The sequence below is a fragment of the Arthrobacter antioxidans genome (assembly GCF_023100725.1).
Classification (GTDB): Bacteria; Actinomycetota; Actinomycetes; order Actinomycetales; family Micrococcaceae; genus Arthrobacter_D; species Arthrobacter_D antioxidans.
The window spans coordinates 1,134,187-1,191,857 of sequence record NZ_CP095501.1; the positions used below are offsets into that span (position 1 = coordinate 1,134,187).

Here is a 57,671-nt window from a genome sequence, read left to right on the forward strand (position 1 = left end):
GGGGCGGGCCGTCGTGCCGGCGGGCGGAGCCTAGCGGGTCACGGACGCCGAGATGCCGTCGTTGGGGGCGGTGGCGGCTGCATCGGCGGTATCGGTCACGCTGTCATCGGCGAACGGGTCGCCGGTGCGCTGCGCGTTGTAGAGATCGAGGTCCAGCAGGCCTTCGCGCCGCGCGACGATCGTCGGGATGAGGGCCTGGCCCGCCACGTTCACGGCGGTGCGGCCCATGTCGAGGATCGGGTCGACGGCGAGGAGCAGGCCGACGCCGGCCAGGGGGAGCCCCAGCGTGGAGAGCGTGAGCGTCAGCATGACGACGGCGCCCGTGGTCCCGGCGGTCGCGGCGGAGCCGAGCACGGAGACGAGCGCGATCAGCAGGTACTGGGTGAGGCTGAGGTCGATCCCGAAGAACTGGGCCACGAAGATCGCGGCGATCGCCGGGTAGATGGCCGCGCAGCCGTCCATCTTCGTCGTCGCGCCCAGGGGGACGGCGAACGAGGCGTACCCGCGGGGTACTCCGAGGTTCCGTTCCGTGACGCGCTGCGTGAGCGGCAGCGTGCCCACCGACGACCGCGAGACGAAGGCCAGCTGGATGGCGGGCCAGGCACCCGAGAAGTACTGCTTGACCGACAGCCCGTGCGCCTTGATCAGCACGGGGTACACCGCGAACAGCACGAGGGCCAGGCCCACGTAGATGGCCAGCGTGAACTTGCCGAGCGAGCCGATGGTGTCCCAGCCGTAGACGGCGACGGCGTTGCCGATGAGGCCGACCGTGCCGAGCGGGGCGATCCGGATGATCCACCAGAGGACCTTCTGGATGACGGCCAGGGCGGAGGCGTTGACGGCGAGGAACGGTTCGGCCTGCTTGCCCACCTTGAGGGCTGCGATGCCGACGACGACGGCGACCACGAGGACCTGCAGCACGTTGAAGTTCAGGGCCGTGGTGACGGCTCCGGACTCGGCGACGGCGGAGGAGGCCTGGAGGCCGAGGAAGTTGGCGGGGATCAGTCCGGTCAGGAAGGCCCACCAGCTGCCGGTGTTGCCGGTGTATTCGGCGGGCGGGGTGGCCTCCGTGCCTGCGCCGGGCTGGAAGAGCACGCCGAGCCCGATGCCGATGACCACGGCGATCAGGGCGGTGATGGCGAACCAGAGCAGGGTCTGCGCGGCGAGCCGGGCGGCGTTGGTGACGGCGCGGAGATTCGCGATGGAGCTGACGACCGCGGTGAAGATCAGGGGGACGACGGCGGCGCGCAGCAGGGCCACGTAGCTCGAGCCGAGGGTGGCGAGCGTGGTGCCGAGACCGGTGGGGGTCTCCTGGGTGTGCCCCGTGTACTTGGCCACGAGGCCGAGGGCCAGCCCCACGACCAGGGCTGCGATGATCTGCGGTCCGAAGGAGGTCGCCCAGCGGGGCAGCCTGCGCCGGGTGGGCGGGGAGCTGGTTTCAGTAGACACGCCCGAAACTCTAGGGATGCCGTATACCAAGGCGAAGCGCGCGTTGCGGAATGTTACGGAGCTCGGGGCCGCCGTCGTGCCCGTCCCCGCAGCACTTCCGCGGAATGCCGCCGCCGTCGCGGGCGGACCGGGAAGGACCCCCGGTCCGCCTGTGACGAAGGTCTACGTCAGGAGACCAGGGCGCGGCGGAGCGTATCGAGTCCCACGGAGCCCAGGTTGAGGGCCCGCGTGTGGAAGGCGCGGAGGTCGAAGGCATCGCCCTCGGCGGCCCTGACCTCGTCGCGGATCTGCTCCCAGAGGCGCTGGCCGATCTTGTAGGACGGCGCCTGTCCCGGCCAGCCGAGGTAGCGGGTGAACTCGAAGTCGAGCTGCCCCTCGCTGATGGCGATGTTCTTCCTCAGGAAGGCGTAGCCCTTCTCCGGCGTCCAGGTGCCCTCACCCCACCGCTCGGGGACCTCCAGTTCCAGGTGGACGCCGATGTCGAACACCACGCGCGCGGCGCGCATGCGCTGGGCGTCGAGCATCCCGAGGCGGTCACCCGGATCGGACAGGAAGCCGAGTTCCTGCATGAGGCGTTCCGCGTACAGGGCCCAGCCCTCACCCTGCCCGGACACCCAGATGGCGTTGCGGCGCCAGGGGTTCAGCAGTGCGCGCTGGTAGGTCGCCGTCGCGACCTGCAGGTGATGCCCCGGGACGCCCTCGTGGTAGACGGTGGTCGTCTCCTTCCAGGTGGTGAAGGAATCCTCACCCTCGGGCACGGACCACCACATCCGGCCGGGGCGGGAGAAGTCGTCGCTGGGGCCGGTGTAGTAGATGCCGCCCTCGTTGGTCGGGGCGATCCTGCACTCGAGGCGCCGCATCACGTCGGGGATGTCGAAGTGGACCCCGGCCATGGCGTCGACCGCCCTGTCGGAGAGCCCCTGCATCCACGCCTGCAGCGCGTCGGTGCCCTGGAGCTGGCGGGCGGGATCCTCGTCGAGGATGCGGATGGCCTCCTCGATCGAGGCGCCCTCCCGGATCTCGTTCGCCACGGCCTCCTGCTCGGCGATGACGCGGTCGAGTTCCTCGACGCCCCACCGGTAGGTCTCCTCGAGGTCGACGGCGGAGCCGAGGAACACGCGGGACATCAGGGCGTAGTGCTCCCGCCCCACGGCGTCCTTCTCGGGGGCGGAGGGGAGGAGGTCGTCCTGCAGGAAGGTCGCGAGGTTGCGGTAGGCGCCGCGGGCGGCCTCGGCGCCGGACCGCAGCCGGCCGCGGACCGCCTCGGGCAGTTCGCCGTCGTCGGCCGTGGCGGTCGCGCCGAGGGCGTCGAAGAAGCCGCCGTCCTCCGCGTACTTGGTGGACTGCTCGATCACGATGGCGACCTGCCGGCGTGCGGCGACCAGGCCGCGCTCGCGTCCGGCGCGGAGGGCGGAGATGTAGCCGTCGATCGCGCCGGGCACGTTCGCCATGCGTCCGGCGATGTGGTCCCAGTCCTCCGCGGTGGCGGTGGGCATGAGGTCGAAGATCGCGCGGATGTTCTGGGCGGGGCAGGCGATGTTGTTGAGCTCGGAGTAGCCGAATCCGGCCTCGTGGATCTCGAGGTCCAGGCCGAGCCTCTCCCGCATGGCGTCCAGCGTGACGGCGTCGACGGCGTCGGCCGGCTGCAGGTCCTCGAGCAGGCGCAGGGTGGTGCGGGCGGCTTCGGCGAGGGCTTCGATCCCGGCGGGCGAGTAGTCCTGGTACTCCGTCTCGTGGCCGGGGAGGCCCAGTTCGGTGGCGAAGTCGGGCATCAGCTCGAGCAGGGTCTCGTAGTAGGACGTCGCGACGGCGTCGATGGCCGTGGCCTGCCGTGCGGGCTGTTCGCTGGGGGACGGGGCGGGGGCTGGGGTGTCGTGGGTCACGTCACGAGCCTAGCCTCAGACCGTTGCCGGAGGCTACCGAGTGGGCGGCGAGCCGGTGCCCGTGTCCCGGCCATACCACCCCACCATCAGATCGCGCCGGCATAAGCCTCCGCGAGCCACCGGAGGACCTCTGCGTCCACGTCGCCGGGACCGTGGAGCTCGATATGGTGCATCCACACCGTCGCGGACGGATGCGCGACCTCCTTGACGCGGGCGGATCCGATCTCCCGCGGCAGCGCGATGGACAGCACGGCCGGGACGTCGCTGTCGATGTACTGCCCCGGGCGCCAGACGTAGGCGAAGCCCCGGCTACGGCGGAAGGCGATCTGGCTCTTCGTCACCGTCATCGACGCCTCGCCGATCCCGGCGATGGCTGCTTCCGCCGCGTGACAGATGGCAAGACCCTCCGGGAACCCGGCGAAGAGGTCCTCGGGGCCTCGCTCACGCTCATCCACCTGCCGAGCGTAGGGTCGCCCGGCACACAGGTGCAATGCGGCCCCTGCCCGGCCCGTCAGAGGGACGGGGGCATCCCTCCATGCCTCCCATGTCCGACCCGGGTCCCCTGCCGTCTCCGTCGCCGCCGTCGTGCATGTCTCCCAGATCGTGGCTCTCCATGCTGTCCGGACCCATGGCGTCGTCACAGGTCTCCAGCCCGCCCTTCATGGTCTCGATCTCGGGTCCCTGGGCGTCCCGGATCCGCGTCGCGAGGTCGCTGATCCCGGGGCTGATGCCGTCCTTCGCACATCAGGATCCCCTATGGGCAGGAACCTCGACAGCCAGTGCAGGCGATGTCAAAATCTGACGAACCTGATCGGCCGCTTCTGTAGCGAAGACGGTCGCCAGTGAGAAGGGCCGCAGGCGACGATGCTTCCGTGTGTCACGCTTCAGCCAACAAGGTGTGCCTTCGATCGGGACAGCGTGTGGTGCGCTCGACCGTGACATCTCGGCAGTAGATTGCCGGCCGGGCGGTGTCAGGATGCATCGTGCGACCTTTCACCGGACTTCGATGGCGCCCATCATGCCGAGGTCTTCGTGGTCCAGGATGTGGCAGTGGTAGGCCGAGCGGCCGCGGAAGTCCTTGAATGCCACCCTCACTTTCACGCGCCCGTTGGCGGGTACGTTCACTACGTCCTGCCAGAGTGCGGCGTTTGTCCCTAGGCCGTTTTCCTCGATGATTTGCATCGGCCAGACATGGAGGTGGAACGGGTGATCCATGGGGCTGGTGTTGATCAACGTCCATTCCTCCACATCCCCGGCTGCGACCGTTATGTCTGTTCTGGCCTCGTCGAACTCCCTGCCATTGATGGTGAACCGCATCATGCCCCCGCCCATGCCCATGCCTCTGCCCATGCCGGCGGCCAGGACGATGTGTCGGTGTGCCGCGACGGACCCGGATCGAAGGTCTGCCAGCCCTTGCTGGGTGGGCACGGCTGTCAGGGCTGCCACCGGGTCGCCGGCCACGCGGAGGGTGGCCAGGGCGGTGCCGTCCGGCTGGTCTGCAGGGTTGCGTGCTCCGGATCCCGATCCCATCATTCCCGCCATGTCTCCCCGGTCCTGGTAGAGCGCGCGCAGCGTGGAGTCCCCGGTCGTCGTGGTCACGAGGAGGTCTGCCCGGTTCCCCGGCGTCAGGAGAAGTTCATTCTCGGTCCGGGGTGTCGGGAAGCGGCCGGAGTCCATGCCGAGGAGTTGCAGCTGCTGTCCGTCGAGCCGTAGACGGAGGTAGCGGGACACGCACGTGTTGATGATGCGCCACCGTTCGCGTTGTCCGGGGCGGGCGCTGATGTGGGGGTTGCTTTGACCGTTGATCAGGATCAGTTCACCCTCCCGGCCCCTCATCCGGTCCATCTCGGGGACGTCCGGGATGTTCCCCAGGTCGTCCAGGGTGGTGTCCGAGATGACCAGTACCCGTTCCGCACTTGCCTCGATGGGTTCAGGGTCCTCGACGATGATGGCACCGAAGAGTCCGGCGAAGATCTGATCGGCGACCATGCCGTGGTGGTGGGGGTGGTACCAGTACACGCCCGGGGGATGATCCTCGGGAAGTTCGTATGCGTAGTCGAAGGCGCCGCCGGGGTCCACTGAGACGAAGACGTTGTCCCCGTTGCCATCCGGGGATACGTGGAGGCCGTGCACGTGCAGGTTGGTGGTCTGGGCCAGGTTGTTGACGAGCCTGATCCGCAGGACATCGCCGGGGCGTACACGAAGTGTCGGGCCGGGGATGCCACCGTTGTAGCCAAGGGCCGCGGCCTGCCGGCCGGCCAGCAGGAGCTGCCCAGGTGCGGCTTCGAGCCGCACCTGCAGCCGGCCGTTGGCGCTCCGTTCCTCCGGAGGCTGGATCAGGTCGCTTCCCGTGACCGGGGCCTCCTGCGAGGTCAGGGTCCAGATCAAGCCGGCACCGCCGGCCGCTGCCCCCGCAACGCCGAGCCCACCCAGCAACAACGCCTCACGGCGACTGATGGGCTCCACTACGGGCCCTCACCGAGCACCTTGAGATGTTCGCGGTACTGATCCGCGGTGAGTTCTCCTCGCGCAAAGCGCTCTTCGAGGATCTCGCGGGCCCTCCTCCCTCCAGCCGGCGGCGGTCCGCCCGGCCCCGGGGGGGGGCCCCCCCCCCCCCCCCCCCCGCCCCCCCGCCCCCGGGGGGGGGGGGGGGGGGGGGGGGGGGGGGGGGCCCGGAGGTCCGTATCCGTTCCGGATGCCGCCAAAGACTCTAACCGCCAGCAACACCAGCAGCGCAACCCCGATGACTAGCAGAGGAATCCAGAGCCACATCCATCCCATGCCTTGTCCGTAGCCCGACATCATGATGTGTGCCTTTCGTGTCAGAGTTTATTTCGACTCTTCGCGCGGCCTCAGCTGACAGGTAGAGTCCGAGGTCCCGGCCCCGTCGGACCGGCGTTCTACGCACCGCAAGGGATGGCGGAAGGCCTGGCCCCATGTGGAACGGCAAGACCGCCGTTCCAAGCAGCGACTCAACCGCTATTCCGGGCCGACAGTCACAGCTATGAGGCTCTTACGACGGTTTGCTGCATCCCTGGCTCCGACCGTGGCGCGGCGCGCTGTCCTATCCCGGCGGATCCGCCTCCTCGTCGCCCGCGACGATCACCTATAACGTCTTTGAAGCCGTGGTCACGATCAGCGCCGGCACCATCGCGTCCTCAAGCGCCCTGATCGGCTTCGGGCTGGACTCGATCGTGGGCGCAGCGCCGGGCCGGCCGCGAGCTCGGCTCCCGGTCCGCTGTCACGGACTCCAAGCAGACCCTGCTGTGCACCTACCCATCCGGCGTCCTGCTGGTGGGCTTGCTGCTCAATAGCACTCTCGGCTGGTCCTGGGCCGACCCTATCGCTGCCCTGGTCATTGCCGCCGTCGCCATCAAGGCCGCGAGGCATGGAAGGGCGACTCCTGCTGTGCGCCGTCGTTCGCAAGCCTCGACACCGACCGAGGCACTGACACGTGCTGCAGTACCCTGAACGGCACCACGGACTCGTGCTGCAGCACCGACACCACGACGGACGCCGCAGACCCAAGGAGCTGCGGCGGGACTCGCACCACTGATGATCACGGCCCGACCCGCCGGCCCTAGCGCTGCGTGAACATGACAGATGACACCGCGTCGACCACGGCCAGCTCTTCCTGATCTCCGCTGAAGCGTCCCGCGATCGTTCCTCCTCGCCAGCCCCGTCTGGTGGGCATCTGTCTAGTGCACATCCGTGTCTTGTGGCAGCAGGTGCTTACGGCGCCAAGGGGTTGAATGTTGCCCCGTTGTCGCTGGATACTTCGATCCCTTGGTTCGTGGCTACCCAGATCCGATGCGTCTTATCGCCTGTGTGGTCTGCGGCGATGGCTGCGGGTTCGCCCTGGATGGTTCCCTGCTCTGCCCAGGTGAGTCCGGCATCGGCGCTGGTGTGGATCGTCCCGTCGGGCGTCACGCCGATGGCGGTGTCGTCGGCGAAGGTCGTGAAAGCCAGGAGAGGGGCGTTCGCGACGGTGGTCCAGGTGGCCCCGCTGTCCTCGGACCGGTACAGGCCCTGCCCGGTGGTCGCCAGGACGGTCCCGTTGGTGGCGGCGGCGAGGTTGTACGCGGGCACGTCGTCGGCGGTGACGGTCCAGTGATGCCCGTCGGCGCTGGTGACGATTCGTCCTTCGTAGCCGATGAGGCCGGTGCTGGTTGCGGCGAGGGCGTGGAAGTCTGTTTCGCCCTGCCGGGAGACGGGCTCCCAGGTGCGACCGTCGTCGGTGCTGGTGATCAATCCGACCGGGTCAGGGAGGTCGGTGCCGGGGCCGGGGTGCCCGGAGGCGTAGAGGGTTCCATCACTGGTGGTGGTGAATCCCATGAGGTCGATGGTGGGGCCGATCTGCTGTGCGGGGGACCGCGTGACATCGAACAGGCCGTCGTGGGTGGCCAGCAGGATGCGGTTGGTCCCCGGGTCCACGCTCATCCCATGGATGTGCCCGGACGGGTACCCCGCCGAGGCGGCCGGAGCCGCGGGCGTGTCCTGGATCGTGGAAGCCGGGGTGGTGCAGGCGCTGAGTAGGACGGCGACAGCGGCGGTCAGGCTCAGGCGTGCGGTGCGGGACAGGGGCGAAGGCAACGGGTAGTCCTTTGGAACATCGATCGAGGAAGTCTCGAGAGGTGGAGGTGGAGGATATAGAGCCTGCGAGGCGCTCGGTAGCGGTTCTGTGGATACAGAGGTGGTGTCCGGAAGCGGTGCCGGTGTGGGTGGAACGGGGACATCCACACCGGCACCTGTCAGAGGGCATTCACATTCCCTGCAACGCCGGACCGGGCCGGACAAGATCCGATCACGGCGTACGGGATCCGGGGTTGGGGAGGGATTGCGGGGTGGTGCTCGCGCGGATCAGAGGCCGGCGAGGAGCTCTTCCATTTCGGCGATTTCTGCGTTCTGGGTTTCGACGATGGTCTCGGCCAGCTCGATCGCTTGCGGGTTCTGGCCGTTCTCGATCTCGTTTTCCGCCATGCTGACTGCGCCCTCGTGGTGAGCGGTCATCGACTCCAGGAAGATGCGGGATGCCTCGGTGCCCTCGGCGGACTCGAGTTGGGACATCTGGTCCTCGCTCATCATCCCTTCCATCGACCCGGAGCCGCCCATGTCAGATCCCATGGTGCTCATGGAGTGGCCTTCCATGCCGCCTTCGGGCTCCATGGGCTCATCCCAGGCTTCCAGCCAGCCGGTCATGGTCTCGATCTCGGGGCCCTGGGCGTCCTTGATCTTCGTCGCGAGGTCGGTGATCTCCGGGCTGATGTTGTCCTTGGAGAGCATCATGTCGCTCATTTCCACGGCTTGCTGGTGGTGGGGGATCATCATCTGCGCGAACATGACGTCCACGTCATTGTGCTCGGCCGTGGCCTCGGATGAACCCGGCGTCGCTTCGGTGGTCGCCCCGGTGCTGGCTTGGGCAGTGGCACTGGGGGCGGCCGCTGCGGAGCTTTCACCGCTCGTGCCCGCCGTGTCTCCGCCGGAGGAGCCGCAGGCGGACAGGGTGATGAGGGCGGCGACGGACAGGGACGCAAGGGAAAGGGAACGCTTCATGGTGGTCAGATCCTTCAGTACTCAGGTGGGGGGGTGTCAGCTGCTCGTACGGCACAGGGCGGGTACGGCGAGGGCCAGGCCGCGCGGAAGCGCGCAGCCCATGGCATGGCGGCGGCCCTGCCGCCCCGGTGAAGGGGCAGGTGCGGGCCGCGGATCCTAGGTGCGGCTGATACAGAGCTGAGTCAGGGAAGGAGTAGGCGCAGGTCGGGACACCCAGGACAGTGCGGGAGGACCCCGCCGCCCCAACGTCGACAGGAGGGCGCGACCGGTAGGAGTCAGCAGACCGGCGATGCCGACGACGATCATCGCCAGCACGCACAGGCCCAGCATCATCTCGTCGGCGCAGTCCCCACCGCACCCGACCGACCCACCACCGTCTGGGACAGCCTTGGTGACGGTGTGCGAGGCGGCATGCGGCGCGGCGTCCAGGACAGTTGCTTCGACCGTTGCTATGGCAGCGATAACCGCAGTCGTGGTCTGGACATGAAGAGTCGTATGTCCGTGGCCTGTCCCGTCGACCGAATGAGTACTCGCGGTCGTGCTGGCGGCGGGAGCCGCTACATGGTGGGGGGTGGACCCGTGGCCGCCCATCCAGACGTGCATCGCGAGGATCCCGACGATGACCGCTGTCAGGCCGACGAAGGCGACAACTGACGGTACGACGGCGCGTAGCAGGGAGGAAACAGTGTGTGATGCCCGGTTTCTCGTCACCTATTCCGTCCTCTCTGTCCGCGCTGTCGCTGACGCCTGGGCGCCACGGTCGTCATCTGGTGTGGTCTTACCAGCCTAACGAAACGGGCGAGTCGTCCCGTTCACGCCGTCCGTTTGGTCACAGCTCCGTCTACGACGCCACCTGATCAACGGCCGGGCCCGTCCATGCGTTCTCCGATGAGCCTGGGCTCACATCTCAAGGGGCCCTGCATCCACTGTCTCGGGGCTGGTCCGGTTGGTGCCGATCCGCTCCGGGCGGAGATCGATCCGCCGCAGCAGCTGCGCGTTGAGGGCGACGACGATCGTGGAGACGCTCATCAGGACGGCGCCCGCCGCGGGGGAGAGGAGGATCCCCGCGAAGGCCAGCACCCCTGCGGCGAGGGGCACGGCCAGCACGTTGTACCCGGTGGCCCAGATCAGGTTCTGGATCATCTTGCGGTAGCTGGCGCGGGACAGATCGATCATCGCCAGCACCGATCGTGGGTCGTTCCCGGCCAGGACCACTCCCGCCGATTCCATGGCGACATCCGTGCCCGCCCCGATGGCGATGCCCACCTCGGCGCGCGCGAGGGCCGGGGCGTCGTTGACGCCGTCCCCGACCATGGCGACCCTCAGGCCGCGCGCCTGCAGTCCGGCGACCTTCGAGTCCTTGTCCTGGGGCAGGACGTCGGCGAACACCTCGTCGATGCCGAGTTCCGCGCCGACGACGTCGGCCACCTGCCGTGCGTCACCGGTGATCATGGCGACCTTCACCCCGCGGGACTGCAGGGCCTTCACTGCGGCCCGGGATTCCTCGCGGACCTTGTCCTCGAGCCGGAGGGCGCCGATCACGGCGCCGTCGCTGATGACGTGCAGCACGGACGCGCCTCGGCCCACCCATGCCTGGACGGTGCCCCCGATGTCCGCAGGGGTGTCGAGGCCGAGTTCCCTGAGCAGGTTGGGCCCACCCACCATGACGTCGTGGCCGTCGACGGTCGCCCGGACGCCGCGGCCGGTCAGGGAACTGAACCCTGTGCCGGGGGAGGAGAGGCTTGCCGCAGCCGGATCGGCCTGCGCGGCCGCGGTGATGGCCCGTGCGACCGGGTGCTCGCTGTCCGCTTCCGCGGCCCCGGCCAGCGCCAGCAGCTCGGCCTCGGTCACGCCGTCGACGGCGGTGGTCGCCGTGACCGCGGGGCGGCCCTCGGTGAGGGTCCCGGTCTTGTCGAACAGCACGACGTCGACCGTGCGCATGCGTTCGAGTGCCATCCGGTTCTTGATGAGCACCCCGGCCTTCGCGGCGCGTTCGGTGGAGATCGCGATGACCAGGGGGATGGCGAGTCCCAGGGCGTGCGGGCAGGCGATCACCAGGACGGTGACGGTGCGGATCACCGCGTCGTCCGGACTCCCGAGGAGCATCCAGGCGATGAAGGTCAGGATGCCCGCACCGAGGGCGAAGTAGAACAGCAGCGCGGCCGCCCGGTCCGCCAGGGCCTGGGCCTTCGAGGAGGACGCCTGCGCCTCGGCCACGAGGCGCTGGATCCCGGCGAGCGTGGTCTCCGAGCCGACGGCGGTCACCTCCAGGCGGACCGCGGTGTCGGTCGCCACCGTACCGGCGACCACCGTCTCCCCGACGCCGCGGGAGACCGTGCGGGACTCCCCGGTGATCATCGATTCGTCGAACTCCGCGGTCCCGTCGACGATCCTCCCGTCCGCCGGGACCCGCGCACCGGAGCGTACGAGCACGACGTCCCCGGTGACCAGGGAACTCACCGGCACGGTCTCGACCCCGGCCCCGGTGACCCTGTCCGCCTCGTCGGGGAGCAGCGCGGCGAGGGCGTCGAGGGCGCCGGCGGCCGAGCCGAGGGCCCGCATCTCCATCCAGTGCCCGAGCAGCATGATGACGATCAGCAGGGCCAGTTCCCACCAGAAGTCGAGGTCGAACCCGCCGATGCCCAGCGTCGTGATCCACGAGGCGACGAAGGCGACGCTGATCGCCATCGCGATCAGCAGCATCATGCCCGGCTGCCGCGACCTGAGCTCCGACACGCCGCCCTTCAGGAACGGGGTACCGCCGTAGACGAAGATCACCGTGCCCAGGATCGGGGCGATCCACGCGGAGCCGGGGAAGTCGGGCGGCATGGACCCGAGCAGCATGGTGAACATGGGGCTGAACGCCAGGACGGGGACCGCGAGGGCCAGGCTGATCCAGAAGCGCTGCCTGAACATCGCCGTCGAATGCCCGGCGTGCTCGCCCTGGGAATGGACCTGGTGGTCCTCGTCCACGCCGTGATCCTCGTGCCCCGCGGTCGGTGGAGCCTTGGTGGATCGATTCCTGTTCATGGTGTCTTCTCCTTCTCTCCGATGCCCGCAAATATATACCCCCAGGGGGTATGCGTCAAGGGCCAGGCCCGCCTCCCGCCCATGGTCATTTCGCGGGGCCGCGCCTACCGTGGTGGGATCACGCGAGGGGGACTTCCATGAAGCAGTTCAGGGCGCCTGTGGCGCGCATCGTCGTCGAGCCGGGCCGGTATGCCGAGGCGGAGGACGCCCTCCGGCGCTCCGCCTTCCGGCTCGGCGTGGCACTCATCGCACGCCCCGACGGGAATCAGGTCGCCAGCCCGGTCAGCGCGCTCTATGCCCTGTCCATGCTGCGCGCCGGCGCGGGGACCACGACGGCGGCGGAGCTGGACGCGGCGCTGGGGCTCCCGGTGGAGCACCATGCGGCGATGAACGCCCTGCTCGCGACCGTGCAGTACTTCGACGGCGATCCCGCCGCCGTCGACGAGGAGGATCTACCCGGACAGCCCCTGGTGCACCTCGCCAACGCGGTCTTCGTCCCCGAGGGCGGTGCGATCGGGGAGGCGTTCCTGGACACGCTCGCCCGGTACTACGGCACGGGGGTCCGCCCGGTGGACTTCGCGGACCCCGCCACGCCCGGGCTGATCGACGACTGGGTGTGGCGGGAGACCGGGGGCCGTGTCGCCAGGGCCCCGCTGGCCGTCGGCCCGGACATCGGGCTGTCCCTGCTGAATGCCGTGTACTTCGCCGCGGCCTGGGAGGAGCCGTTCGATCCCGCCGGTACCGGCGAGGACGCCTTCACCCTGGTCACCGGCACGCGGGTCCTCGTCCCGATGATGCACGGCTACCGGTGGGTGCGGTATGCCGTGGGACACGACTGGCAGGGCATCGACCTGCCCTACGGGGGCGGGTTCTTCCTGCGGCTCGTCCTGCCTGCCGAGGGGGTCCTGCCCGGCTGGGACGAGCAGGAGCTGGCCGTGATCGCGGACGGACTCGACGCGGCGGAGAGCATCCGCGTGGATCTCTCGCTGCCCCCGTGGGAGCACACCCACCACCTGGACCTGATCGAGGTGCTGGCGGGGCTGGGGCTGGCGAAGACCGTGGGCCCGGGCGCCGACTTCGACGCCATCCATCCCGGGCTCCGCGTCTCGGGGGCTGCCCAGGCCGCGACCATCACGGTCGCCGAGAAGGGCACCATCGCCGCGGCCGTCACCCAGCTGGCCATGATGACGAGCGCCCCGGTGTCTCCCGAGGTGAGCATCTCCTTCGACCGGCCGTTCGGCTACCAGATCATCCACGAGGACACCGGGCTGCCGCTCTTCCTCGGCACGGTCGCCGATCCACGCTGACGGACACCGCGACGCCCGGGGAGCGTCAGCGGACGCTGCGCCGCCAGGATCCGGGGCCCGGCGTCGGACCCAGCCGCAGCAGCGCCCGCCGCACCCAGGACCGCCGATGGTTCCGGCCGTCGTCCTCGGTACCGGCTCCCTGCAGGGCGACGACGACGGCGGTGAGCGCCGCGAGCTCCTCGTCGGTGGGGTTGCCGGACACCACGGAGAGGACCGCCTCGTCCTCCGCGGGGGGAGCGACGGCAGCGCCGTCGCCGGCCCTGGCGCCGGCCGTGTCGTCCCGGGGATCGTGGCCGGTCACAGCGGGATGTTCCCGTGCTTCTTGGCCGGGTTGGCCGAGCGCTTGTCGCGCAGGGCGCGGAGGCCGCGCACGATCTGCAGGCGCGTCTCGGACGGTGTGATGACCGCGTCCACGTAGCCGAGGGCGGCCGCCTGGTACGGGTTGAGCAGCTCCTCCTCGTACTGCTGGACGACGTCGGCGCGTGCTGCCTCGACGTCCCCGCCGGCCTCGGCGACGGCCTTCAACTGACCCCGGTACAGGATGTTGACGGCTCCCTGCGCGCCCATCACCCCGATCTGCGCGGTGGGCCAGGCGAGGTTGAGGTCCGCGCCGAGCTTCTTGGACCCCATGACGATGTACGCGCCTCCGTACGCCTTGCGCGTGATGACCGTCAGCTTGGGGACCGTTGCCTCTGCGTAGGCGTAGAGCAGCTTCGCGCCGCGGCGGATGATGCCCTGGAACTCCTGGTCCTTGCCGGGCAGGAAGCCCGGCACGTCCACGAGGGTCAGGAGGGGGATGTTGAAGGCGTCGCAGTGACGCACGAAGCGCGCGGCCTTCTCCGAGGCGTTGATGTCGAGGGTCCCGGCGAACTGCAGGGGCTGGTTGGCGACGATGCCGATGGTGTGACCCTCCACCCGGGCGTAGCCGGTGATGATGTTCGGCGCGTACAGCGCCTGCATCTCGAGGAAGTGGGCGTCGTCCACCACCGCCTCGATGACGGCGTGCATGTCATAGGGCTGGTTCGCGGCGTCGGGGATCAGGGTATCGAGTGCGAGGTCCTCGTCCGTCTCCTCGGGTTCCTCGACGAACGCCGTCAGCGGGGCCTCGGCGAGATTGTTGGAGGGCAGGAAGTCGAGGAGCTCACGGACGAAGCCGATGGCGTCCGCCTCGTCCGTGGCGAGATACGCGGAGGTGCCCGTCGTCGTGTTGTGCTGGCGTGCCCCGCCGAGGGTCTCCATGTCCACGTCCTCGCCCGTCACCGTCCTGATGACGTCCGGACCCGTGATGAACATGTGCGAGGTCTTGTCCACCATCACCACGAAGTCGGTGAGCGCGGGGGAGTAGGCCGCCCCGCCGGCGCACGGTCCCATGATCAGGGAGATCTGCGGGACCACCCCGGAGGCGTGGACGTTGTTGCGGAAGATGTCCGCGAACATCGCCAGCGACGCCACGCCCTCCTGGATGCGGGCGCCGCCGCCGTCGTTGATGCCGATCACCGGGCAGCCGTTACGCAGCGCGAACTCCTGCACCTTGACGATCTTCTCCCCGTTCACCTGGCTCAGCGAGCCGCCGTAGACGGTGAAATCCTGGCTGTAGACGGCGACCAGCCGGCCGTCGACGGTCGCGTACCCGGACACCACGCCGTCGCCCAGGGGTTTCTTCGTCTCCATGCCGAAGGCCGTGGAGCGGTGCACCGCGAGGGCGTCGAACTCGACGAAGGAGCCCTCGTCCGCGAGGAGGTCGATGCGCTCGCGGGCCGTGTTCTTGCCGCGGGCGTGCTGCCGCTCGATCGCCTGGGGCCCGGAGGGCTGCTCCGAGAGCTCCTTGCGCCTCCGGAAGTCGGCGAGCTTCCCGGCCGTCGTGGTGAGGTCGGGCTGCAGGTCCTGATGCATGAATACTCCGGTCGGCGGGTCGGGGAGGGCGGGCGCCGCAGGGGGATCCCACCCATGACTGGAGGTTTCCGACAACGGACGGCGCGTTCGTCCCAGTCTAGTGAGGATTCGGGGACCCACCGTTGTAGGACGTCTACAGTTTCCGCTGCCATCACTTAGCCGGGCCACAGATGTTACCCACGGGTAACATCGGTGCGTCGCGGGCCGTCCGGGGCCCGCCGCTGCTTATGGTGGAGCCATGACCGAACGCAACGAAGCGCACGCATCGCAGCCCTCCACCACGCTCGCCGGGCGCACCATCCTCATGTCCGGCGGGAGCCGCGGCATCGGCCTGGCCATCGCCCTCCGCGCCGCCCGTGACGGCGCGAACGTGGCCATCATGGCCAAGACCGGGGAGCCGCACCCGAAGCTCGAGGGCACCGTCTACACCGCGGCGGAGCAGATCGAGGCCGCGGGCGGGATGGCCCTGCCGATCGTGGGGGACGTCCGGAACGACGACGACGTCGCCTCCGCCGTGGACGCGACCGTCGAGGCGTTCGGCGGCATCGACGTCGTGGTGAACAACGCCTCCGCGATCGACCTGTCGAAGACCCCCGATGTGGACATGAAGCGCTACGACCTCATGGCCGACATCAACGTGCGGGGCACCTTCATGCTCAGCAAGTTCGCCCTCGATGCGCTGCGCGGCTCGCAGAACCCGCACATCCTGACGCTCTCCCCGCCCCTGAACCTCGCGCCGAAGTGGGCGGGCCTGCACCTGGCCTACACCATGGCGAAGTACGGGATGAGCCTGACCACCCTCGGCCTCGCGGAGGAGCTCAGGGAGGACGGCGTGGCCGTCAACTCGCTGTGGCCCGCCACCCTGATCGACACCGCGGCCATCCGCAACATGCCCGGCGGGGGTCGCCTCGTGCAGGCGGCCCGTAGCCCCGAGATCGTCGCCGACGCCGCCCACGCCGTCCTCGTCCGTCCCTCGCGCAGCTGCACCGGGAACTTCTACACCGACGAGGAGGTGCTGCGCGAGGAAGGCGTCACCGATCTGACCCGGTACAGCCTCGGCGCGCCGGAGGACCGGCTGGTCCCCGACATCTTCCTCTGACGCTCCGGCCGGTGCGGGCGGGGCCGGATAGGATCGATGACATGTCCTCCCCCTACTCCAATCTCGAGCGCCCCGGCCTGAACCTCGGCGCCCTGAGGACAGCCCTGTGCATGCCGGCCGGCCCGTTCCCGCGGCTCGACATCGTGGACACCACCGGCTCCACCAACACCGACCTCGTGGAGCACGCCCAGGTGGAGGCCGCCGGGTGGCCGGATCTCAGCGTGCTCGGCGCGGAGACGCAGACCGCGGGGCGCGGTCGGCTGGACCGCCGCTGGGTGGCGCCGGAACGCTCCTCGCTCTTCGTGAGCGTGCTCCTGCGCCCCTTCGACCGGCACGGACGGCCCGTGCCCACCACCGCCTACTCCTGGTTCTCCCTGCTCGCCGCGCTCGCGCTCGCCGAGAGCGTCGAGGAGCGCACCGAGATCTCCCCGCAGCTCAAGTGGCCCAACGACGTCATCGTGGACGGCCGGAAGCTCGCCGGCATCCTCGCCCAGTTCGTGCCCGGCGCGGGCGCCGAGCCGCCCGCCGTCGTCGTGGGGGTGGGACTGAACGTCAGCCTCACGGACGACGAGCTCCCCGTGCCCACCGCCACGAGCCTGCTCCTGGAGTACGCGGGGACCACGGACCGCAACATCCTGCTGAAGTCCTTCCTGCGCACCTTCGCCGACCACTACCGCGCCTTCTGCGACGTGGACGGCGACGCCGCCGCGGCGTGGGACTCCGGGCCCTCGCTGCTGGAGCGCATCGGGGCCCGCATGGCGACGCTCGGCCAGGACGTCCGCGCGGAACTGCCCGGCGGCGTCGTGGTGGCCGGGCGCGCTCTGGCCCTCGACGCCCACGGCGGGCTCGTGGTGCGCGACGACGACGGCGAACGGCACACCATCTCCGCCGGCGACGTGGTGCACGTGCGCCCGCAGGTGTAGCCGTGCGGATCAGGCTGCTGCCCGGGGAGCGTGTCCTCGTCCGCACCCGGCCCAACCCCCTCCCGCTCGTCGGGCCGGTCATCGCCGGGTTCCTCATCCTCGCCCTCGGGGGCTTCGGGCTCGGCTACCTCGCCCGGCCGGACCTCCCCGGCGTCCTGGCCGGGTGGCAGCCCGTGCTCCTGCCGGTGGTGTTCGGCGTCGTGGTGCTGGTCCTGCTGCGGGTGGTGGCGCTGCCGCTGGTCCGCTGGGCCGGCAACCGGTACGTGATCACGAGCATGCGGCTCATCCACCGGACGGGGACCGCCCGGCGCGCCGAGCACCAGATCAACCTGTCGGCGATCTCGCAGCTCCAGACGGAGCAGGGTCTGGTCGAGCGGATGGCGGGCAGCGGGACGCTGATCGCGGACCTCGGGTTCGACCGGTCGCACGCCTACCGGCACGTTCCGCAGATTGCAACGTTCAAGGAATATGTGGTCCAGGCGATCGGCGAGCTCCCGCTCACGCGCATGTTCGACGGAGTAGACATGGAAATCGATCCGCAGTACGCCCACGGCGGGACGCCCTGGGTGCAGCAGGAATGGAGGGACGCGCAACCGTGACAGTCGAGGACCGCCGCAAGGCCGGGCAGCCCGCAGACCCCGAGGGCGGCGCCCCTATCGCTGCCGGCGAGGCCATCCGGGCTTCCGGACAGGCCGACGCCCCCGACGCCGCGGCGTCCACGGCGTCGAAGGCCGTCTGGCAGCTGCTGCCCGACATGGCGACCGGCGGCGGCCCGGAGGCCGGGCCGTCGAGCGCCGCGCCGATCGAACTGGACCGCGAGACGATCCGGCGGCTGGAACGCGAACTCCTCGGGGCCGAGCGCACGCTCAAGCGCCGCGACATCGCGGCGGGCGCGGGCGTGTCCCTGCTGTCCGCCCGCAAGCTGTGGCGCGCCATGGGCTTCCCCAACATCGGGGACGACGACATCGCCTTCACCGAGAAGGACCTCGGCGCCCTCACCACGATCATCGACCTGGTGCGCCAGGAGCAGCTCACCGAGGACGCGGCCATCTCCATTACGCGGGCCGTCGGCCAGATGACGGACCGCATGGTCGTCTGGCAGATCGAGGCGATCGTGGAGGAGATGGTGGCGCAGCGCGGACTCTCCGACGCCGACGCCCGGAAGACCCTCGTGTCCGAACTGCCGGACCTCATCGATCCGCTCGAGAAGACGCTGGTCTACGCGTGGCGCCGGCAGATGAACGCCGCGGTCCAGCGGCTGGCGCTCCGCGCCGAATCGGGCCTGGCCTCGAGCGAGACGGGCCGCGCGGGCGACGAGCAGGACGCCCCGCTGCCGCTCGCGCGCGCCGTGGGCTTCGCCGACCTCGTCTCCTACACGAGCCTGTCCCGGCAGATGAACGAGCGGACGTTGGCGCAGCTCGTGCAGCGGTTCGAGAACAAGAGCGCCGAGATCATCTCCGTGGGTGGTGGCCGGCTCGTGAAGACGATCGGCGACGAGGTCCTCTACATCGCCGAGTCCCCGGAGGCGGGGGCCGAGATCTCCCTGGCGCTGGCCAAGGCCTTCTCCGAGGACGAGTTCCTCCCCGCCGCCCGCTGCTCTCTCGTCTGGGGTCGCGTGCTCTCGCGGCTCGGCGACATCTACGGGCCCACGGTCAACCTCGCGGCGCGCCTGACCGCGCTCGCGGAACCGGGCGAGGTCCTCGTGGATTCCGGCACGGCCGCGACCCTCGCCGCCAACGAGAAGTTCGTGCTCACGCCGCACGAGCCGCGGCAGGTGCGCGGCTTCGGCGAGGTGCAGCCCGTGACCCTCGCGCGGGGGACCGGCACGGGGATCGTGCTGGACTGATCGCACCACCTCGAGGTCCTGCGGCGGCGCCTCGGCGTCTCCGGCCGGGTAGAGGGCAGAATGGGGACATGACCGACCAGCAGGGCTGCATGCCCCTCACCCCGGCCCGTCCCCTGCCCGCGTCAGGGCGAACGGTATGAGTGAACCGCGGGCCAACGGCTCCCACGCCGTGGACATCGGTAATACCTCCGGCCCCGCCCCCCGCCAGCAGGACGCAGGGACGGCGCCCGGTCTCGGTGTCCGGCTCACCTACGGCTTCGGCACCGATCGCGGGCTGCGCCGAGAACTGAACGAGGACTCCTTCCTCGCCGTCGAGCCCATCTTCGCGGTCGCCGACGGGATGGGCGGCCACGAGGCCGGCGAGGTGGCCAGCAGCGTCGTCGTCCGCACGCTGGAGGCCAGCAGCATCGCCGGGGTGCGGATGCCGAAGCTCACGGCCGCCGACCTCGAGGACATCATCCAGCAGGCCGACCAGCGCATCCGGAGCGAAGCCGGAGGGCAGGCCGGAACCACGCTGACGGGCGTCGTGCTGGTCGAGGAGTCGGGCGCCCCCGCCTGGCTCTTCTTCAACGTGGGGGACTCCCGGGCGTACCGGTTGAGCAGCGGGACCTTCGGGCAGATCTCCGTCGACCACTCCGAGGTCCAGGAACTCGTGGACCTCGGGAGCATCACCGAGGACGAAGCCCGGACCCACCACCGGCGGCACGTGGTGACCCGGGCCCTGGGGACGGGCGACGACGCCGACCCCGATTTCTGGCTGATGCCGGTGGAGGACCGCGACCGCATCCTGCTCTGCTCGGACGGGCTGAGCGGCGAGGTGACCGACGAGGACATCCACACGATCCTGGACACCGTCCGCGATCCGCAGGAGGCGTGCGACGCGCTGATCGCAGCGGCCCTCCGGTCCGGTGCCCGCGACAACGTCACGGTGATCGTCGTCGACGCCTCGGATCCGGACGCCTCGGATCCGGACGTCTCGGATCCGGCCGGCGACGGGCCGCGTCCCGGCGCCGCTGCGGGCGGCCGTTTCACCGCGGACGGCGACCGGTGGCCGGTGTCGGAGGCGTAGGGCAGGATGAGGAAAGTGACCCCAGGACCTGAGAGTGCATCGGTAGACGCCACCCCCGCCGGGCAGGGCGGACTCCCCAGCGAGGAGCTCCGCGAGGAGTACGCGCAGCTCGCCGAGGACGTCCGCGCACACCGCGCCGCGTACTACCAGGACGCCGCGCCCACGATCTCGGACGCCGAGTTCGACGCCCTGTTCCGGCGCCTCGAGGAGCTCGAGGCCCTCCACCCGGAGCTCGTGGCGAACGACTCGCCGACGCAGGAGGTGGGCGGCGAGGTGTCCGCGGCCTTCACGCCCGTGGACCACCTGGCCCGCATGTACAGCCTCGAGGACGTCTTCTCCCTCGATGAACTGACGGCCTGGCTGGACCGCGCGAGTGCCGGTGTGGAGCAGCGCAGCCCCGGTGCGACCATCGAGTGGCTGACCGAACTCAAGATCGACGGCCTCGCCGTGAACCTGCTCTACCGTGACGGCGAACTGGTGCGCGCCGCGACGCGCGGCGACGGCGTCACGGGGGAGGACATCACGCACAACGTCCTCACCATCGCTTCGATCCCCCGGCACCTCGCGGGCACGGACCACCCCGAGGAGGTGGAGATCCGCGGCGAGGTGTTCTTCCCCACGAAGGAGTTCGGCCAGCTCAACGAGCGCATGGTGGCCGCGGGCAAGGCGCCTTTCGCCAACCCCCGGAACGCCGCCGCAGGGTCGCTGCGCCAGAAGGACCCCGCCATGACGGCGGAGCGGCCCCTGGACATGTACGTGCACGGCATCGGCGCCCGGACGGGGCTGTCGGCGGCGACGCAGTCGGAGACCTACGAGCTGCTGAAGGGGTGGGGCCTGCCCACGTCGCCCTACTACAGGGTGCTCCACAGCCAGGACGAGGTGGTCGACTTCATCGCGCACCACGGAGACCACCGCCACGACCTGCTGCACGAGATCGACGGCATCGTGGTCAAGGTGGACAGCTTCGCGCTGCAGCGCGCATTGGGCCACACCTCCCGCGTGCCCCGGTGGTCCGTGGCCTACAAGTACCCGCCCGAGGAAGTGAACACGAAGCTGCTCGACATCCTCGTGAATGTCGGGCGGACCGGCCGCGTCACGCCGTTCGGCCTCATGAAGCCGGTCAAGGTCGCCGGCTCCACCGTGGGCATGGCCACGCTCCACAACCAGGAGGTGGTCAAGGCCAAGGGCGTCATGATCGGCGACATCGTGGTGCTCCGGAAGGCGGGCGACGTCATCCCCGAGATCGTGGGGCCGGTCATGGCGCTGCGCGACAAGCAGGACCCACCCGTCCGCGAGTTCGTCATGCCCACCGAGTGCCCGTCCTGCGGCACCCCGCTGCAGCCGGCGAAGGAGGGCGACGTCGACATCCGCTGCCCCAACGCCCGCTCCTGCCCCTCGCAGTTGCGCGAACGGGTGTTCCACCTCGCCGGCCGCGGCGCCTTCGACATCGAGGCCCTCGGCTGGGAGGCGGCCATCGCCCTCACGCAGCCCGCCGAGCCCGCGGTGCCGCCCATCACCACCGAGGCGGACATCTTCGACCTCACCCCGGAGAAGCTCGCGGACGTCCGGATCGAGCGGGACAAGAAGGTGAAGGGCGTGGTCACGGGCCGCGAACTCGTGCCCTACTTCTACTCCAAGGGCACGGCGAAGAAGCCCTCCGAGCCGAGTGCCACCACCCGGAAGCTGTTCACCGAACTGGAGAAGGCGAAGACGCAGCCGCTGTGGCGCGTACTCGTGGCGCTGTCCATCCGGCACGTCGGCCCCACGGCGTCCCGCGCGCTCGCCACGGCCTTCGGGTCCATGGAGCGGATCCGCGCCGCGAGCGAGGAGGAGCTGGCCAACGTGGACGGCGTCGGCCCCACCATCGCCGTCGCGCTCACCGAGTGGTTCGCGGAGGACTGGCACCGGGAGATCGTCGACCGGTGGGCTGCGGCAGGTGTGCGCATGGAGGACGAGGTCGACGAGAGCACGCCGCGCACCCTCGAGGGCCTGACCGTCGTCGTGACCGGCTCCCTCGAGCGCTACAACCGCGACGAGGCGAAGGAAGCGATCATCACGCGCGGCGGCAAGGCTGCCGGCTCGGTGTCGAAGAACACGAGTTACGTGGTGGCCGGGGAGAACGCGGGCACCAAGCTGGAGAAGGCCGAGACGCTCGGCATCCCGGTCCTCGACGAGGAGGGGTTCACCGCCCTCCTCGAGAACGGTCCCGCGGGTGTGGGGCCCGACGAGGGCGGCACCGCGGGGACCGGCGGCGACGAGAGCGAGGACACCGAGGTGGCCGAGGAGCTCGAGGCGGGCGCCGGCACGGATCCCGGCGGGCGGGCCGTGCGATGACCGCTGCGCCGGGGAGCGGCGACGTCCGGGATCCCTCCCCGGAGGTGCTCCTGCACCTCGCCCGGCAGGCCGCCGCGGCGGGCGCCGCAGTGCTGGCCCGGCGTGATCCCGAAGCGCTGGACGCCACCAGCAAGAGCTCGGACAGCGACTGGGTGACTGCGTTCGACGTCGCCGCGGAACACGCGGTCCGGAGCGTCATCAGGTGCGCGCGTCCGCACGACGCGATCACGGGTGAGGAGCTCGGGACCACCGTGCCCAGCGGGTTCACCCCCGACGGCGACCGCGTCCGCTGGTCGATCGATCCCCTCGACGGCACCACCAACTTCATCCGCAACATCGTCTACTACGGCACGTCCGTGGCCGCTGCCGGCGCCGACGGCACGTGGCTCGCCGGCGTCGTGAACGCGCCCGCGCTCCACCGCATCTACTGGGCGTCCCGCGGCGGGGGAGCCTGGGTGAGCGAGAACGGGTCCGTGCGGCGCCTCGTCGGCCCCCGCGCCAGGCAGGGACGGCTTCTCGGCACCGGGTTCTCCTACGACGCCGCCATCCGGACGGAGCAGGTCGTAGCCCTCGGGACGCTCCTCGAGGGCTACGGCGACGTACGCCGGCTCGGTTCGGCCGCCCTGGACCTGTGCCTCGTGGCCGACAGCACGCTCGACGCCTTCGTGGAGCGCGGCCTGCACGAGCACGATTTCGCGGCGGGCGCCCTGATCGCCGAGGAGGCAGGACTGTCCGTCCACCGGCCGGAACTCCGGCCCATGCTCGACGGCGGCCCCACCGAGGCAGAGCGGCTGGCGGGCGTCACTGCGGCCGGACCCGCAGAACTCATTGACTCCCTCACCGGTTCCGAGCCCGGTTCCGCGTCCGGCGAGGACCGGGCGTGACCGCGCCGTCCTGGCAGAAGGTCCTGTCCACGCTCGCCGGCGCCCGCTCGCGCGAGCTGTACGCGCGGGCCGTGCTCGGGCAGCCGCTCGACGCCACGCCGAAGGAGCTGCAGCGGTTGGTCGACGCCGGGTTGCTGACGCCGGAGCACGCGGTGGAGGACGGCCTGTTCAAGGAGGTGCTCGCCACCGCGGCTGCGCCCACCCCGAAGGGTGTGGACCGGTTCTTCCGGGACGGGCGGATCGACGGCCTGCCGCGTGCCGGGCAGGACCGCAGCGATCTGCTGGCGCACCTCGCCGGGAGGCTCCTCCCGGCCGACGAGGAGCTCGGCGAGCCCGAGGTCAACCGGCTGCTGGCGACCGTCACGTACGACATCCCGACGCTGCGGCGCGCGCTCGTGGACCACGGGTATCTGGAGCGCCGGCCCGATGGAAGCGGCTATCGGAGGGTCACTGCGGCCACCTGAGGGCACGTTCAGGTGTTCGGTCGGGGTCCCGTCGGTCGGGGCGTCGTCAATCCACGTGCCGTCAGTCCAGGTGCCGGAACCGGGGCCAGAGATCCGACCACGGCTGGGTACGCTCGCACACGAGAACGGGCTGCCCCTGTTCCTCGTTGTCGACGTCGAGCCCGTTGTCCAGGCGGGCCACCTCTTCGCAGGACACGAACAGGGTCCTTGCCAGATCGGCCTGCCCGCCGATCACGATCACGGTGCGCGCATCCTCAGGAGGGGTGGAGAGGTGGTACAGCTCGTTGTGCCCGCTGTGCGCAGGAGGAAGCCCGCGGGCATCCCCGTACCGGTGGAGGGCCCCGGCCTCACCGTAATTGCTGGCGATGAGGGTGGCGTCGGAGGGGTCGGGAAGATTCGCGACGACATCGCCGATCTGGTCGACGTAGGCGGGCCAGCCCACCTGATCGCGCGCCAACTGGTTGATCTCCGGGACCGGGGTCCGGCCCACCACGCCCATGGGGATGACAGGCAGGGCGATCACGGTGGAGGCGACGGCATTGACGGCCACCGCGGTCCAGGCCACGAGGCGTCGTGCGCGGGACCGCATGATCTCGGCGGCGGGGACGCACCCGATGGCGAAGAGCACGACGACGAGCCCGGCCGAATAGTAGATCTGTCCTCCGGCCGCGAAGGCGAGGGCCAGGAGCACCAGGAACGCGATGGCGATGAAGCGCGCAGGTCTCCACGCGGTGCGGCGCAGCAGGTGCCACCAGCCGAGGCACCACACCAGGGCCAGTGGCGGGCCGAGGGTGACGAACAGGAACCACCACATGTCCACGCGGGTATCGGCGGCGTTGTTCTCGTTCAGGGCGGCGCCCATGGACAGCTGCGGCCAGCCGTGGGTGGCCTGATACGCGAGGTTGGGGGCTGCCACGGCGAGGGTGAGGGCGCCAGCGATCCACGGCCACGGAGTGGCGAGCACTGAGCGGGGACCGGCGACGAGCAGCCCGGCCAGGAGTGAGATCAGCAGTCCCGCGATCAGCAGCTTGTTGTAGGTGGCCAGCCCGGCGATGATCCCGGCGGCCAGCCACCACGCGGGCGCCTCCCGCAGGAGCGCCCGGACCACGCACAGGACGACGGTGGGCCAGAACAGGAGGTCCACCGATGCGGTCAGCATGACGTGGCCGAAGAGCAGGGGGACCACGCCGAAACCGAACCCCCATGCGCACAGGCCCTGGGCGTACGCTGCGCCGCCGAATTCCCGCGTGATCAGGACCACGACCACGAGTGCCAGGAGGGTCGAGAGGGTCGCAGGGATTCGGATGGCCCACACCTCGTCCGCGATGAGGCCGAACGATCGGACCAGCCACGGAGTCAGGGGCGGCTGGTCGATGTATCCCCACGCGGGAGGGAGCATCCGGAAGTACAGTTCGTCCCGGTGATAGCCGTAGTTCCCGGACACGAGCGTGAGCAGCAGGCAGAGCACCGCTGCGGGTATCGCCACCGTGCGACCCGCGAAGGGTGGCAGAGTGCGCGTCGGCGCGGTGGGGGACGACGCCGGCGGTGGCCTCCCATCAGCGGTCATCGGCACGGCTCACCTCCGGTCCGTCGACAGCTCGACAGAGTGGGAGCCGGGTGTAGCGGGCATATGATCTCCCCTTCGTCGCGGTCTCGGCGGATGTCAGGGCGGGCTTGCAGGCAGCTTGCAGTGTTACACCCTGGCCGTCACCGCACCAGAGGCCGTTCCCGCCCGTCCTTCGCCTCGGCGGTGCCGTTCCCGCCCGTGGAAGCAATTGGGTGGGGCTGCGGGCCACGCAAGCCCGGACTGCACGTCCGCTGGGCGTCGCGGCCCGACGTCGATCAAGACGCGCAGAACCGGTGGGCCGTCCGGCGATCGATCCTGCCCTCGCGGCGGGCGAGTCGGTCAGGCGTCCTGCCTGCACAGTCAGGCGAAGAGCAGTTCGGCCCGTCGGGACCGCCGCGGGTAGGGGTATGCCGGAATGCTGTGATCGTCCGGCGCGTAGCTCGGCGGCGTCAGCGGGCGGATGTGTTTCCCGGTCTCGCAGTCGTGCTCCCGGTCGTGCTCCCGGTCGTGGTCACGCTCGTACCCGCGTTCGTTCGGGCTGCTGCCGGGGAGGGGTGGTGCGGTGGAGTGGTAGGTGTGGCCGGTGGGCGTGCTGACCTCGAGGGCATGCCGGGCGTGGCTGGTCCCGGGATCCGGGTGCGGTCTGGCCTTCCAGCCGGGCAGTTCCTTGGTGTGGTTGCAGGCCTCACACAGCCCGGCACCATTGGCGAGGCTGGTGGGCCCGTCGTCACGCCAGGGGACGATGTGGTCGTAGTGGCGGATCGGCGCGTCACAGTACGGGGTCCGGCACAGATGATCGCGGGCCTGGATGAAGCGGCGCTGTCCTGGGGTGAACAACCGGGATCTGGAATCGGCCGCGATCAGCTCACCACTTCCTGGCGCGGTATAGAGCCGCCGGAGCCAGACCGCGAAGTCCCGACCGCTCGCCTGACCGCTCGCCTGCCCGGTGACGGGTCCGGTTGCCGGGCCCGCTCCGTGGCCGGCTGAGTCGGTGGTGGTCTGTGCCGTAGGCTGCCCGGCTGCGGGTCCGGCTGCCGGCGTTGCGGGCCCCTGGGAGAGGAGCTCTCGGGCCCAGCCGGCGGGGACGATCCCGTAGCCGGGCAGGCGGGCCGGCTCACTGTCGCCCTGGAGGAGGGTCCGGTCGGTCATGATCAGCTGCACCTCGACCCGGGAGAACCCGCCCGGGGTGCCCGTGGTCCGCTCCACCAGCGCATCGGCCATCAGCTGGCCGCGGCTGCGTTCATCGCCCTCCGCCCGGCAGGCGTCGGCGTGCCGGGTCAGCTCCGCGTGCACCGCGACCCCCTGGGCGACCGGCAGCAGGGCGGTCAGGTACGTCATGGTGTCCGGTGCCGGCCGTAGACTCACATGCCGCTCCGCCGCGGCACGGCTGGCCCGCTGGGTGACCGACCGCGGGTCCCTGCGGTACGCGGCCGCCCGGGCCGCGGCGACGATCTGCCGGTCCCCGGCCCCGTCGAAGGCACCCGTGTCGGGGCTGAGCTCCTCATCGACCGCGCACCGGTCCGCAGCGGACAGGCAGGCCGTCTCCCGCACCAGCAGGGTCGCCCGCCACTCGTTCACCAACCCGGCCTCCACAGCGGCCATCGTGTGCGGCATCTCCGTCACCAGAGCCCGCGCCAACCCGAGCAGCCGGCCGCCCCGGGCGGGGGACTCACGCCGGGCCAGGGCGATCTGCGCGGCCACACCCCGACCCTGCTCGGCCACCGGCACACCAGCCCCAGCCTGGGACTGGCGCTCATCCAGGTCGAACGCGACCGCGGTCCGGGCCTGCCGGGCGGCGATCGCCGACGTGAAATCCTCCAGGACCCGCATCTCATTGATCAGCTCCGCACCACCGGCACCCATGGGAAGCGAGGCCATCTCCTCCATCAACTCCCGCACCCGCGCCGCCGACGAAGAGGCAGGGACAGCAGCAGGTGCGAGGTGGTCTGCCGAGGACGTGGCCAGGCCAGCAGCAGACAAAACGTCGTCCTGATGCTCAGCCCCACCGAACATGGGGGCGCCGTGGTGCGCAGCACCACCGGACACGGTGGCGCTGAACCGATGAATCTGTTCGCGCAGCTGCTGGATGAATTCAGCACTGCCGGGGCCCGCTGGAAGAGACGCCACCAGATCGATCAGATCCTGCACAGAGTCAGCGCGAACCGCAGCGGACGGGACAGCGCTACGCCGCGAAGCACCACCAAGATCGGTGGTTTCAAGCGGAGCGTTCGAGCTGCTGTCCATACTGAATTCTCCCAACCACCACCGACATTATGAGGCCGTCACGGCCAGCCGGCGCACGGTGAAATCCGCCGGCTGGCCGTGACTGCGCTCGTCCCTCACTCGTCCTGTGGCGAGCGCATGGCGTCACGGATCGGGTCAAGGACGGGCAGAGGACGAGCGGAAGTCCCGGCAACGGATCGTGAGGACGCAGGTGTCCCGAGGGACGAGCGGGATCACCGTGGTCGCGTGATCCCGAGGCGGGCGATCCGACGATAGATGGTCGCGCGACTGATGCCGAGCTCCGCCGCAGCCGCGGTGACCGTGACCCCCGGCTGGGCCAGGCTCCGCACGATCTCGTCGCGTTCGACCGCCTCGATCCGGCTGAGATGCGGACCGGGCCTGCCCAGGATGTAGGCGGGCAGATGCCGGACGTCGATCCGCTCCGCGCGGACCGCCGCATCGTGCACCACGGTGAAGAGTTCGTCCACGTTGTCGGGCCACTCGTGCTCCAGGAGCGCCCGCTCGGCCGCGGGAGTGAAGTCGATCTCGCGCAGCCGGGTCTGGTGGGCGGCGAACCGTGCCAACTGGAGGACGTCATCGCCGCGGTCCCGCAGCGGTGGCACGGCGACCACGGTGTCCACCGCGGCTGCCAGCGGACGCGGTATGGCGTCCAGGTCGGTGGCCGTGACCGCCCACGCGAGGGCCGGTGCCGTTCCCGTGTCCGACGGCGGGAGCGCCCGCAGCGCGCGAACGGCATGCGCCTTCAGCTCCTGGGCGGCCCAGGCGGGCAGGAGGTCGATGTTCTCGACGATCACCGCGGTGTCCGGTTTGGCCAGCTCGGGGGTCCAGACCGACAGCCAGGCGTCGACGTCGTCGGGCGCGGGTGCGGCGGCCGACAGGATGCGGGCCCCCGGCCGTGAGCAGCGGAACGCCTGCGCCAGGAGCGTCGCCCGCCCCGCGCCGTGCTCCCCGACGGCGGCGACGACGCGCCCGGCGGCCAGTGCCTGCGTCGCCTGGTCGAGTGCGTCCGTCCAGGACGAGGACAGGGCTCGCACGGTCCCGACGGCGGGTTCGAGTCCGTCGCGCCGCATCCGGAACACGCCGCCCCGGGGCCCCTGCTTCTGCCGGTGGCCGTGGGCCCGCGCGAGCATCAGTGCCGTGGCGTTCCCGGCCGCCGACTGCGCCAGGGCCAGCAGCAGCTCGGGGGAGGCATCGGACCACGTGGTGATGTTGACGCAGCCCTCGAGGGCACCGCTGACCGGATCGAAAACGGGTGCGGCGGCGCAGGTATAGGTGCGCAGGCTGGCGCTGTAGTGCTCCTCCGCACGGACCAGGGCAGGAGAGCGGTCTGCCAGCGCCAGTCCCATACCGTTGGTGCCGGCGTCCCGCTCGGAGTAGGTGAACCCGGGGGCCAGGTGCACCCGGTCGAGAGCCCGCAGGAGGGTGGAGCTGCCGCTCAGCCGTTGGAGCAGCAGGCCGTCGGCGTCGGTGAGCATGAGGCTCACGGGCTCGTCCGCCAGCGTGCTGCGCAGGGCCGTGAGCACTGCCTGGCCGCACTCGAAGAACAGGGAGTCCGTCGGGGCCGAGCCGGCCCAGCTCGGCTCCACCAGCTCCGCCGACACCCCGTACTCCTCGCTGCGCCGCCACGACGCGGCCAGGCGTTTGGCCGTGACGAGCAGAGGGCCGGTAGAGGGGCCCCTCTGCGGCGTGACGAGCCCGCCCTTCTGGTTCGGCTCCATTGCCGTCCTCCTCGGTCGATGTCGAGGCTGCGTCCCACTCCAGGGGATAGGGATAGGCATCGTCTCAAAATGAGACACACCCCGCGCGTTGGGAGCCATTTTCGCACCTAACGTCAGTCCTGTCGCGGCTACGGCAGCCGCCAGGAGGAGATCGAAGATGTACAGCAAAGACGGCGAGAACTATTTCATTGTCGACGCGCACATAGCCCTCTGGGACGCCCGTCCCGAGAACCAGCGCAGCATCCACGGCAAGCAGTTCATCGATTGCTTCTACGACTACCACCGCAACCTCTCCCCGGAATCGGAGACCTGGAGCTACGAGGACTACCTCTACCAGGGCGGCGAGCGCCTCATGAAGGACCTGTTCACCGACGGGTACGTGGACCACGCCATCTTCCAGTCCGCGTACCTCGGCGAGTTCTACCACCGGGGGTTCGGACAGACAGAGGAGGCCTACGGCCTCGCCTCGGCGCACCCGGACAAGCTGACCTACAACCACTGCTTCGACCCGCGGAACGGCGAGGCAGGCCTGGACCAGCTGCGCGCCGACCACGAGCGGATGGGCTTCAAGGGCGTGAAGCTGTACACGGCCGAATGGCACGGCGACTCCCGCGGCTACAAGCTGTCCGACCCGTGGGCCTACCGGTACTTCGAGGAGTGCCGCGCCCTGGGGATCAAGAACATCCACGTCCACAAGGGCCCCACCATCCGGCCCCTCGACCGGGACGCCTTCGACGTGTCCGACGTCGACCACGCCGCCACCGACTTCACCGACCTGAACTTCGTCGTGGAGCATGTGGGCCTGCCCCGGCTCGAGGACTTCTGCTGGATCGCCACGCAGGAGCCCAACGTCCACGGCGGCCTGGCCGTGGCGATGCCGTTCATGCACACCCGACCGCGGTACTTCGCGCAGATCATCGGCGAGCTCATCTACTGGATCGGGGAGGACCGCATCCAGTTCTCCAGCGACTACGCGCTGTGGACACCGCGGTGGCTCGTCGAGCAGTTCGTGGACTTCCAGATCCCGGAGGACATGACCGAGTACGCGCCGCTCACCATCGAGCAGAAGAAGAAGATCCTCGGCCTCAACGCCGCGAAGATGTACGACCTCCCGGTGCCGGCGGAGCTCCAGCTCCCCGACGCCGGGGAGACTGCGACGGGCCCCCGGCAGCCGGAACGGGCCGATCTGGCGAGCGCACAATGACCGCTGCGCACGCCGAACTCGCGGGACGCGTGCACACGGTCACCGAGGACGCCGTCCGCCGGAGCCTGTCCACCGTCTTCGATCCGGAGCTCGACGAGCCGATCACCGAGCTCGGGTTCGTCCGCTCCATCCGAGTGGACGGGGGCCCGGACCCGACGGTCCGGGTGCACCTGCGCCTGCCCACGTCCTTCTGCTCGCCGAACTTCGCCTACCTCATGGCGTCCGACAGCAAGGACGCGGTCGCGGCGATCCCCGGCGTGGCCGCCGTCGTGGTCGAACTGGACGACCACCACGACTCGGACCTGATCAACACGGGCCTCGCGGCGGATGCGGGGTACCGCGGCACGTTCCTCCACGAGGCGGAGGACAGTCTCGAGGACCTGCGGCGGATCTTCCGCCGGAAGGCCCACACGGCCGCGATGGAGCGCTGCCTCACCGGCCTCCTCCGCGCGGATCCCGCACTCCGCGTGGAGGACGTCGGCGGCGTGGGCCTCCGGGACCTCCTCCCGGGCCGCGAGACGGACGCGCTGCTGCGCCGACGGACGGCGCTCGGACTCTCCGGAGACCCCGACGCGCCCGTGCTGGTCGACGACGACGGCCGCCCCTACCCCGCCGAGGCGGTCCCGCTCGCCCTGCGCCGCGCCCGGTCCACCCGCATCTCGATCGACGGGAACGCGCACTTCTGCCGCGGGCTCCTCCGGACCCGCTACGAGGGCTCCGGTGCGGACCAGGCCTTCCGGTCGGAAGGCGCCGAACCCGCCGACCACCACCCGCTACTTCCCCTCACCGTCAAGGAGTCCCACCCATGAGCAGCATGCGAGCAGTGCAGGTCGTCGGCTACCACGAAGCCCTGAAGATGGCCGAGGTGCCGATGCCGGGCGTCACCGGCCCGTTCGACGTCGTGGTCAGGATCGGCGGCGCGGGGGTCTGCCGCACCGACCTGCACATCCTCGAGGGCCAGTGGTCGGCGAAGTCCCAGGTCCCCCTGCCCTACACGATCGGGCACGAGAACGCCGGCTGGGTGCACGCCGTCGGGAGCGCCGTGACGAACGTCGGCGTGGGCGACAAGGTGATCCTGCACCCCCTCATCACCTGCGGACTGTGCCGCGCGTGCCGGTCCGGGGACGACGTGCACTGCGAGGTCAGCCAGTTCCCGGGCCTGGACACCCACGGCGGGTACGCCGAGTACCTCCTCACCTCCGCCCGCTCCGTGGTCCGGATCGACGACTCCCTGGAGCCGTCGGATGTCGCTGCTCTCGCGGATGCGGGGCTCACCGCCTACCACGCGGCTGCCAAGGCCGCGAAGCGGCTCACCCCGCGGGACACGTGTGTCGTCATCGGGGCCGGCGGGCTCGGGCACATCGGCATCCAGGTCCTGAGGGCGCTCACCCCGGCCCGCATCGTCGTCGTGGACCGCAACGCTGCGGCCCTCGAGCTCGCGCGGGGCATCGGGGCGCACGAGGGCGTCCTTGCCGACGGTGGCCAGGTGGAGCAGGTGCTGGCCCTCACCGCAGGGAACGGCGCCGAGGCGGTCATCGACTTCGTCGGCGAGGGCGGCGCGACCACCCAGGGCCTCGCCATGCTGCGGCGGGCGGGGGACTACTACGTCGTGGGGTACGGGGAGAACATCGACGTCCCCACGATCGACATCATCTCCACCGAGATCAACATCATCGGGAACCTCGTCGGCTCCTACAACGACCTGCAGGACCTCATGGCGCTCGCCGCGCGCGGCGCCGTCAAGCTCCACACCCAGAAGTACGCGCTGGACGACTTCCAGCAGGCCATCGACGACCTCGACGCAGGCCGGGTGAGGGGCAGGGCCGTCCTCGTGCCCTGACACACCACCGGTCACCAACCAGCCCACCCACGAGACCCCCAGGAGGTCCCCATGCCCAGCCCCATCCGCTCCGTCATCAGTCCCGGCCGGTACGCCCAGGGTCCGGGGGCCATCTCCCGGCTCGGCGAGTACCTCGCACCCATCGGGAGCACACCGCTCGTCGTCGCCGACGACGTCGTCTGGGGCTTCGTGGGACACGACGTCACCGCGTCCCTCGAGGCGGCCGGGCTCCCGGTCACGCGGGAGGCCTTCGGGGGCGTACCGTCCGCCCGCGAGATCGACCGCCTCGTCGAGGTGATCAAGCGGACGAAGGCCGACGTCGCGGTGGGCGGGGGAAGCACCATCGACGCCGTCAAGGCCTCGGGATTCCTGGCCGGCATCCGCTGGGTCACCGTCCCGACCGTTGCGTCGACCGACGCCCCGACGTCGGCCCTGGCCGTGGTCTACACCGAGGACGGCACCTTCGAGGAATACCGCTTCTTCCCACGCAACCCGGACCTCGTGCTCGTCGACTCCCTGATCGTCGCCAACGCGCCGGCTGCCTTCCTCGCCGCCGGCGTGGGCGACGCCCTGGCGACGTGGCTCGAGGCGCGGGCGACGGCGGCGTCGAGCTCGCAGACCATGGCGGGAGGGCTTCCCACCCTCACCGGCACGGCCCTCGCGCGGCTGAGCTGGGACGTCCTCTGGGACAACGCGCTGCCGGCCCTCGACGCGGTCCGCGACCACCTCGTGACCCCGGCCGTGGAGAAGGTCATCGAGGCCAACACGCTGCTCTCGGGCCTCGGCTTCGAGTCGGGAGGACTGGCGGCGGCCCACGCCATCCACAACGGGCTCACCGCGGCGCCGCAGACCCACGGGCTGGCCCACGGCCAGAAGGTGAACATCGGCTCCCTCACCCAGCTCGTCCTCGAGGGCGCCCCGACGCAGGACATCCGGGACTTCATCGAGTTCACGACGCGGGTGGGGCTTCCCACCACCCTCACGGAGATCGGGCTGACCCCGGACGACACCAGTGAGCTCGAACTCATCGCGACCACGGCGACCGTGGCGGGCGAGACCATCCACGCGATGCCGTTCGAGGTCCGGCCCGCGGACGTCGTGTCCGCGCTCACGTCGATCGAGCGGTTCGCCCGGCGGGTCCGGGAGGAGGCAGGCCTCCCCGCACCGACGCTCTACACGGCCAAACACTGAGCAGCGTCGGGGGTCTTTCGTCCCTGTCGGTGCCGACAGCGTCGGTGTCTACTCGGAGGATCCTGGCCCTGATCGGGCCGGTCCCACCGAGAGTCTGGAGTTTGTCATGACTGATGCACGGCGATGGCCGCCCTTCGGGTCCAGTCGGCGGAACTTCCCCTTCAACGGCGGCACCAGGTCACCCATGGACCTGCTCGATTCGATGGAGCGGCTCTTCGAGTCGTCGTCGTCCGGGCCGTCCTCCATCCGGGTCGAGGAGTTCGTCGACGGCAAGGACATGGTGGTCCGTGCGGAGATGCCGGGGCTCGATCCCGAGAAGGACATCGAGGTCAGCATCGAGAACGGCTTCCTGCGGATCAGCGCCCACCGCGAGGAGAAGGAGGAGCACAAGGAGAAGGACCGCTACCGGTCCGAATTCCGGTACGGATCCTTCCGGCGCGACATCGTGCTCCCCGACGGGGTGAGGGACGAGGACATCCGCGCGAGCTACGCGGACGGCGTGCTGAACGTCAGGACGCCGCTCCCGGACGACGCGAGGCGCGAGGGACCCCGGAAACTCCCGATCACGCGGGGCTGATCTCCCGCACCGGCAGGACCGGCGGCCGCCGGGACGACGGCGTCCCGGCGGCTTCGTCGCGTGGCAAAATGGGCCGGTGACCACCCCACCCTCCGACGCCCGCATCACCGTCCGGCCCGTCCGCCCCGAGGACTACGACGACGTCCGCCGCATCACGCGCGGCGCCTACCTCGAGGCCGGGTACTTCTCCGACGAGGCCCACCCCTACATGGCCGTGCTGGCCGACATCGAGCACCGCGCCGAGCACGCCGAGGTCTGGGTGGCGGAGCGCGACGGCGTCATCGTCGGGTCGGTCGCCCTCACGTTCGCGGGCCAGCGGTACACCGACATCGCCGTCGAGGGGGAGCTGGAGTTCCGGATGCTCGCGGTGGACCCGGCCGTGCAGCGCGGGGGCATCGGCCGGGCCATGGTGGAGCGCATCATCGAGCACGCCCGCACCCTCCCCGGCATCGAGGCCGTGAGCCTGACGAGCGGCTCCGACATGGTCCGGGCGCACCGGCTCTACGAGTCGATGGGCTTCGTCCGCGTGCCCGGCCGCGACTGGGAGGTCCCGAACGAGGACATCCTGCTCTGGGTCTTCCGCCTGCCCCTGTAGGCGCACGCGTCGCCGTCGCCGGGTGCCGCCTCCGCTGATGCCGGGCGCCGACCGCGCCAGCACTAGACTGGGAGCAGATACCCACCTCCGACTTCCAGGGGAGATCCATGGCTGAGATCAACCGGGACGACGTCGCGCACCTTGCGCGGCTCGCCCACATCGACATGACCGACGACGAGCTCGACCGCATGGCCGGGGAACTCGCGGTGATCGTCGATTCCATCAAGAGCGTGAGCGAGGTCGCCGGCGACGACATCCCCGCGACGAGCCACCCGATCCCGCTGAGCAACGTGTTCCGCGACGACGTCGTGGGGGACACCCTCAGCAACGAGGAAGCCCTCCTCGGCGCGCCCGACAACGCCGACGGCCGCTTCAAGGTCCCGGCAATCCTGGACGGGGAGTAACCCATGACAGACCTGATCCACCTCTCCGCCGACGCCCTCTCACAGAAGCTCGCCGCGAAGGAGGTCTCCGCCGTCGAGGCGACGCAGGCCTACCTCGACCGCATCGACGCCGTGGACGGCGCGATCAACGCGTTCCTGCACGTCAACACCGACGAGGCGCTGCTCGTCGCCGCCGGGGTGGACAAGGCCCGGACCGACGGCGACACGCTGCATACGCTCGCGGGCGTCCCCATCGCCGTGAAGGACCTGATCGTCACGCGGGGTCAGCCCACCACGGCCGGGTCGAAGATCCTCGAGGGCTGGCAGAGCCCCTACGACGCCACCGTGGTCCGCAAGCTCCGCGCCGCGCGGATGCCGATCCTCGGCAAGACAAACCTCGACGAGTTCGCCATGGGCTCCTCCACCGAGCACTCCGCGTTCGGGCCCACCCGCAACCCCTGGGACCTCGACCGCATCCCCGGCGGGTCCGGCGGCGGGTCAGCGGCCGCCGTCGCCGCGTTCGAGGCACCCCTGGCACTCGGCACCGACACCGGCGGCTCCATCCGCCAGCCCGGCGCCGTCACCGGCACGGTCGGCGTGAAGCCCACCTACGGCGGCGTCTCCCGCTACGGCGCGATCGCCATGGCCTCCTCGCTCGACCAGATCGGCCCCGTGTCCCGCACTGTCCTCGACAGCGCCCTGCTGCACGAGGTCATCGGCGGCCACGACCCCCACGATTCGACGTCGCTCACCGACCCGGTCGGCGCACTCGTCGAGGCCGCCCGCGTGGGCCAGGTCGAGGGCATGCGCATCGGCGTCATCAAGGAGCTCCAGGGCGAGGGCTACCAGGCCGGCGTCCTCACCCGCTTCCACGAGTCGCTCGAGCTGCTGCGCTCGGCGGGCGCCGAGATCGTCGAGGTCTCCTGCCCCAACTTCCGGTACGCCCTCGCCGCCTACTACCTGATCATGCCGTCCGAGGCCTCCAGCAACCTGGCCAAGTACGACGGCGTGCGCTTCGGCCTGCGCGTGGTGCCCGAGGGAACGCCCACGATCGAGCGCGTCATGGGCGCCACCCGCGCGGCCGGCTTCGGCGACGAGGTGAAGCGCCGTATCATCCTCGGCACCTACGCGCTGAGCGCCGGCTACTACGACGCCTACTACGGTTCGGCGCAGAAGGTGCGCACGCTCATCCAGCGCGACTTCGCCGCCGCGTTCGGGCAGGCCGACGTCCTGATCTCGCCGACCGCCCCGACCACGGCGTTCAAGCTGGGCGAGAAGCTCGACGACCCGCTGGCCATGTACCTGAACGACGTCGCCACCATCCCGGCGAACATGGCCGGCGTCCCCGGACTGTCCCTGCCCGGGGGCCTCGCGGACGAGGACGGGCTGCCCGTCGGCATCCAGCTCCTCGCCCCCGCCCGCAAGGACGCACGCCTCTACCGCGTGGGCGCCGTCCTCGAATCGCTGCTCGAAGAGACGTGGGGCGGGCCGCTGCTGGCCCAGGCCCCCGAGATCACAGGTGGTAAGTAATGACTGCTGGAACAGATGAGGTCCTGTCCTTCGACGAGGCCATGGAGAAGTACGATCCGGTGCTCGGGTTCGAGGTCCATGTGGAACTCAACACCCGGACGAAGATGTTCTCCTCCGCGCCCAACGCGTTCGGGGACGTGCCCAACACCAACGTGACCCCGGTGGACCTCGGCCTGCCCGGCGTCCTGCCCGTCGTCAACGGCGTCGCCGTCGAGTCCGCGATCAAGATCGGCCTCGCGCTGAACTGCAGGATCGCCGAGAAGTGCTACTTCGCGCGGAAGAACTACTTCTACCCGGACACCCCGAAGAACTTCCAGACGTCCCAGTTCGAGGACCCCATCGCCTACGACGGCAGCATCGACATCGAACTCGCCGACGGCACGGTGTTCACCGTGGAGATCGAGCGCGCCCACATGGAGGAGGACGCCGGCAAGCTCACCCACATGGGCGGCGCGACGGGCCGCATCCAGGGCGCCGAGTTCTCCCTCGTGGACTACAACCGGGCGGGCGTGCCCCTGATCGAGATCGTCACGAAGCCGATCGTCGGCGCCGGCTCGCGGGCCCCCGAGCTCGCGAAGGCCTACGTGGCAGCGATCCGCGAGATCGTCAAGAACCTCGGCGTCTCGGACGCCCGGATGGAGCGCGGCAACGTGCGCTGCGACGCGAACGTCTCCCTCAAGCCGAAGGGCCAGGAGAAGTTCGGCACCCGCACCGAGACCAAGAACGTGAACTCGCTGCGCGCCGTCGAGCACGCCGTGCGGTACGAGATCCAGCGGCACGCCGCCGTGCTGGACTCGGGTACGCCGATCCAGCAGGAGACGCGCCACTGGCACGAGGACACGCGCTCCACGACGTCGGGACGCCCCAAGTCCGACGCCGACGACTACCGCTACTTCCCGGAGCCGGACCTCGTACCGGTCGTCACCAACGACGCCTGGATCGAGAAGCTGCGCGCCGAACTCCCCGAACCGCCCGCCGAGCGCCGCAAGCGCCTGCAGGCCGACTGGGGCTACTCCGACGCCGAGTTCCGCGACGTCGTCAACGCCGGGGTCATGTCCTCGATCGAGGACACGATCGCCGCCGGTGTCAGTGCCGCCGTCGCCCGCAAGTGGTGGATGGGCGAGATCTCCCGCCGCGCCAAGCTGGCCGACGTCGAGCCCGCCGAGCTCGGCGTCACGCCCGAGCTGATCGTCGAGCTCAACGCGCTCATCGAGACCGGCAAGATCAACGACAAGCTCTCCCGCGACGTGCTCGACGGCGTCCTCGCCGGCGAGGGCACGCCCGCGGAGGTCGTCGAGAAGCGCGGCCTCGCCGTCGTGTCCGACGACGGCCCGCTGCTCGAGGCGATCGACGGCGCCCTCGCGGCCCAGCCCGACGTCGCGGACAAGATCCGCGGCGGCAAGGTCCAGGCCGTCGGCGCGATCGTGGGCGGGGTCATGAAGGCCACCCGCGGGCAGGCCGACGCCGGCCGCGTACGCGAGCTGATCCTGCAGCGCCTCGGCGTCGAGGGCTAGCGCCGGCAGCATCCACGGGGAGGGCATGATGGCGGGTCTGCCGAGGGCGGAGCACGACATCGTGCCCTCCCTCGTCATGTCGCTGCTCGCCGAACAGCACCCGGACCTTGCGCACCTCCCGCTGCGTCCTGCCGGTCACGGCTGGGACAACACGCTGTTCAGGCTGGGGCACGATCTCGTGGTGCGCCTGCCCCGGCGCGCCGTCGCCGACGCGCTGATGGTCGCGGAGCAGCGGTGGCTGCCGGGTCTCACCCCGCCCCTGGCCGTCCGGACGTCGGCGCCCGTGCGGATCGGCCGGCCCGGTGCCGGCTACCCCTGGCACTGGTCCGTCTCCCGCTGGATCGACGGAGCCGGCGGCATCACGGTCCCACGGGCCGGGCGCTCTGCCGCCGCCGTCCCGCTCGCGCGGTTCCTCGCAGCGTTCCATCGGCCCGCGCCCGCCGACGCCCCCGTCAGCCCCGTGGGCCGCGGCGGTCCGCTGGCGGCGCGCGACGACGTCGTACGTCCGCGGCTGGCGTCGCTCCCGGAGATCCCCGGCCTCCCCGCGGACGCCCTGCTGAGTGCCTGGGAGTCCGCCTGTGCGGCACCGGGATGGTCGGGGGAGCCGCTCTGGCTGCACGGCGACCTGCATCCGGCCAACGTGGTCCTCGCGCCCGACGGCGGGCTCGCCGGCGTCGTCGATTTCGGCGACCTGTGCTCCGGTGATCCCGCGACGGACCTCGCCGCGGCGTGGCTGCACTTCGACGCCGCCGGGCGGTCCGCGTTCCGCGCCGCACTCGAGGCGCTGCACCCGATCGAGGCCGCGACCTGGGCGCGGGCCCGGGGCTGGGCCCTGAGCATGGGGAGCGCCATGGCGGTATCCTCCGACGACTCCCCGGCGTTCTACCGCCTCGGCGTCGGGACGCTGGCCGCCGTGCTCGAGGACGGACCGCGCTGATACTGTTGCTCCGGGCATATTCCGCCCAGGCACTCGTACCGCACCATCCCGACGCGACCCGTCGGGACGGGCGCGGGATGGAAGGGACCGTTCAGTGAAGGCGCTGTACAAATCCGGGACGCACCCCGGCTTCGAGCTCGTGGACCGACCCGAACCCGACGCCGGGTGGGGCGAGGTCAAGATCCGGGTCATCACCACCGGCATCTGCGGCACGGACCTCCACATCGAGAGCTGGGACTCCTGGGCGCAGGGCATGATCACCGCCCCGCTGATCCCCGGCCACGAGTTCTACGGCGAGGTGGTCGCCCTCGGCGACGGCATCCGGGACGTCCGCATCGGCGACCGCGTCTCCGGCGAGGGCCACGTCGTCTGCGGGATCTGCCGCAACTGCCGCGCCGGCCGCCGCCAGATGTGCATCCGCACCTCGAGCGTCGGCGTCCAGCGCGACGGCGCGTTCGCCGAGTTCGTCGTCGTGCCCGAGACGAACGTCTGGGTGCACGACGCGACCATCACGCCCGAGCTCGGCGCGGTCTTCGATCCCTTCGGCAACGCCGTGCACACCGCGCTCAGCTTCCCGCTCGTCGGGGAGGACGTGCTGATCACCGGGGCCGGCCCCATCGGCCTGATGGCCGTCGCCGTCGCCCGCCACGCCGGAGCCCGCAAGATCGCCATCACGGACGTCTCCGCGCCGCGGCTCGCCCTCGCGTGCGGCGTCGGGGCGGACCTCGCCATCGACGTCAGCCGGATGCGTGTCGCCGACGCGCAGCGCGAGCTCGGCATGAAGGAGGGCTTCGACGTCGGGATGGAGATGTCCGGTCATGCCACCGCGCTGCCCGAGATGATCGACAATATGAACCATGGCGGGCGCATCGCCATGCTCGGGCTGCCGGCAGGCCCGATCTCCATCGACTGGGGCAAGGTGGTCACCCACATGCTCACCCTCAAGGGCATCTACGGCCGGGAGATGTTCGAGACCTGGTACGCGATGAGCGCCATGCTGCAGTCCAACGGGACCCTGCGCGAGGCCGTCTCGTCCGTGGTCACCGACTGCCTGCCCGCCCGGGACTGGCAGCAGGGATTCGCAACGGCGCGCAGCGGCGCGAGCGGCAAAGTGGTCCTCGACTGGACCACCCTCTAGAGAGGCTTGGAACACCATGTATTCAGCAGTCCGCGACCAGCTCGCCACCGAACTCGACGAGATCCGCCAGGCAGGCCTGTTCAAGCACGAGCGCCGCATCTCCTCACCGCAGTCCAGCCACATCACGGCCGGCGCGCTGGGGGCCGGTGACGCCAGGGTCCTGAACTTCTGCGCCAACAACTACCTCGGCCTCGCCGACCACCCGGACATCATCGCCGCGGCCAAGACGGCCCTGGACGAGCGCGGCTTCGGCATGGCGTCCGTCCGCTTCATCTGCGGCACCCAGGACCTCCACCTCGAGCTCGAACGCCGCGTCGCGCGGTTCCTCGGCACCGAGGACACCATCCTGTTCTCCTCCTGCTTCGACGCGAACGGCGGCGTGTTCGAATCGCTCCTCGGAGCGGAGGACGCCGTCATCTCCGACGCGCTGAACCACGCGTCCATCATCGACGGCATCCGCCTGTCCAAGGTGCAGCGCTTCCGCTACGCCAACCGCGACATGGCCGACCTCGAGGCGAAGCTGCAGCAGGCCTCGGGGGCCCGACGCCGCCTGGTCGTCACCGACGGCGTCTTCTCCATGGACGGCTACCTGGCACCGCTCGAGGCGATCTGCGACCTCGCCGAGCGCTACGACGCGATGGTCATGGTCGACGACTCGCACGCCGTCGGGTTCATGGGCGCCACCGGCGCCGGCACGCCCGAGCACGCCGGGGTCGCCGACCGGGTGGACATCTTCACGGGCACCTTCGGCAAGGCGCTCGGCGGGGCATCCGGCGGCTACGTGGCCGCACGCGCCGAGATCGTCGCCCTCCTGCGCCAGCGCGCCCGCCCCTATCTCTTCTCGAACTCGCTCGCGCCGTCGATCGTCGCCGCGACCCTCACGGCCCTCGACCTCGTGCAGAACAGCACCGACCTGCGGTCCACGCTGACCACCAATGCCGCGCTGTTCCGCCGCCGCATGACGGAGGAGGGCTTCGACCTGCTCGTGGGGGAGCACGCCATCGTGCCGGTCATGTTCGGCGACGCCGTCCTCGCGGCCCGCACGGCCGACGCCATGCTCGCGCAGGGCGTCTTCGTGACGGCCTTCAGCTACCCCGTGGTCCCGAAGGGTGCCGCCCGGATCCGCGTGCAGCTCTCGGCAGCGCACACCGCGGAGGACATCGAGGCCTGCGTCCGGGCGTTCGTCGCCGCCCGCGCCGAGGTGGCCGGGAGCCCGGCCGCCGTCGACGGCGCCCCGGGCGCGCACGTGGGCTGACAGCCGACGGAAGAGGGTAGGGAGCGGAGGCGCAGGCAGGGGGAGGGCGCGCCTAGGATGACGGGATGAGCTCCCTCGAGTGCGACGTCCTGATCATCGGCGGCGGGATCGCCGGCCTCTCGCTGGCCTCCGCGCTGGCCCCGTTCTCCAGCGTGGTCCTCGTGGAGGCCGAGCCGACCCTCGGGTACCACACCTCCTCCCGCTCCGCGCGGCAACTCATCCCGAGCTACGGCCCCGAACCCGTCCTGGACCTGACCCGGCGCACGCTCGAGCTGCTGGGCGGCGTGCAGTCCTCCACGGGACTTCCCCTGACCGTGCCGCGGTCCTTCCTCCTCGTCGGATCCGAGGCCGACGTCGATGCGCGGGCCGGCGCCGCGATGCACCGGATCTCCCACGCCGAGGCCCTCGACCTCTGCCCGCAGCTGCGCCCCGAGGCCTTCGCGGCCGCCGCCATCGACACGGACTGCGTGGGCACGGACACGGACCTGCTGCTCGAATACCACCGGCGGAGCGCGAGCGACGACGGCGTCATCATCCTCACCGGGGCGCAGGTCACCGAGGCCCGCTACGACGGCTCCCTGTGGAACGTCCGCGCCGGGTATCGCCCGATCACCGCGGAGGTCGTGGTCGACGCCGCGGGAGCCTGGGCCGACGGCGTGGCGACACTGTGCGGCGTCGCGCCCCAGGGGCTCGTGCCGCTCCGACGGACCGCGGCGATCGTCGCGGCGGGCAACGCGCCGCAGGCCGGATCCCCGATGGTCGCGGCCGCCGACGGCTCCTTCTACTACCGCCCGGACGCCGACGGCGTCCTCATCTCGCCCGCCGAATCGGAGCCGGCGGAGGCGGGGGACCCCCAACCGCACCCGGGCGACATCGAGCGCCTCATCGAGCGGCTCGGAACCGTGACGACCCTCGGGGTCACGGCCGTCCACCGGTCCTGGACGGGCCTGCGGACCCAGCGGGAGTCCAGCGTGCCGGTCGTCGGGTTCGACCCCGGCCACCCCGGGTTCTTCTGGCTCGCGGGGCAGGGCGGGTACGGGTTCCAGACGTCGTCGGGCATCGCCGAGCTGGCCGCCGTCCTCCTCACCGGCGCCGATCCGGCCGATCTCGGGGCCGACCCGCACCGCGTGCTCGCGGCGGCCGCCGCGCTCCGTCCTGCCTGAGGGCACAATACGCTCCGGCCACGGGCGGTCCGCATGTCCGTACAGTGGGGAACGGAGGCGGTCCCGGGGCACGACGCCGGCAGCCGGCCCCCTCTCCGTCGGGACACCCCGGCGGACGCGGGGCAGAAGGAACGGAACGGACCATGTCGGCAAGCGGAGGCAACAAGGCGATCATCGCGGCCCTCGCCGCGAACCTCACGATCGCCGCACTGAAGTTCGTGGCCTTCGCGCTCACGAGGTCGTCGTCCATGCTCGCCGAGGGCATCCACTCCGTGGCGGACTCCGGGAACCAGGTCCTGCTGCTCGTCGGAGGCAAGCGCGCCAAGCGGCAGGCCAGCCCCGAGCACCCCTTCGGCTACGGCCGCGAGCGGTACATCTACGCGTTCATCGTCTCGATCGTGCTCTTCAGCGTCGGCGGCCTCTTCGCGCTGTACGAGGCGTACCACAAGGCCCTGGACCCGCACCCCATCGAGGGCTCCTTCTGGTGGGTCCCGCTCGCCGTCCTCATCGGCGCCATGGTCGCCGAGTCCTTCTCGCTCCGCACGGCCGTCAGGGAGTCCAACCACGTCCGCGGGGGCATGAGCTGGGTGCGCTTCGTCCGTACCGCCAAATCGCCGGAGCTGCCGGTCATCCTCCTCGAGGACCTCGGCGCCCTCCTGGGCCTCACGTTCGCCCTGTTCGGCGTCTCGATGACGCTGCTCACCGACAACGGCCTGTGGGACGCGGTGGGCACGGCGATGATCGGCCTGCTCCTCGTGGCCATCGCAGCCGTCCTCGCGGTGGAGACCAAGAGCCTGCTCCTCGGGGAGAGCGCCTCCGCCCCCCACGTCGCGAAGATCGAGGAAGCCATCGGCGGCGACGGCTCCACCCGGATCATCCACCTGAAGACCCTGCACCTCGGCCCGGACGAGATGCTCGTCGCAGCCAAGATCTCGGTGGGGAGCCAGGAGAGCGGCGCGCAGATCGCGGTGGCCATCGACGCCGCCGAGCAGCGCATCCGGGCGGCCGTCCCGATCGCCCGGCTCATCTATCTGGAGCCCGATCTGTACACGCCGGAGGACGCCTCGACGCCCTCAGCGAACGGCAGCACCACGGGCGCCCTGCCCGCCGGCGAGTAGGGCGCGCGGGTCTAGGATGATCGCATGAACGTCATCGAAACGCGCCTTCCCGGCATCGGGGTGCGGCGCGAGATCGTCACCGGGTCCGGCCGGAGGGTCGGCATCGTCGCGCAGCGCGACGGTGAGCTCGACCTCATCATCTCCAAGGCCAACGACCCCGATGCCTGCGTCGCCTCCATCCCGCTGACCCCGGACGAGGCGGCGACGATCGGCAGCCTCCTCGGGTCCCGGCAGCTCGTCGCCCAGCTGACGGAGGAGCACCGGGACCTCCCCGGGGTCTCGACGCGCCAGTTCTACATCGACCACGGATCGCCCTTCGACGGCCGCACCCTCGGCGACACCAGGATGCGGTCGCGCTCCGGCGCATCCCTCGTCGCCGTGCTCCGCTCCGGCCAGGTCCAGGCCTCACCCGCCCCCGACTTCACGCTCGCCGGCGGCGATCTGCTGGTGGTGGTGGGGACCTCGGAGGGCCTGGACACCGCAGCGGACATCCTGCGCAACGGCTGATCGCCGCCTATGCACACGACCGCCCTCACCCTGATCGAACTCGGCGCGATTCTCCTGTTCCTCGGGGTCCTCGGGCGGCTTGCGGGCCGGATCGGCCTCTCGCCCATCCCCCTGTACCTCCTGGGCGGCCTGTTCTTCGGGCAGGGTGGCTTCCTCGAGCTCGAAGGTCTCATCGACTTCAGCGAGGTGGCCAGTGAGATCGGCGTCGTCCTGCTCCTGCTGCTGCTCGGCCTGGAGTACACGGCCAAGGAACTCGTCACCGGGATGCGCCAGTCCTGGATGGCGGGGATCGTCGACCTCGCCCTGAACTTCACCCCGGGCGCCCTGGTCGCGGTCATCCTGGGCTGGGGGCCGGTTGCGGCCCTCGTGATGGGCGGCGTCACGTACATCTCCTCCTCGGGGATCGCCGCGAAGGTCATGAGCGATCTCGGCCGTCTCGGCAACCGGGAGACCCCCACGGTCCTCGCGATCCTCGTCTTCGAGGACCTCGCGATGGCCGTCTACCTGCCGGTCCTCACCGCGGTGCTGGCGGGGCTCAGCTTCGCCGGCGGACTCGGCACGGTCGGGGTCTCCCTCCTCGTCGTCACCCTCGTGCTCGTCGTCGCGCTGCGCTGGGGGAATGCGGTCTCGGCCATCGTCGACAGCAAGGACCGCGAGGTCTTCCTCCTGACGCTCATCGGGGCGGCCCTGCTCGTCGCGGGGCTGGCCTCCGCCCTGCAGGTCTCGGCCGCCGTGGGGGCGTTCCTCCTCGGCATCGCGATCTCCGGCGCGACGGCGGAGAACGCCGCGCGCCTCCTCGAACCGCTGCGGGACCTGTTCGCCGCCATCTTCTTCGTGGTCTTCGGGCTCAACACCGACCCGGCGTCGATCCCGCCGGTGCTCGGTGTCGCGCTGCTCCTCGCGCTCGTCACGACGGCGACGAAGATCGCCACGGGCTGGTGGGCCGCCCGCCGCCAGGGCATCGGACGCCTCGGCCGGGCCCGCGCCGGCACGGCCCTCGTGGCGCGCGGGGAGTTCTCGATCGTGATCGCCGGTCTCGCGGTGAGCTCCGGCGCGGTGATCCCGGAGATCGCCGCCCTCGCGACGACGTACGTGCTGATCATGGCCGTGCTCGGGCCCGTGCTGGCGCGGATCGCCGAGCCCGCGATGGGACTCCTGGAGCGGTTCCCGGGGCGGGGCCCCCGCACCGTGCCGGTCGCCTGAGGCGCAGGCGGCGGGCGTCCCGGATCAGTCGTCGAGGATCCTGCCGATGGGTTCCCGCTTCTCCGCCTGGAAGGTGTCCTCCTCGCGGCCGTACGCCCAGTAACCGGAGAGCGAGACCTGCGAGCGGGCGAGCCCCTTCTCCCTGAACAGGATGTCCCGCAGGGCCTTCATGGCGCCGCGCTCCCCGTGCACGAAGGCATCGACGCGCCCCTCGGGCCACGGCCCGGCGGCAACGGCGTCGGCGAGCAGCGTCGTCGTGCCCGGCTCCCGGCCGTCCCGCGTCAGCCAGTGCAGTTCCACGCCTGCGGGGGCCGCGAGCGGGAGCGCATCGGCGGCGGTGTCCACCTCGAGGTAGGCATGCCCGACGGCGGCCGGGTGCAGGGCCTCGAGGCCTGCGGCGATCGCGGGGAGCGCGGAGTCGTCCCCGGCGAAGAGGTGCCAGTCGGCGTCAGGGTCCGGTGACCATTTTCCGGAGGGGCCCATGAGCACCAGGACGTCACCGGGGGAGGCCTGCGCCGCCCATGGGCCGGCGATGCCCGAGGCGCCGTGCACCACGAAGTCGATGGCCAGGCGTTCCGCCGCGGCGTCGAGCCACCGGACGGTGTAGGTCCGCTTCACGGGGCGGTCGCCGGCGGGCAGCTCGTGCTTGAGTGCCGCCAGGTCGTAGGGCGGGGTCAGGCCCAGATGGGGTTTGGCGAACAGCAGCTTGGCGTACCTGTCCGTCGCGTCGCAGTCCTGCAGGTCCCGGAAGCCCGGTCCGCCCGCCACGACCCGCACCAGGTGCGGGCTCAGCCACTGCGTCTCGAGCACGGTGAGGACCGCCTGGGGGCGCGGGGGTCTGGCGGAGGGCACGGTGACGGGGGAGGACATGGAGCGGTACTTCTTTCTCGGGGGTGGTCAGCCCACCCTAACAAGCCCTACTGGAGGGACCCCGGGAGTGCCTGGCGGGCCGCGGCGAGCAGGGCGCCGTCGTCCACCAGCCGTCGCGCGGCCTCGATCTCCGGGGCCAGGTAGCGGTCGGTGCCGGGACCCTCGACGTCCCGCCGGAGCCGGGCCCGGACGGCGCCGATCGGCGCGGAACTGCTCGGCCCGACGGCGGTCCCGCCGTCGCGCATGTCCAGGGCGCGCGCCGCGGTGAGGAGCTCGATCGCGAGGACGCGCGTCAGGCCGTCGACGGCCCGGCGCAGCTTCAGGCCCGCCGCCCAGCCCATGGAGACGTGGTCCTCCTGCATGGCCGAGGAGGGGATGGAGTCCACGGACGCCGGGGCGGCGAGGCGCTTGAGCTCGGACACGATCCCGGCCTGCGTGTACTGCGCGATCATGTGGCCGGAGTCGACGCCGGGATCGTGGGCGAGGAAGGCGTTGAGCCCGTGGCTGCGGGACGTGTCGAGGAAGCGGTCCGTGCGGCGCTCGCTCATGGAGGCGACGTCCGCGACGGCGATCGCGAGGAAGTCCAGCACGTAGCCCACGGGCGCCCCGTGGAAGTTGCCGTTGGACTCGATCCGGCCGTCGGGGGTGATGACCGGGTTGTCGATCGCCGACGCCAGCTCGATCGCCGCCACCGATTCCGCGTGGGCGAGGGTGGCGCGGGCGGCACCGTGGACCTGGGGCGCGCAGCGCAGGGAGTAGGCGTCCTGGACACGCGTGAAGCGGTGCCGCCCGGTCTCGGACGTGACCTGGTCGGCCAGCAGCGGGGACCCGGCCAGCAGGGCGCGGATGTTCGCGGCGGACACCAGCTGGCCCGGGTGCGGGCGCAGGGCGTGGAGGTCCTCGGCGAACACGGCGTCCGTGCCCAGCAGCCCCTCGACGCTCATGGCCGCCGCGAGGTCCGCCGTCGTGAGGAGCCGGTGCAGGTCCGCGGCGGCGAGGACGAGCATCCCGAGCATCCCGTCCGTGCCGTTGATGAGTGCCAGCCCCTCCTTCTCGCGGAGCTCGACCGGGGTGATGCCGGCCGCCGCGAGCGCCTCGGCTGCCGCCACCAGGCGCCCGGCGCCGTCCCGGACCTCGCCCTCGCCCATCAGCGCCAGGGCCACGTGGGAGAGCGGCGCGAGATCACCGGAGCAGCCCAGCGAGCCGTACTCGCCGATGACGGGTGTGATGCCGGCGTTCAGCAGGGCGGCGTAGGTGGAGGCCACCAGCGGGCGGACCCCGGTCCGGCCCGTGGCGAGCGTGGAGAGGCGCCCCAGCATCAGTCCGCGCACCACCTCGCGGTCCACCTCGGTCCCGGAGGACGCGGCGTGGCTGCGGATGAGGCTGCGCTGCAGCTGCGTGCGCTGGTCCAGCGGGATGTGCCGGGTGGCCAGGGCGCCGAACCCGGTCGAGACCCCGTAGTGCGGCGTGCCGTCGTCCACGAGCGCGTCGACCACCGCGCGGGACCGGGTCATCGCGGCGAGGGACGCGGGCGCCAGGTCCACGTGGGCGCCGCCCCGCGCCACCGCGACGACGTCGGCGGGGGACAGCGGGCCCGGGCCCACGATCACGGTCTGCTGGTCCACGCTGCGCCTCGGTTCCCGCGGCTCCCGCCGCTCTTGCCATGGAGTGAAAAGAGAGTTTCAATAAGTGAAATACAGGTCGACCGCGAAAGCAAGGAGGGGCCATGGCCGAATCGTCCACCCGCACCGTCGAGCGGGCCCTCGTGCTGCTCGGGGCGGTCTGCGGCGCCGGATCGCTGACGCTCGCGGACGCGGCCCGGGAGGCCGACCTGTCGGCGTCGACGGCGCTGCGGCTCCTGCGCACCCTCGAGGGCACGGGCTTCGTCCGCCGGGACGCCCTCGGCGCCTACCGGCCCGGTCTCCGCGTGGTGCAGCTCGGCGCGCAGGCCCTCGGCCACGAGTCGCTGGTCTCCCTCGCGGAGCCCGCGCTTGAACGCCTCGTGGAGCGGACCGGCGAGTCGGCCTACCTCAGCGTCCCCTCGCACGACGGCGAGGGCGTCTACCTCGCCATGCGCGAGGGCACCCACTCCGTGCGCCACGCCAGCTGGGTGGGGCGCAGCATCCCGCTCGCGCACACCGCCGTCGGCGCGGTGCTCACGGGCGGGCCCCCGGACGGCGGCTTCGTCGTGGTGCGCGACGGCGTCGAGGCGGATGTCACGGCCATCGCCGCACCGCTCTCGCCGGGCGGCCGGACGGTCGCTGCGCTCAGCGTCGTGATCCCCAGCTACCGCATCACCGAGGCGGAGGCCCACCGCATCGGCTCGCTCGTGGCACAGGAGGCCGCGGCCCTCCTGGCGGAGCCCGGTGCGGGCGCCGTCCCGGTGCCCGAGGACCTGACAGGAGAACCGGCATGACCACCCCCACCTCCGCGACCCACGATCCCTCCCGGTCCATCCGGGCCGCGCGCGGCACGCACCTGACCGCGAAGAGCTGGCAGACCGAGGCACCGCTGCGGATGCTCATGAACAACCTCGACCCGGAGGTCGCCGAACGGCCCGAGGACCTCGTGGTGTACGGCGGGACCGGCCGGGCGGCCCGCAGCTGGGACGCCTACGACGCCATCGTCCGCACCCTCACCACGCTCGAGGACGACGAGACGCTGCTCGTGCAGTCCGGCAAGCCCGTCGGGGTCTTCCGCACCCATCCGTGGGCGCCGCGCGTGCTGCTCGCGAACTCCAACCTGGTGGGGGACTGGGCCACGTGGCCGGAGTTCCGGCGCCTCGAGGCGGAGGGCCTCATGATGTACGGGCAGATGACCGCGGGCTCCTGGATCTACATCGGCACGCAGGGCATCCTCCAGGGCACCTTCGAGACGTTCGCAGCGATCGCCCGCAAACGGTTCGGCGGCACCCTCGCCGGCACCCTCACCCTGACCGGGGGCTGCGGCGGCATGGGCGGCGCCCAGCCCCTCGCCGTCACGCTCAACGGCGGGGCCGTCCTCATCGTCGACGTCAGCGAGGCGCGCCTGCGCCGCCGCGTCGCGAAACGCTACCTGGACACCGTCGCGGACACGCTCGACGACGCCGTGGCACAGGTCCTCGCCGCGAAGCGCGGGCGGCGGGCACTGTCCGTGGGCGTCGTCGGCAACGCGGCCACCGTGTTCCCTGAGCTGCTCCGGCGCGGGCTCGACGTCGACATCGTCACCGACCAGACCTCCGCCCACGACCCGCTCAGCTACCTGCCCGAGGGGATCGCCGTCGACGAGTGGGAGCGGGAGGCCGCCGCGGACCCGGACGGCTTCACGAAGAAGGCCCAGGCGTCCATGGCCCTGCACGTCGAGGCGATGGTCGGCTTCCTCGACGCCGGAGCGGAGGTCTTCGACTACGGCAACTCGATCCGCGACGAGGCCAGGAAGGGCGGCTACGGCCGGGCGTTCGACGTGCCGGGGTTCGTCCCCGCCTACATCAGGCCCCTGTTCTGCGAGGGGCTCGGCCCGTTCCGCTGGGTGGCGCTCTCGGGGGACCCGGCGGACATCGCCGTCACGGACGCCGCGCTCAAGGAGCTGTTCCCGGACAACGGGCACCTGCACCGCTGGCTCGACGCCGCCGCCGAGCACGTGGAGTTCGAGGGCCTGCCCGCCCGGATCTGCTGGCTCGGCTACGGCGACCGCGCGAAGGCCGGCCTGCTCCTCAACCGGCTCGTCGCCGAGGGGAAGGTCTCGGCGCCGATCGTCATCGGCCGCGACCACCTCGACTCCGGGTCCGTCGCCTCGCCCTACCGGGAGACCGAGGCCATGGCGGACGGCTCCGACGCCGTCGCCGACTGGCCGCTGCTGAACGCCCTGCTGAACACCGCCTCCGGGGCCACCTGGGTGTCCATCCACCACGGCGGCGGCGTGGGGATCGGCCGCTCCATCCACGCCGGACAGGTCTCCGTGGCCGACGGCACGGACCTCGCGGCGCAGAAGCTCGAGCGGCTCCTCACCAACGATCCCGGGACGGGCGTGATGCGCCACGTCGACGCCGGGTACGGGCGCGCCCGCGAGGTCGCGGCGGAGCGCGGGGTGCGCATCCCCATGCAATCCTGAAGACCCGCCCCCGACCGGAAGGTACCCCCGTGCAGACCGTCTCCTCAGTCCTCGACTCCATCAGCGACGTCGGCCGCGACACCGCCCGCGGGGGCTACTCGCGCGGCGTCCACACGCCCGCCGAGTCCTCGCTGCGCGAATGGTTCTCCGCCGAGGCAGAGAACCGCGGGCTGGCCGTGGAGACGGACCGCAACGGCATCCTCTGGGCGTGGTGGGACGCCACGGACAGCCGGGACGGCGCACTCGTCACCGGCAGCCACCTCGACTCCGTGCCCGGCGGCGGGGCCTACGACGGGCCGCTCGGCGTCGCCTCCGCGCTCGTGGCCGTCGACCTGCTGCGCGAGCGTGGGGTGAACCCGCAGCGCTCCCTCGCGATCGCCGTGTTCCCCGAGGAGGAGGGCTCCCGATTCGGGGTCTCCTGCCTCGGCTCCCGTCTGCTCACCGGCACGCTCGATCCCGACCACGTCCGATCCCTGACGGACACCGACGGCACCACCTTCGCCGAGGCCTCCCGGGCCGCGGGCATCGACCCGTCTCACCTGGGCCGCGACGAGGAGGCGATCCGGCGCATCGGGGACTTCGTGGAACTCCACGTCGAACAGGGGCGTGGACTGATCGACCTCGACTCCGCGGTGGCCATCGGCTCCACGATGCTGGGCCACGGGCGCTGGCGCCTGTCCATCACCGGCCAGGGCAACCACGCCGGCACCACGCTCATGGCCGACCGCGCCGACCCCCTGGTCGCCGCCGCCCAGGTGGTCCTCGCCGTCCGGAAGGCCGCCGCGGAACAGGACGGCGCCCGCGCGACGGTCGGCCGGCTGCAGCCCGTACCGGGCGGGACGAACGTCATCGCCTCCCGCGTGGACCTGTGGCTGGACGTCCGCCACGAGGAGGACGCCCTGACGGCCGCCCTCATCGAGAGGATCCACGGCCAGGCCCAGAAGATCTGTGCCTTCGAGGGCTGCAGGGCCACCCTCACCGAGGAGTCGCGCAGCGGCACCGTCCACTTCGACGGCGCCCTGCAGCGCACCCTCGGCCAGTCGCTCCGCCGGTCCTTCCCCGGCACCCCCACCCTGCCCACCGGCGCCGGGCACGACGCCGGCATCCTCGGCGCCATCGCGCCCACCGCCATGCTCTTCGTCCGGAACCCCACCGGCATCAGCCACTCGCCCGAGGAGTTCGTGGAACGCGACGACGCCGACGCCGGGGCCACCGCGCTCGCGGACGTCCTCGACGACCTGCTGTGACCGGCCCTCTCACCGACCAGGCCGTGAACGCCGTCTGGTGCGAGCACGCGTGGCTGGAGGCCGAGGGCATCGCGGACGCGGTGCGGATCGAGGCGGACGCCGACGGGCTGGTGGTCGGCGTGCTGCCCGGCGTCCGCGCGCGGGAGGGCGACGTCGTCCTCCGTGGCGTGGCGTTCCCCGCCGCCGCCAACGCGCATTCGCATGCGTTCCACCGTGCGCTGCGCGGGCGCACCCATGGCACGGTGGGCGGCGGGACCTTCTGGACGTGGCGGGAGACGATGTACCGGGCGGCGGACGCCCTCACGCCCGCGCTGTACGAGGAGCTCGCCACCGCGGTGTACGCCGAGATGGTGGTGGCGGGATGGACGAGCGTCGCCGAGTTCCACTACGTCCACCACCGCCCCGACGGCACGCCGTACGGGCAGGGGGCCGACAGCCACGACCACGACGACGGGCCGCACGCCATGGAGCTGGCCCTCGCCCGGGCAGCCGTGCGGGCCGGGATCCGCCTGACGCTGCTCGATACGTGCTACCTCGCCGGCGGCTTCGGGACACCCCTCGGAGCACGCCAGCGACGCTTCTCCGACGGGACCGCGGAGCGGTGGCTCGCACGGCTCGGTTCCCTGCGCACCGCGATCTCCTCGCGCCACCCCGCGCACCGGGTCACGGTCGGGGCAGCCCTCCACTCCGTCCGCGCGGTGCCGGAGCAGGATCTCGCCGTGATCGCGCAGCACCTGCCGCCCGGGATCCCCCTGCACGTCCACGTGTCCGAGCAGCCCGCCGAGAACGAGGACTGCGTCCGGGCGACCGGCTGCACCCCGACGGCCCTGCTCCACCGGCACGGGCTCGTGACCGACCGCCTGTCGGCCGTCCACGCCACCCATGTCACCGAACGCGACATCGCCACCCTGGCGGATGCCGGAGCGGTGATCGTGCTCTGCCCCACCACGGAGGCGGACCTCGCCGACGGACTGGGCCCGGCCGGCGATTTCCGGGAGGCCGGAGCGCAGCTCGCCCTCGGCACCGACCAGCACGCCGTCGTCGACCCCTGGCTCGAGATGCGGGCCCTCGAGCACGGCGAGCGCCTGCGCACCGGCCGGCGGGGCCACTTCGACCCGGAGTGGCTGCACGGCATCGCGTCCCTCGGCGGCGCACGATCGCAGGGACGCCCGGGGGCGGGTTTCAGTCCGGGCCTGGCCGCGGATTACATGGCCGTCGATCCGCACACGGCCCGGACCGCCGGATCCTCCTGGGAGCAGCTCGCCTACACGGCGACGGCGCAGGACGTCACGGGCGTCGTCGTCGGCGGAGTCCTGACGGCACGGGACGGCCTCCACTCGACGCTCGGCGACCCCGGGCCCCTGCTGGCCGCCGCCATCGGCCGCCTCGACGCCGCCGCCAACGCGCGGAACGAGCCCGGGAGCCCCGCGGCCCGGTACACGCAGCCCTGGGAGCGGCACTGATGTCCGTCCTCGTCACCAGCATCGGCGAGCTCATGACGCAGGACGCCGAGGGCGGCGTCCTGCGGGACGCCGCCCTGGTCCTCGAGGGGGAGCGGATCAGCTGGATCGGCCCGGCCGGCCGGGCTCCCGCGGCGGACGAGGCGTACGACGCAGGGGGGCGCGCCGGACTGCCCGGCTGGGTCGACAGCCACACGCACCTCGTGTTCGCCGGTGACCGGACCGCCGAGTTCGAGGCCCGGATGGCGGGGGAGGCGTACGCCGCGGGCGGCATCGCGGTCACCGTGGAGGCCACGCGCGCCGCGGGGGACTACGACCTCACGCGGCTCCTGCTGGCCCGCGTCGCCGAGGCCGCCGCGGGCGGCACCACGTACCTCGAGACGAAGACGGGGTACGGGCTCGACGTCGCGCAGGAGGCGCGCGGTGCCCGGATCGCGGCAGGCGTGGTGGACGAGGTCACCTTCCTCGGCGCGCACCTCGTGCCGGCGGCGGAGGACGCCGAGGACTACACGGACCTCGTGTGCGGGCCGATGCTCGACGCCGTCCGCCCGTACGTGCGCTGGGCCGACGTCTTCTGCGAGACCGGCGCCTTCACCCCCGACCAGTCACGCCGCGTCCTCGCGGCCTGCGCCGCCGCGGGCCTCGGCCTGCGCGTGCACGGGAACCAGCTCGGCCCCGGCGCCGGCGTGGCGCTCGCCGTCGCATTCGGCGCCGCCAGCGTCGACCACGTGAACCACCTCTCGGACGACGACGTCGACGCGCTCGCGGGCACGTGGTCGGGAACCGACGCCGACGATGCGCCCGGTACCGTCGCCACCTGCCTGCCGGCCTGCGACCTCTCGACGCGCCAGCCGTTCGCTCCCGCGCGGCGGCTGCTCGACGCCGGGGCCCGGATCGCCCTGGCGAGCAACTGCAATCCCGGCACCTCCTACACGAGCTCCATGGCCTTCTGCGTCGCCACCGCCGTGCTGCAGATGGGGCTGACCGTCCACGAGGCGGTCCGTGCCGCCACGTACGGCGGAGCCCTGGCGTTGCGGCGCCACACGGGACGCGACGCCGACGGCCTCCGCGCCGTCGGATCCCTCGCCGTCGGGCACCGCGCGGACCTGCAGCTGCTGAACGCGCCGTCGGCCACGCACCTGGCCTATCGGCCCGGGATGCCCCTCGTGCACGCGGTCTGGCGGGCGGGGGTGCGCGTCCGGTAGGAGGGGTGGGAAGCGACTCCTCCACTTTGTATATGAGAATGATTCTCATATAGTGGGGGCATGCATCTCATCCTTGTCACCTCCCTCGATGGGCTCAGCCGCAACAGCGCGGCGTTCTCCCTGGCAGGACGCTCCTCGGGCACGCCTGTCGTCCTGCACGATCTGCTCGACGGCGGGGTGGTGGTGCGCCGCGTGCATGGTGCGGACCGGCTCGTCGAGCGGGAGTCGATGGTCGTGGAGCACGACTGCCTGAGCTGCACGGTGCGGTTCGACCTTGCGCCGACGCTCCTGCGACTGGCCGAGGACGGTGCCGCCCGTGCAATCGTGGGCCTGCCCCCGGGGACGACCGCCGAGGATGCGATCGAGGGCCTTCGCGCGGTGGCCTCACGGACCTTCACCGTGGACACGGTTGCCCTGGCAGTGCGTCCGGAGGACCTGGAGGACCAGCTGTGGGACCATCACACGCTCTTCGAATCCGGCTACACGGCGGTGCCGGAGGACTCCCGCACGCCCGGTGAATTCCTCATCGGGGAGTTCCTCTTCGCCGATACCGTCCTCACCACCACGAGTGATCTCCTGCCGAGCGATCCGACCCTGTGGGATCGCGGCCTGCACCTCGTCGGCGAACTCGCCCCGCACGCGACGATCGTCCACCCTGGCGGGAACGCGCGGGCCGCCGTGCCGGCGCTAGGCAGGCACGACCGCGCGGAGGCGCATGCCCGCGGCCTCCCCGGGACCATTCTGGCCCCCGCGACGTCGTCGGCCTCGTTCCGCACCGTGGAATACCGGGTTGCCCGACCGCTGCATCCCGAGCACTTCCGCACGGCCCTCGGCTCCATCGCGGAGGGTTGCTGCTTCGTCCGTGGGAACGTCTGGATCGCGGGAGTCGACGCGCGCATCGCGGTGCACGGCGTGGGGCCGCGGATCGCCCTCGGCACCGAAGGGGCCCGGACGGCAGGTTCGCGGCACGGCGAGTGGTGCAGGGGCACGCACCTGGCCCTCACCGGCGACGACCTCGACGACGACGACATCATGACTCTGCTGGACGCCTGTGCGCTCACGGACGAGGAGCTGCGTCTGGCGACGGCGCACCACCCGGGCAGGACGAGCCGGAACACCGATACCGAAGAAGGAGCACCATGAAGGTACGCAACTCCCTCCGCGCCCTCAAGAAGATCCCCGGCGCGCAGATCGTCCGGCGTCGCGGCAGGACGTTCGTCATCAACAAGAAGAATCCCCGCATGAAAGCCCGCCAGGGCTAGGGCCGGTGATCCGGCATGACACGGGGAACCGGCAAGTTGTTCGGAATCGATGAGGTTGACCGGCCGAGGGCACCGCAGGACGCCGCAGAGACCGGCGCGCCCGCCGGTGTCGTCGTTGCCCTCTGTGCGGGTCACCGGTGTGCTGCCCTGACCAGAACGAGCGGTGACGGCGGTCTCGCGGCTGCCGTCGCGCGCTCCTCAGGGGGTGTGTTGATTTCTGCACCGTGCCTGCAGCAGTGCGCGCAAGGAGCCGTTGCCGCCGTCGCGATCCGCACCTCAGGCAGCGACCTGACGGGACCGTCCGTGTGGTTGGGTGGCATCGAAGCTGCCGGACGCCTGCGGACACTCGGTGCTTGGGTGGAGCAGTGGCGACCCATCGCGGGTCAGGACAACGCCCTGCCCACAGACCTCTCCGGTACGGTGCTCGGTATCGGCCCACCGGTCCGCCTGGCGCCGCCGAGCGATCCATAGCCCTCGCCCCTGGATGATGCGCGAAGCATCGAGGACACTGGTCCGATCAGCAACGGTCCTAGCCCATCCTGTCGCTCGCCTCAGTGCTCGTCGTAGTGGTCCTCGTCGAGGTTCATGCTCCGCAGCACCCGCAGGTGCTGCGACACCAGAGGCTGGGACAGCCCGGTTGCCTCCACGAGTGAACCCACAGAGCCCGCACCGCCGGCAAGGGACGTCAGGATCCTCAACCGGGATACCGTGCTGAGCGCCGTGAACAGCTCCGCGACCTTCTCGAGCTGAGCGTCCGTCATACCGATACATCAACACGCATGCATGCGACCAGGCAGGTAGGAAAAGGGGCCCGCGTCCTCTGAACCGGTGGGTCACCGGGGTCAGGCTGCGACGGGTGCGCCGTCCTCGATGGCAGTCCTCTTCCGGCGGCGTGGGGTTGCGGGGAGGGTGAGTCCGGACGTCGAGACGGCCAGGACGGACGCCAGGACCAGGGCTGAGGCTGGAGCGAGAACGGTCCAGGGCGCCCGTTCGACGTAGGCCATGCCTTCGGCGAGCACCAGGCCCCAGTCGGGGCTGGGCGGGTTGGCTCCGAGTCCGAGGAAGCCCAGTGCTGCCAGGGCGAGGGCGGTTCCGGGGAGGCGCAGCATGGCGTGCCGGACCAGGGGTCCGATGATGGGCGGGAGGATGTGCCGGAGCAGGATCCGGGCCCGCCCGACGCCGAGGACCGGCAGGACGGTGACGAAGGGCAGGCTGCGGGCCTGCAGGGTCAGGGCGGAGGTGTGCGCGGCCAGGGGCGCCCAGCTCACCAGGGCGACAGCGAGGGCGGCGCCTCCAATGGATGCGCCGGAGATCGCGGCGACGATGATCCCGGTGATGACGGGCGGGGCGGCGTTGGCGACCTCGAGCGGACCGGTTCCCAGGCGCGGCAGGGAGCCGATCAGGACACCGATCAGCAGGGACACGAGGACGACGACGAGGGCTGTCCCCACGGTGGTCACGGTGCCGTGTCCTACGCGGGCGAGCAGATCGCGGCCGCTGGCATCCGCCCCGAACGGTAGAGCCCAGCTCGGCGACGCGAGCCGCGGGTGAGCTGAGGCGAACGGGTCGCGGAGGACACCTGCGACGGTGATCAGCCCGAGCAGTGTCGCTGCCCCCAGGGGTACGGCGACGTCCCGTCGGTGGAAGACGGGAGGGACGACGGCGACGGGGATCACGCCCAGCCGTCCGGCCGGTCCGAGCAGCGCCTTGCGGATCAGTGCCGCGGCAATGCCGGCCGTGATCGCCAGGACGAGGAGGGCGAGGACTCCGGCCTGCAGCACGGGGATGTCCTGCGACGTGGCGGCACCGAGGGTTGCCCGGCCGATCCCGGGGATGGCGAAGACCCGTTCGACGGCGACCGCCCCGCCGGTGAGCCCGACGACGACCAGGGCCGCCTGGCTGGAGACCGTCGGCAATGCCCGCCGCAGGAGACCGACAGCGACCTGGCGGCGGGTAAAGCCAGCCGACAGCCACGCGGACACCCACTGTTCATCGCCGGCGGAGCTGATGGCGTCGGCCAGAAGTTTGCCCATCAGCCCTCCGGCCGGCAGGCCCAGGGCCAGGGACGGCAGGACCGCGTAGTGCAGTCCCAGCCACCCCGACGGCGGGAACCAGCCCAA

The 57,671-nt window shown here is 71.2% G+C and carries 49 protein-coding genes and 1 pseudogene (1 of these 50 running past the window's edge); 34 read left to right on the plus strand and 16 right to left on the minus strand.

Annotated elements, in window-relative coordinates:
* Positions 1–30 precede the first annotated feature (30 nt).
* The 4 genes from MWM45_RS05185 to MWM45_RS05205 form a co-directional block, all read right to left on the minus strand.
* Positions 31–1,449, minus strand: a complete 1,419-nt coding sequence (locus MWM45_RS05185) for a dicarboxylate/amino acid:cation symporter (protein ID WP_247828532.1) — start codon at positions 1,447–1,449, stop codon at positions 31–33.
* A 167-nt stretch (positions 1,450–1,616) separates the two neighbouring features.
* Positions 1,617–3,332 (minus strand): DUF885 domain-containing protein, encoded by a 1,716-nt coding sequence (locus tag MWM45_RS05190; protein ID WP_247828533.1) that lies wholly within the window; start codon positions 3,330–3,332, stop codon positions 1,617–1,619.
* A gap of 86 nt (positions 3,333–3,418) precedes the next feature.
* The gene (locus MWM45_RS05195) at positions 3,419–3,787 is read right to left on the minus strand and encodes a DUF5655 domain-containing protein (protein ID WP_247828534.1); all 369 of its coding nucleotides are present in this window, start codon (positions 3,785–3,787) and stop codon (positions 3,419–3,421) included.
* A gap of 538 nt (positions 3,788–4,325) precedes the next feature.
* Positions 4,326–5,798 carry a multicopper oxidase family protein gene (locus tag MWM45_RS05205; RefSeq protein ID WP_247828535.1) on the minus strand — a complete coding sequence of 491 codons (1,473 nt, stop codon included), beginning with the start codon at positions 5,796–5,798 and terminating at the stop codon, positions 4,326–4,328.
* Positions 5,799–6,336: 538 nt separating this feature from the next.
* Here MWM45_RS05205 and MWM45_RS05215 point away from each other — a divergent pair.
* Positions 6,337–6,916: pseudogene (locus MWM45_RS05215) on the plus strand (hypothetical protein).
* 148 nt (positions 6,917–7,064) lie between these two features.
* On the opposite strand, the gene MWM45_RS05220 reads toward MWM45_RS05215, so the two are convergent.
* The 3 genes from MWM45_RS05220 to MWM45_RS05230 all read right to left on the minus strand — a co-directional run bounded on the left by MWM45_RS05220 (position 7,065) and on the right by MWM45_RS05230 (position 11,915).
* A complete protein-coding gene (locus tag MWM45_RS05220) occupies positions 7,065–7,925 on the minus strand; it encodes a F510_1955 family glycosylhydrolase (protein WP_247828536.1) in 861 nt (286 codons plus the stop codon).
* A 267-nt stretch (positions 7,926–8,192) separates the two neighbouring features.
* Positions 8,193–8,885 carry a DUF305 domain-containing protein gene (locus tag MWM45_RS05225; protein WP_247828537.1) on the minus strand — a complete coding sequence of 231 codons (693 nt, stop codon included), beginning with the start codon at positions 8,883–8,885 and terminating at the stop codon, positions 8,193–8,195.
* A 900-nt stretch (positions 8,886–9,785) separates the two neighbouring features.
* A complete protein-coding gene (locus MWM45_RS05230; RefSeq protein ID WP_247828538.1) occupies positions 9,786–11,915 on the minus strand; it encodes a copper-translocating P-type ATPase in 2,130 nt (709 codons plus the stop codon).
* 137 nt (positions 11,916–12,052) lie between these two features.
* Here MWM45_RS05230 and MWM45_RS05235 point away from each other — a divergent pair, with 137 nt between their 5' ends.
* Complete coding sequence (locus tag MWM45_RS05235; protein WP_247828539.1) at positions 12,053–13,222, plus strand: serpin family protein; 1,170 nt, start codon at positions 12,053–12,055, stop codon at positions 13,220–13,222.
* A gap of 25 nt (positions 13,223–13,247) precedes the next feature.
* On the opposite strand, the gene MWM45_RS05240 is transcribed toward MWM45_RS05235, so the two are convergent.
* Both MWM45_RS05240 and MWM45_RS05245 read right to left on the minus strand, forming a co-directional pair.
* Positions 13,248–13,523, minus strand: coding sequence for an acyl-CoA carboxylase subunit epsilon (locus MWM45_RS05240; RefSeq protein ID WP_247828540.1), 276 nt, complete (start codon positions 13,521–13,523; stop codon positions 13,248–13,250).
* The gene (locus MWM45_RS05245; RefSeq protein ID WP_247829142.1) at positions 13,520–15,103 is read right to left on the minus strand and encodes an acyl-CoA carboxylase subunit beta; all 1,584 of its coding nucleotides are present in this window, start codon (positions 15,101–15,103) and stop codon (positions 13,520–13,522) included. Before MWM45_RS05245 ends, MWM45_RS05240 begins: the two co-directional genes overlap by 4 nt.
* A gap of 250 nt (positions 15,104–15,353) precedes the next feature.
* On the opposite strand from MWM45_RS05245, the gene MWM45_RS05250 reads away from it, so the two are divergent.
* The 8 genes from MWM45_RS05250 (at position 15,354) to MWM45_RS05285 (ending at position 23,734) form a co-directional block, all read left to right on the plus strand.
* Positions 15,354–16,214, plus strand: coding sequence for an SDR family oxidoreductase (locus tag MWM45_RS05250; RefSeq protein ID WP_247828541.1), 861 nt, complete (start codon positions 15,354–15,356; stop codon positions 16,212–16,214).
* Positions 16,215–16,255: 41 nt separating this feature from the next.
* Positions 16,256–17,137, plus strand: coding sequence for a biotin--[acetyl-CoA-carboxylase] ligase (locus MWM45_RS05255; RefSeq protein WP_247828542.1), 882 nt, complete (start codon positions 16,256–16,258; stop codon positions 17,135–17,137).
* Between the two features lie 2 nt (positions 17,138–17,139).
* Complete coding sequence (locus MWM45_RS05260) at positions 17,140–17,736, plus strand: PH domain-containing protein (RefSeq protein WP_247828543.1); 597 nt, start codon at positions 17,140–17,142, stop codon at positions 17,734–17,736.
* Positions 17,733–18,983 carry an adenylate/guanylate cyclase domain-containing protein gene (locus MWM45_RS05265; protein WP_418909735.1) on the plus strand — a complete coding sequence of 417 codons (1,251 nt, stop codon included), beginning with the start codon at positions 17,733–17,735 and terminating at the stop codon, positions 18,981–18,983. Before MWM45_RS05260 ends, MWM45_RS05265 begins: the two co-directional genes overlap by 4 nt.
* Before the next feature lie 136 nt (positions 18,984–19,119).
* On the plus strand, positions 19,120–20,052 hold the full coding sequence (locus tag MWM45_RS05270; RefSeq protein ID WP_247828544.1) for a PP2C family protein-serine/threonine phosphatase: 933 nt from the start codon (positions 19,120–19,122) through the stop codon (positions 20,050–20,052).
* Between the two features lie 6 nt (positions 20,053–20,058).
* Entirely contained in the window at positions 20,059–22,386 is a 2,328-nt protein-coding gene (gene ligA, locus MWM45_RS05275) for an NAD-dependent DNA ligase LigA (RefSeq protein ID WP_418909736.1), read from the plus strand.
* Positions 22,383–23,270, plus strand: a complete 888-nt coding sequence (locus MWM45_RS05280) for an inositol monophosphatase family protein (protein ID WP_247828546.1) — start codon at positions 22,383–22,385, stop codon at positions 23,268–23,270. The genes ligA and MWM45_RS05280 overlap by 4 nt, the downstream gene beginning before the upstream one ends.
* Positions 23,267–23,734: a DUF2087 domain-containing protein gene (locus tag MWM45_RS05285; RefSeq protein WP_247828547.1), complete on the plus strand. Its 468-nt coding sequence runs from the start codon at positions 23,267–23,269 to the stop codon at positions 23,732–23,734. The genes MWM45_RS05280 and MWM45_RS05285 overlap by 4 nt, the downstream gene beginning before the upstream one ends.
* A 61-nt stretch (positions 23,735–23,795) precedes the next feature.
* Here MWM45_RS05285 and MWM45_RS05290 read toward each other — a convergent pair whose 3' ends face one another.
* Entirely contained in the window at positions 23,796–25,220 is a 1,425-nt protein-coding gene (locus tag MWM45_RS05290; protein ID WP_247828548.1) for a glycosyltransferase family 39 protein, read from the minus strand.
* A gap of 441 nt (positions 25,221–25,661) precedes the next feature.
* Positions 25,662–27,179: an HNH endonuclease gene (locus tag MWM45_RS05295; protein ID WP_418909737.1), complete on the minus strand. Its 1,518-nt coding sequence runs from the start codon at positions 27,177–27,179 to the stop codon at positions 25,662–25,664.
* Positions 27,180–27,293: 114 nt separating this feature from the next.
* On the opposite strand from MWM45_RS05295, the gene MWM45_RS05300 reads away from it, so the two are divergent.
* Complete coding sequence (locus MWM45_RS05300; RefSeq protein WP_247828549.1) at positions 27,294–27,578, plus strand: hypothetical protein; 285 nt, start codon at positions 27,294–27,296, stop codon at positions 27,576–27,578.
* Between the two features lie 179 nt (positions 27,579–27,757).
* On the opposite strand, the gene MWM45_RS05305 is transcribed toward MWM45_RS05300, so the two are convergent.
* Complete coding sequence (locus MWM45_RS05305) at positions 27,758–29,263, minus strand: AAA-type ATPase lid domain-containing protein (RefSeq protein WP_247828550.1); 1,506 nt, start codon at positions 29,261–29,263, stop codon at positions 27,758–27,760.
* 157 nt (positions 29,264–29,420) lie between these two features.
* Between MWM45_RS05305 and MWM45_RS05310 the strand changes: the two genes are divergently transcribed.
* The 16 genes from MWM45_RS05310 (at position 29,421) to MWM45_RS05385 (ending at position 45,418) form a co-directional block, all read left to right on the plus strand.
* Entirely contained in the window at positions 29,421–30,467 is a 1,047-nt protein-coding gene (locus tag MWM45_RS05310) for an amidohydrolase family protein (protein WP_247828551.1), read from the plus strand.
* Positions 30,464–31,276, plus strand: a complete 813-nt coding sequence (locus MWM45_RS05315) for a metal-sulfur cluster assembly factor (protein WP_247828552.1) — start codon at positions 30,464–30,466, stop codon at positions 31,274–31,276. Before MWM45_RS05310 ends, MWM45_RS05315 begins: the two co-directional genes overlap by 4 nt.
* On the plus strand, positions 31,273–32,307 hold the full coding sequence (locus MWM45_RS05320; protein WP_247828553.1) for an NAD(P)-dependent alcohol dehydrogenase: 1,035 nt from the start codon (positions 31,273–31,275) through the stop codon (positions 32,305–32,307). Before MWM45_RS05315 ends, MWM45_RS05320 begins: the two co-directional genes overlap by 4 nt.
* Positions 32,308–32,358: 51 nt before the next feature.
* Positions 32,359–33,498 carry a glycerol dehydrogenase gene (locus tag MWM45_RS05325; RefSeq protein ID WP_247828554.1) on the plus strand — a complete coding sequence of 380 codons (1,140 nt, stop codon included), beginning with the start codon at positions 32,359–32,361 and terminating at the stop codon, positions 33,496–33,498.
* Positions 33,499–33,604: 106 nt separating this feature from the next.
* Positions 33,605–34,075, plus strand: coding sequence for an Hsp20/alpha crystallin family protein (locus tag MWM45_RS05330; RefSeq protein WP_043447289.1), 471 nt, complete (start codon positions 33,605–33,607; stop codon positions 34,073–34,075).
* Positions 34,076–34,151: 76 nt separating this feature from the next.
* Positions 34,152–34,670, plus strand: a complete 519-nt coding sequence (locus MWM45_RS05335) for a GNAT family N-acetyltransferase (RefSeq protein ID WP_247828555.1) — start codon at positions 34,152–34,154, stop codon at positions 34,668–34,670.
* A 107-nt stretch (positions 34,671–34,777) separates the two neighbouring features.
* On the plus strand, positions 34,778–35,074 hold the full coding sequence (gatC, locus tag MWM45_RS05340) for an Asp-tRNA(Asn)/Glu-tRNA(Gln) amidotransferase subunit GatC (RefSeq protein WP_247828556.1): 297 nt from the start codon (positions 34,778–34,780) through the stop codon (positions 35,072–35,074).
* Between the two features lie 3 nt (positions 35,075–35,077).
* Positions 35,078–36,583, plus strand: a complete 1,506-nt coding sequence (gatA, locus tag MWM45_RS05345; RefSeq protein ID WP_247828557.1) for an Asp-tRNA(Asn)/Glu-tRNA(Gln) amidotransferase subunit GatA — start codon at positions 35,078–35,080, stop codon at positions 36,581–36,583.
* Positions 36,583–38,097, plus strand: a complete 1,515-nt coding sequence (gatB, locus tag MWM45_RS05350; RefSeq protein ID WP_247828558.1) for an Asp-tRNA(Asn)/Glu-tRNA(Gln) amidotransferase subunit GatB — start codon at positions 36,583–36,585, stop codon at positions 38,095–38,097. The genes gatA and gatB overlap by 1 nt, the downstream gene beginning before the upstream one ends.
* Before the next feature lie 25 nt (positions 38,098–38,122).
* A complete protein-coding gene (locus MWM45_RS05355) occupies positions 38,123–39,034 on the plus strand; it encodes an aminoglycoside phosphotransferase family protein (protein WP_247828559.1) in 912 nt (303 codons plus the stop codon).
* Between the two features lie 94 nt (positions 39,035–39,128).
* Positions 39,129–40,172 (plus strand): L-threonine 3-dehydrogenase, encoded by a 1,044-nt coding sequence (tdh, locus tag MWM45_RS05360; RefSeq protein ID WP_247828560.1) that lies wholly within the window; start codon positions 39,129–39,131, stop codon positions 40,170–40,172.
* 16 nt (positions 40,173–40,188) lie between these two features.
* On the plus strand, positions 40,189–41,427 hold the full coding sequence (locus tag MWM45_RS05365) for a glycine C-acetyltransferase (RefSeq protein ID WP_247828561.1): 1,239 nt from the start codon (positions 40,189–40,191) through the stop codon (positions 41,425–41,427).
* Between the two features lie 65 nt (positions 41,428–41,492).
* The gene (locus tag MWM45_RS05370) at positions 41,493–42,590 is read left to right on the plus strand and encodes an NAD(P)/FAD-dependent oxidoreductase (RefSeq protein WP_247828562.1); all 1,098 of its coding nucleotides are present in this window, start codon (positions 41,493–41,495) and stop codon (positions 42,588–42,590) included.
* Between the two features lie 143 nt (positions 42,591–42,733).
* Entirely contained in the window at positions 42,734–43,708 is a 975-nt protein-coding gene (locus MWM45_RS05375; RefSeq protein ID WP_247828563.1) for a cation diffusion facilitator family transporter, read from the plus strand.
* A gap of 24 nt (positions 43,709–43,732) precedes the next feature.
* Complete coding sequence (locus tag MWM45_RS05380; protein WP_104168343.1) at positions 43,733–44,215, plus strand: cation:proton antiporter regulatory subunit; 483 nt, start codon at positions 43,733–43,735, stop codon at positions 44,213–44,215.
* 9 nt (positions 44,216–44,224) lie between these two features.
* Complete coding sequence (locus MWM45_RS05385) at positions 44,225–45,418, plus strand: cation:proton antiporter (RefSeq protein ID WP_247828564.1); 1,194 nt, start codon at positions 44,225–44,227, stop codon at positions 45,416–45,418.
* 24 nt (positions 45,419–45,442) lie between these two features.
* On the opposite strand, the gene MWM45_RS05390 is transcribed toward MWM45_RS05385, so the two are convergent.
* Both MWM45_RS05390 and hutH read right to left on the minus strand, forming a co-directional pair.
* Entirely contained in the window at positions 45,443–46,288 is an 846-nt protein-coding gene (locus tag MWM45_RS05390; RefSeq protein ID WP_247828565.1) for a siderophore-interacting protein, read from the minus strand.
* Positions 46,289–46,335: 47 nt separating this feature from the next.
* On the minus strand, positions 46,336–47,913 hold the full coding sequence (gene hutH / locus MWM45_RS05395; protein ID WP_247828566.1) for a histidine ammonia-lyase: 1,578 nt from the start codon (positions 47,911–47,913) through the stop codon (positions 46,336–46,338).
* Between the two features lie 101 nt (positions 47,914–48,014).
* Here hutH and MWM45_RS05400 point away from each other — a divergent pair, with 101 nt between their 5' ends.
* From MWM45_RS05400 to ykgO, 7 genes are read left to right on the plus strand one after another with little or no spacing between them, the layout of a single operon-like run.
* Positions 48,015–48,704, plus strand: coding sequence for an IclR family transcriptional regulator (locus MWM45_RS05400; RefSeq protein ID WP_247828567.1), 690 nt, complete (start codon positions 48,015–48,017; stop codon positions 48,702–48,704).
* Positions 48,701–50,377, plus strand: a complete 1,677-nt coding sequence (gene hutU, locus MWM45_RS05405; protein ID WP_247828568.1) for a urocanate hydratase — start codon at positions 48,701–48,703, stop codon at positions 50,375–50,377. The genes MWM45_RS05400 and hutU overlap by 4 nt, the downstream gene beginning before the upstream one ends.
* A gap of 29 nt (positions 50,378–50,406) precedes the next feature.
* On the plus strand, positions 50,407–51,624 hold the full coding sequence (locus MWM45_RS05410) for an allantoate amidohydrolase (protein WP_247828569.1): 1,218 nt from the start codon (positions 50,407–50,409) through the stop codon (positions 51,622–51,624).
* Positions 51,621–53,087: a formimidoylglutamate deiminase gene (locus MWM45_RS05415; RefSeq protein WP_247828570.1), complete on the plus strand. Its 1,467-nt coding sequence runs from the start codon at positions 51,621–51,623 to the stop codon at positions 53,085–53,087. Before MWM45_RS05410 ends, MWM45_RS05415 begins: the two co-directional genes overlap by 4 nt.
* Complete coding sequence (gene hutI / locus MWM45_RS05420; RefSeq protein ID WP_247828571.1) at positions 53,087–54,289, plus strand: imidazolonepropionase; 1,203 nt, start codon at positions 53,087–53,089, stop codon at positions 54,287–54,289. The genes MWM45_RS05415 and hutI overlap by 1 nt, the downstream gene beginning before the upstream one ends.
* Before the next feature lie 60 nt (positions 54,290–54,349).
* On the plus strand, positions 54,350–55,432 hold the full coding sequence (locus tag MWM45_RS05425) for a GTP-binding protein (RefSeq protein ID WP_247828572.1): 1,083 nt from the start codon (positions 54,350–54,352) through the stop codon (positions 55,430–55,432).
* Positions 55,429–55,551: a type B 50S ribosomal protein L36 gene (gene ykgO / locus MWM45_RS05430; protein WP_011693081.1), complete on the plus strand. Its 123-nt coding sequence runs from the start codon at positions 55,429–55,431 to the stop codon at positions 55,549–55,551. Before MWM45_RS05425 ends, ykgO begins: the two co-directional genes overlap by 4 nt.
* 551 nt (positions 55,552–56,102) lie before the next feature.
* On the opposite strand, the gene MWM45_RS05435 is transcribed toward ykgO, so the two are convergent.
* Positions 56,103–56,312 (minus strand): ArsR/SmtB family transcription factor, encoded by a 210-nt coding sequence (locus MWM45_RS05435; RefSeq protein WP_247828573.1) that lies wholly within the window; start codon positions 56,310–56,312, stop codon positions 56,103–56,105.
* An 81-nt stretch (positions 56,313–56,393) separates the two neighbouring features.
* Positions 56,394–57,671, minus strand: partial view of an ABC transporter permease subunit gene (locus MWM45_RS05440; RefSeq protein WP_418909757.1) — the 3' portion only. The gene runs 432 nt beyond the window's last position; only the last 1,278 of its 1,710 coding nucleotides appear in the window; its start codon lies beyond the right edge, outside the window; it ends in the stop codon at positions 56,394–56,396.

What these genes read in the sequence shown, in the direction of transcription:
- MWM45_RS05310 (WP_247828551.1), top strand. Translation starts at nt 29,421, where the DNA reads ATGTACAGCAAAGACGGCGAGAACTATTTCATTGTCGACGCGCACATA.
- MWM45_RS05230 (WP_247828538.1), bottom strand. Translation starts at nt 11,915, where the DNA reads ATGAACAGGAATCGATCCACCAAGGCTCCACCGACCGCGGGGCACGAG.
- MWM45_RS05355 (WP_247828559.1), top strand. Translation starts at nt 38,123, where the DNA reads ATGATGGCGGGTCTGCCGAGGGCGGAGCACGACATCGTGCCCTCCCTC.
- MWM45_RS05390 (WP_247828565.1), bottom strand. Translation starts at nt 46,288, where the DNA reads ATGTCCTCCCCCGTCACCGTGCCCTCCGCCAGACCCCCGCGCCCCCAG.
- MWM45_RS05435 (WP_247828573.1), bottom strand. Translation starts at nt 56,312, where the DNA reads ATGACGGACGCTCAGCTCGAGAAGGTCGCGGAGCTGTTCACGGCGCTC.
- MWM45_RS05305 (WP_247828550.1), bottom strand. Translation starts at nt 29,263, where the DNA reads ATGGAGCCGAACCAGAAGGGCGGGCTCGTCACGCCGCAGAGGGGCCCC.
- MWM45_RS05255 (WP_247828542.1), top strand. Translation starts at nt 16,256, where the DNA reads ATGTCCTCCCCCTACTCCAATCTCGAGCGCCCCGGCCTGAACCTCGGC.
- MWM45_RS05375 (WP_247828563.1), top strand. Translation starts at nt 42,734, where the DNA reads ATGTCGGCAAGCGGAGGCAACAAGGCGATCATCGCGGCCCTCGCCGCG.
- MWM45_RS05325 (WP_247828554.1), top strand. Translation starts at nt 32,359, where the DNA reads ATGCCCAGCCCCATCCGCTCCGTCATCAGTCCCGGCCGGTACGCCCAG.
- hutU (WP_247828568.1), top strand. Translation starts at nt 48,701, where the DNA reads ATGACCACCCCCACCTCCGCGACCCACGATCCCTCCCGGTCCATCCGG.
- hutI (WP_247828571.1), top strand. Translation starts at nt 53,087, where the DNA reads ATGTCCGTCCTCGTCACCAGCATCGGCGAGCTCATGACGCAGGACGCC.
- MWM45_RS05225 (WP_247828537.1), bottom strand. Translation starts at nt 8,885, where the DNA reads ATGAAGCGTTCCCTTTCCCTTGCGTCCCTGTCCGTCGCCGCCCTCATC.
- MWM45_RS05385 (WP_247828564.1), top strand. Translation starts at nt 44,225, where the DNA reads ATGCACACGACCGCCCTCACCCTGATCGAACTCGGCGCGATTCTCCTG.
- MWM45_RS05280 (WP_247828546.1), top strand. Translation starts at nt 22,383, where the DNA reads ATGACCGCTGCGCCGGGGAGCGGCGACGTCCGGGATCCCTCCCCGGAG.
- gatB (WP_247828558.1), top strand. Translation starts at nt 36,583, where the DNA reads ATGACTGCTGGAACAGATGAGGTCCTGTCCTTCGACGAGGCCATGGAG.
- MWM45_RS05235 (WP_247828539.1), top strand. Translation starts at nt 12,053, where the DNA reads ATGAAGCAGTTCAGGGCGCCTGTGGCGCGCATCGTCGTCGAGCCGGGC.
- gatA (WP_247828557.1), top strand. Translation starts at nt 35,078, where the DNA reads ATGACAGACCTGATCCACCTCTCCGCCGACGCCCTCTCACAGAAGCTC.
- MWM45_RS05250 (WP_247828541.1), top strand. Translation starts at nt 15,354, where the DNA reads ATGACCGAACGCAACGAAGCGCACGCATCGCAGCCCTCCACCACGCTC.
- MWM45_RS05380 (WP_104168343.1), top strand. Translation starts at nt 43,733, where the DNA reads ATGAACGTCATCGAAACGCGCCTTCCCGGCATCGGGGTGCGGCGCGAG.
- MWM45_RS05295 (WP_418909737.1), bottom strand. Translation starts at nt 27,179, where the DNA reads ATGGCCTCGCTTCCCATGGGTGCCGGTGGTGCGGAGCTGATCAATGAG.
- MWM45_RS05300 (WP_247828549.1), top strand. Translation starts at nt 27,294, where the DNA reads ATGCTCAGCCCCACCGAACATGGGGGCGCCGTGGTGCGCAGCACCACC.
- MWM45_RS05370 (WP_247828562.1), top strand. Translation starts at nt 41,493, where the DNA reads ATGAGCTCCCTCGAGTGCGACGTCCTGATCATCGGCGGCGGGATCGCC.
- ligA (WP_418909736.1), top strand. Translation starts at nt 20,059, where the DNA reads ATGAGGAAAGTGACCCCAGGACCTGAGAGTGCATCGGTAGACGCCACC.
- MWM45_RS05365 (WP_247828561.1), top strand. Translation starts at nt 40,189, where the DNA reads ATGTATTCAGCAGTCCGCGACCAGCTCGCCACCGAACTCGACGAGATC.
- gatC (WP_247828556.1), top strand. Translation starts at nt 34,778, where the DNA reads ATGGCTGAGATCAACCGGGACGACGTCGCGCACCTTGCGCGGCTCGCC.
- MWM45_RS05400 (WP_247828567.1), top strand. Translation starts at nt 48,015, where the DNA reads ATGGCCGAATCGTCCACCCGCACCGTCGAGCGGGCCCTCGTGCTGCTC.
- MWM45_RS05270 (WP_247828544.1), top strand. Translation starts at nt 19,120, where the DNA reads ATGAGTGAACCGCGGGCCAACGGCTCCCACGCCGTGGACATCGGTAAT.
- MWM45_RS05320 (WP_247828553.1), top strand. Translation starts at nt 31,273, where the DNA reads ATGAGCAGCATGCGAGCAGTGCAGGTCGTCGGCTACCACGAAGCCCTG.
- MWM45_RS05425 (WP_247828572.1), top strand. Translation starts at nt 54,350, where the DNA reads ATGCATCTCATCCTTGTCACCTCCCTCGATGGGCTCAGCCGCAACAGC.
- MWM45_RS05330 (WP_043447289.1), top strand. Translation starts at nt 33,605, where the DNA reads ATGACTGATGCACGGCGATGGCCGCCCTTCGGGTCCAGTCGGCGGAAC.
- ykgO (WP_011693081.1), top strand. Translation starts at nt 55,429, where the DNA reads ATGAAGGTACGCAACTCCCTCCGCGCCCTCAAGAAGATCCCCGGCGCG.
- MWM45_RS05315 (WP_247828552.1), top strand. Translation starts at nt 30,464, where the DNA reads ATGACCGCTGCGCACGCCGAACTCGCGGGACGCGTGCACACGGTCACC.